Source organism: Pasteurella sp. WM03 (assembly GCF_004570945.1).
Taxonomy (GTDB): domain Bacteria; phylum Pseudomonadota; class Gammaproteobacteria; order Enterobacterales; family Pasteurellaceae; genus Rodentibacter.
This window is the reverse complement of the sequence record NZ_SPPO01000007.1, coordinates 57,672-106,030: the sequence shown is the minus strand read 5'-3', so window position 1 is coordinate 106,030 and position 48,359 is coordinate 57,672. Positions and strand designations below refer to the sequence as shown.

Annotated in this window: 53 protein-coding genes, 1 tRNA gene and 1 pseudogene (1 of these 55 only partly in view); 29 read left to right on the top strand and 26 right to left on the bottom strand. The window is 38.9% G+C overall.

The window, feature by feature from the left end; all coding sequences use genetic code 11:
* Window positions 1–188: 188 nt before the first annotated feature.
* The 10 genes from E4T92_RS08400 to E4T92_RS08355 all read left to right on the top strand — a co-directional run bounded on the left by E4T92_RS08400 (window position 189) and on the right by E4T92_RS08355 (window position 6,714).
* Window positions 189–782: a phage tail protein gene (locus E4T92_RS08400; RefSeq protein ID WP_135094247.1), complete on the top strand. Its 594-nt coding sequence runs from the start codon at window positions 189–191 to the stop codon at window positions 780–782.
* Complete coding sequence (locus E4T92_RS08395; RefSeq protein ID WP_135094246.1) at window positions 767–1,243, top strand: enoyl-CoA hydratase; 477 nt, start codon at window positions 767–769, stop codon at window positions 1,241–1,243. The genes E4T92_RS08400 and E4T92_RS08395 overlap by 16 nt, the downstream gene beginning before the upstream one ends.
* A gap of 128 nt (window positions 1,244–1,371) precedes the next feature.
* Entirely contained in the window at window positions 1,372–2,556 is a 1,185-nt protein-coding gene (locus E4T92_RS08390; RefSeq protein WP_135094245.1) for a phage tail sheath subtilisin-like domain-containing protein, read from the top strand.
* Between the two features lie 3 nt (window positions 2,557–2,559).
* A complete protein-coding gene (locus tag E4T92_RS08385; protein ID WP_135094244.1) occupies window positions 2,560–3,066 on the top strand; it encodes a phage major tail tube protein in 507 nt (168 codons plus the stop codon).
* A gap of 51 nt (window positions 3,067–3,117) precedes the next feature.
* Window positions 3,118–3,414, top strand: a complete 297-nt coding sequence (locus E4T92_RS08380) for a phage tail assembly protein (RefSeq protein WP_135094243.1) — start codon at window positions 3,118–3,120, stop codon at window positions 3,412–3,414.
* Window positions 3,415–3,416: 2 nt separating this feature from the next.
* Window positions 3,417–3,563 carry a GpE family phage tail protein gene (locus tag E4T92_RS08375; protein WP_135094242.1) on the top strand — a complete coding sequence of 49 codons (147 nt, stop codon included), beginning with the start codon at window positions 3,417–3,419 and terminating at the stop codon, window positions 3,561–3,563.
* A 225-nt stretch (window positions 3,564–3,788) separates the two neighbouring features.
* A complete protein-coding gene (locus E4T92_RS11080; protein WP_167754033.1) occupies window positions 3,789–3,962 on the top strand; it encodes a hypothetical protein in 174 nt (57 codons plus the stop codon).
* A 4-nt stretch (window positions 3,963–3,966) separates the two neighbouring features.
* Complete coding sequence (locus E4T92_RS08365) at window positions 3,967–4,404, top strand: phage tail protein (protein WP_135094240.1); 438 nt, start codon at window positions 3,967–3,969, stop codon at window positions 4,402–4,404.
* Entirely contained in the window at window positions 4,404–5,582 is a 1,179-nt protein-coding gene (locus E4T92_RS08360; protein WP_135094239.1) for a phage late control D family protein, read from the top strand. Before E4T92_RS08365 ends, E4T92_RS08360 begins: the two co-directional genes overlap by 1 nt.
* A 79-nt stretch (window positions 5,583–5,661) precedes the next feature.
* Complete coding sequence (locus tag E4T92_RS08355; RefSeq protein WP_194199162.1) at window positions 5,662–6,714, top strand: DNA cytosine methyltransferase; 1,053 nt, start codon at window positions 5,662–5,664, stop codon at window positions 6,712–6,714.
* Here E4T92_RS08355 and E4T92_RS08350 read toward each other — a convergent pair.
* Window positions 6,711–8,666 carry an ATP-binding protein gene (locus tag E4T92_RS08350; protein WP_135094237.1) on the bottom strand — a complete coding sequence of 652 codons (1,956 nt, stop codon included), beginning with the start codon at window positions 8,664–8,666 and terminating at the stop codon, window positions 6,711–6,713. The genes E4T92_RS08355 and E4T92_RS08350 overlap by 4 nt on opposite strands.
* Window positions 8,667–8,718: 52 nt before the next feature.
* A complete protein-coding gene (locus E4T92_RS08345; protein WP_135094236.1) occupies window positions 8,719–9,414 on the bottom strand; it encodes a helix-turn-helix transcriptional regulator in 696 nt (231 codons plus the stop codon).
* Between the two features lie 128 nt (window positions 9,415–9,542).
* Between E4T92_RS08345 and E4T92_RS08340 the strand changes: the two genes are divergently transcribed.
* Entirely contained in the window at window positions 9,543–9,794 is a 252-nt protein-coding gene (locus tag E4T92_RS08340) for a helix-turn-helix domain-containing protein (RefSeq protein ID WP_135094235.1), read from the top strand.
* Here E4T92_RS08340 and E4T92_RS08335 read toward each other — a convergent pair.
* Window positions 9,781–10,014: a hypothetical protein gene (locus E4T92_RS08335; RefSeq protein WP_059365745.1), complete on the bottom strand. Its 234-nt coding sequence runs from the start codon at window positions 10,012–10,014 to the stop codon at window positions 9,781–9,783. The genes E4T92_RS08340 and E4T92_RS08335 overlap by 14 nt on opposite strands.
* A 133-nt stretch (window positions 10,015–10,147) precedes the next feature.
* Here E4T92_RS08335 and E4T92_RS08330 point away from each other — a divergent pair, with 133 nt between their 5' ends.
* The 10 genes from E4T92_RS08330 (at window position 10,148) to E4T92_RS08285 (ending at window position 15,648) form a co-directional block, all read left to right on the top strand.
* Window positions 10,148–10,486, top strand: coding sequence for a hypothetical protein (locus E4T92_RS08330; RefSeq protein WP_135094234.1), 339 nt, complete (start codon window positions 10,148–10,150; stop codon window positions 10,484–10,486).
* 54 nt (window positions 10,487–10,540) lie between these two features.
* Window positions 10,541–10,789 carry a hypothetical protein gene (locus tag E4T92_RS08325; protein WP_135094233.1) on the top strand — a complete coding sequence of 83 codons (249 nt, stop codon included), beginning with the start codon at window positions 10,541–10,543 and terminating at the stop codon, window positions 10,787–10,789.
* Window positions 10,790–10,880: 91 nt separating this feature from the next.
* Complete coding sequence (locus tag E4T92_RS08320) at window positions 10,881–11,150, top strand: hypothetical protein (protein ID WP_135094232.1); 270 nt, start codon at window positions 10,881–10,883, stop codon at window positions 11,148–11,150.
* A gap of 14 nt (window positions 11,151–11,164) precedes the next feature.
* Window positions 11,165–11,572, top strand: coding sequence for a hypothetical protein (locus E4T92_RS08315; RefSeq protein ID WP_135094231.1), 408 nt, complete (start codon window positions 11,165–11,167; stop codon window positions 11,570–11,572).
* Window positions 11,573–11,821 (top strand): hypothetical protein, encoded by a 249-nt coding sequence (locus tag E4T92_RS08310; RefSeq protein ID WP_135094230.1) that lies wholly within the window; start codon window positions 11,573–11,575, stop codon window positions 11,819–11,821.
* A 118-nt stretch (window positions 11,822–11,939) separates the two neighbouring features.
* Complete coding sequence (locus E4T92_RS08305) at window positions 11,940–12,251, top strand: hypothetical protein (RefSeq protein ID WP_077473851.1); 312 nt, start codon at window positions 11,940–11,942, stop codon at window positions 12,249–12,251.
* Window positions 12,252–12,260: 9 nt separating this feature from the next.
* Window positions 12,261–14,447, top strand: a complete 2,187-nt coding sequence (locus tag E4T92_RS08300; RefSeq protein ID WP_135094229.1) for a replication endonuclease — start codon at window positions 12,261–12,263, stop codon at window positions 14,445–14,447.
* 8 nt (window positions 14,448–14,455) lie between these two features.
* The gene (locus tag E4T92_RS08295; protein ID WP_077540643.1) at window positions 14,456–14,827 is read left to right on the top strand and encodes a hypothetical protein; all 372 of its coding nucleotides are present in this window, start codon (window positions 14,456–14,458) and stop codon (window positions 14,825–14,827) included.
* A gap of 18 nt (window positions 14,828–14,845) precedes the next feature.
* Window positions 14,846–15,358: a MazG-like family protein gene (locus tag E4T92_RS08290; protein ID WP_135094228.1), complete on the top strand. Its 513-nt coding sequence runs from the start codon at window positions 14,846–14,848 to the stop codon at window positions 15,356–15,358.
* Window positions 15,358–15,648, top strand: coding sequence for a hypothetical protein (locus tag E4T92_RS08285; protein ID WP_135094248.1), 291 nt, complete (start codon window positions 15,358–15,360; stop codon window positions 15,646–15,648). The genes E4T92_RS08290 and E4T92_RS08285 overlap by 1 nt, the downstream gene beginning before the upstream one ends.
* A 32-nt stretch (window positions 15,649–15,680) precedes the next feature.
* Here E4T92_RS08285 and E4T92_RS08280 read toward each other — a convergent pair whose 3' ends face one another.
* The 6 genes from E4T92_RS08280 to E4T92_RS08255 all read right to left on the bottom strand — a co-directional run bounded on the left by E4T92_RS08280 (window position 15,681) and on the right by E4T92_RS08255 (window position 20,395).
* Window positions 15,681–16,673, bottom strand: coding sequence for a site-specific integrase (locus E4T92_RS08280; protein WP_135094227.1), 993 nt, complete (start codon window positions 16,671–16,673; stop codon window positions 15,681–15,683).
* 206 nt (window positions 16,674–16,879) lie between these two features.
* A tRNA-Leu gene (locus E4T92_RS08275) sits at window positions 16,880–16,965 on the bottom strand.
* A 21-nt stretch (window positions 16,966–16,986) separates the two neighbouring features.
* Entirely contained in the window at window positions 16,987–17,328 is a 342-nt protein-coding gene (gene secG, locus E4T92_RS08270) for a preprotein translocase subunit SecG (protein ID WP_077542132.1), read from the bottom strand.
* A gap of 136 nt (window positions 17,329–17,464) precedes the next feature.
* Window positions 17,465–19,393, bottom strand: a complete 1,929-nt coding sequence (locus E4T92_RS08265) for a DNA topoisomerase III (protein WP_135094226.1) — start codon at window positions 19,391–19,393, stop codon at window positions 17,465–17,467.
* A 9-nt stretch (window positions 19,394–19,402) separates the two neighbouring features.
* A complete protein-coding gene (gene recR, locus E4T92_RS08260) occupies window positions 19,403–20,005 on the bottom strand; it encodes a recombination mediator RecR (RefSeq protein WP_135094225.1) in 603 nt (200 codons plus the stop codon).
* A gap of 60 nt (window positions 20,006–20,065) precedes the next feature.
* Window positions 20,066–20,395: a YbaB/EbfC family nucleoid-associated protein gene (locus tag E4T92_RS08255; protein ID WP_005629464.1), complete on the bottom strand. Its 330-nt coding sequence runs from the start codon at window positions 20,393–20,395 to the stop codon at window positions 20,066–20,068.
* Between the two features lie 115 nt (window positions 20,396–20,510).
* Here E4T92_RS08255 and E4T92_RS08250 point away from each other — a divergent pair, with 115 nt between their 5' ends.
* Entirely contained in the window at window positions 20,511–21,602 is a 1,092-nt protein-coding gene (locus E4T92_RS08250; protein ID WP_135094224.1) for a metallophosphoesterase, read from the top strand.
* A gap of 44 nt (window positions 21,603–21,646) precedes the next feature.
* On the opposite strand, the gene E4T92_RS08245 is transcribed toward E4T92_RS08250, so the two are convergent.
* Entirely contained in the window at window positions 21,647–22,060 is a 414-nt protein-coding gene (locus E4T92_RS08245; protein WP_077542128.1) for a helix-turn-helix transcriptional regulator, read from the bottom strand.
* A gap of 132 nt (window positions 22,061–22,192) precedes the next feature.
* Between E4T92_RS08245 and E4T92_RS08240 the strand changes: the two genes are divergently transcribed.
* Together E4T92_RS08240 and E4T92_RS08235 are read left to right on the top strand one after the other, a co-directional pair.
* Complete coding sequence (locus E4T92_RS08240) at window positions 22,193–23,572, top strand: factor H binding protein domain-containing protein (protein ID WP_135094223.1); 1,380 nt, start codon at window positions 22,193–22,195, stop codon at window positions 23,570–23,572.
* A gap of 180 nt (window positions 23,573–23,752) precedes the next feature.
* Window positions 23,753–25,177, top strand: a complete 1,425-nt coding sequence (locus tag E4T92_RS08235; protein WP_135094222.1) for a porin family protein — start codon at window positions 23,753–23,755, stop codon at window positions 25,175–25,177.
* A 42-nt stretch (window positions 25,178–25,219) separates the two neighbouring features.
* On the opposite strand, the gene arcC is transcribed toward E4T92_RS08235, so the two are convergent.
* The 5 genes from arcC to epmA form a co-directional block, all read right to left on the bottom strand.
* The gene (gene arcC / locus E4T92_RS08230) at window positions 25,220–26,164 is read right to left on the bottom strand and encodes a carbamate kinase (protein ID WP_135094221.1); all 945 of its coding nucleotides are present in this window, start codon (window positions 26,162–26,164) and stop codon (window positions 25,220–25,222) included.
* 62 nt (window positions 26,165–26,226) lie between these two features.
* A complete protein-coding gene (locus E4T92_RS08225) occupies window positions 26,227–27,231 on the bottom strand; it encodes an ornithine carbamoyltransferase (RefSeq protein WP_135094220.1) in 1,005 nt (334 codons plus the stop codon).
* Between the two features lie 168 nt (window positions 27,232–27,399).
* Window positions 27,400–28,767 carry an L-serine ammonia-lyase gene (locus E4T92_RS08220; RefSeq protein WP_077542123.1) on the bottom strand — a complete coding sequence of 456 codons (1,368 nt, stop codon included), beginning with the start codon at window positions 28,765–28,767 and terminating at the stop codon, window positions 27,400–27,402.
* A 35-nt stretch (window positions 28,768–28,802) separates the two neighbouring features.
* Window positions 28,803–30,032, bottom strand: a complete 1,230-nt coding sequence (locus tag E4T92_RS08215; protein ID WP_077542122.1) for an HAAAP family serine/threonine permease — start codon at window positions 30,030–30,032, stop codon at window positions 28,803–28,805.
* A gap of 230 nt (window positions 30,033–30,262) precedes the next feature.
* The gene (epmA, locus tag E4T92_RS08210; RefSeq protein ID WP_135094219.1) at window positions 30,263–31,246 is read right to left on the bottom strand and encodes an elongation factor P--(R)-beta-lysine ligase; all 984 of its coding nucleotides are present in this window, start codon (window positions 31,244–31,246) and stop codon (window positions 30,263–30,265) included.
* Window positions 31,247–31,527: 281 nt separating this feature from the next.
* Here epmA and frdA point away from each other — a divergent pair, with 281 nt between their 5' ends.
* From frdA to frdD, 4 genes are read left to right on the top strand one after another with little or no spacing between them, the layout of a single operon-like run.
* Window positions 31,528–33,327 (top strand): fumarate reductase (quinol) flavoprotein subunit, encoded by a 1,800-nt coding sequence (gene frdA, locus E4T92_RS08205; RefSeq protein WP_077542120.1) that lies wholly within the window; start codon window positions 31,528–31,530, stop codon window positions 33,325–33,327.
* A complete protein-coding gene (locus tag E4T92_RS08200) occupies window positions 33,320–34,090 on the top strand; it encodes a succinate dehydrogenase/fumarate reductase iron-sulfur subunit (protein WP_077542119.1) in 771 nt (256 codons plus the stop codon). Before frdA ends, E4T92_RS08200 begins: the two co-directional genes overlap by 8 nt.
* A gap of 10 nt (window positions 34,091–34,100) precedes the next feature.
* The gene (frdC, locus tag E4T92_RS08195; RefSeq protein WP_077542118.1) at window positions 34,101–34,511 is read left to right on the top strand and encodes a fumarate reductase subunit FrdC; all 411 of its coding nucleotides are present in this window, start codon (window positions 34,101–34,103) and stop codon (window positions 34,509–34,511) included.
* A 12-nt stretch (window positions 34,512–34,523) separates the two neighbouring features.
* Window positions 34,524–34,868, top strand: coding sequence for a fumarate reductase subunit FrdD (gene frdD, locus E4T92_RS08190; RefSeq protein ID WP_077427157.1), 345 nt, complete (start codon window positions 34,524–34,526; stop codon window positions 34,866–34,868).
* A 62-nt stretch (window positions 34,869–34,930) separates the two neighbouring features.
* Here the strand turns inward: frdD and ndk are convergent, their stop codons facing one another.
* From ndk to glnA, 11 genes and pseudogenes are all read right to left on the bottom strand, one after another.
* Entirely contained in the window at window positions 34,931–35,353 is a 423-nt protein-coding gene (ndk, locus tag E4T92_RS08185; protein ID WP_135094218.1) for a nucleoside-diphosphate kinase, read from the bottom strand.
* Between the two features lie 8 nt (window positions 35,354–35,361).
* Window positions 35,362–36,666, bottom strand: a complete 1,305-nt coding sequence (gene pepB / locus E4T92_RS08180) for an aminopeptidase PepB (RefSeq protein ID WP_135094217.1) — start codon at window positions 36,664–36,666, stop codon at window positions 35,362–35,364.
* Window positions 36,667–36,770: 104 nt separating this feature from the next.
* Window positions 36,771–37,805 carry a dTDP-glucose 4,6-dehydratase gene (rfbB, locus tag E4T92_RS08175; protein WP_135094216.1) on the bottom strand — a complete coding sequence of 345 codons (1,035 nt, stop codon included), beginning with the start codon at window positions 37,803–37,805 and terminating at the stop codon, window positions 36,771–36,773.
* A pseudogene (gene wbaP / locus E4T92_RS08170) lies at window positions 37,806–39,227 on the bottom strand (undecaprenyl-phosphate galactose phosphotransferase WbaP).
* Between the two features lie 10 nt (window positions 39,228–39,237).
* Window positions 39,238–40,005, bottom strand: coding sequence for a DUF4422 domain-containing protein (locus E4T92_RS08165; protein WP_135094215.1), 768 nt, complete (start codon window positions 40,003–40,005; stop codon window positions 39,238–39,240).
* A 1-nt stretch (window position 40,006) separates the two neighbouring features.
* The gene (locus E4T92_RS08160) at window positions 40,007–40,936 is read right to left on the bottom strand and encodes a glycosyltransferase family 2 protein (RefSeq protein ID WP_135094214.1); all 930 of its coding nucleotides are present in this window, start codon (window positions 40,934–40,936) and stop codon (window positions 40,007–40,009) included.
* A gap of 82 nt (window positions 40,937–41,018) precedes the next feature.
* Window positions 41,019–42,170, bottom strand: a complete 1,152-nt coding sequence (gene glf / locus E4T92_RS08155; RefSeq protein ID WP_135094213.1) for a UDP-galactopyranose mutase — start codon at window positions 42,168–42,170, stop codon at window positions 41,019–41,021.
* A 14-nt stretch (window positions 42,171–42,184) separates the two neighbouring features.
* Entirely contained in the window at window positions 42,185–43,939 is a 1,755-nt protein-coding gene (locus E4T92_RS08150) for a glycosyltransferase (RefSeq protein ID WP_135094212.1), read from the bottom strand.
* A 381-nt stretch (window positions 43,940–44,320) separates the two neighbouring features.
* Entirely contained in the window at window positions 44,321–45,052 is a 732-nt protein-coding gene (locus tag E4T92_RS08145) for an ABC transporter ATP-binding protein (protein ID WP_077542108.1), read from the bottom strand.
* The gene (locus E4T92_RS08140; protein ID WP_077542107.1) at window positions 45,052–45,843 is read right to left on the bottom strand and encodes an ABC transporter permease; all 792 of its coding nucleotides are present in this window, start codon (window positions 45,841–45,843) and stop codon (window positions 45,052–45,054) included. Before E4T92_RS08140 ends, E4T92_RS08145 begins: the two co-directional genes overlap by 1 nt.
* A 127-nt stretch (window positions 45,844–45,970) precedes the next feature.
* Complete coding sequence (glnA, locus tag E4T92_RS08135; protein WP_135094211.1) at window positions 45,971–47,389, bottom strand: glutamate--ammonia ligase; 1,419 nt, start codon at window positions 47,387–47,389, stop codon at window positions 45,971–45,973.
* A 283-nt stretch (window positions 47,390–47,672) separates the two neighbouring features.
* Between glnA and typA the strand changes: the two genes are divergently transcribed.
* On the top strand, window positions 47,673–48,359 hold the 5' end (the start) of the coding sequence (gene typA / locus E4T92_RS08130; RefSeq protein ID WP_135094210.1) for a translational GTPase TypA. The gene runs 1,164 nt beyond the window's last position; only the first 687 of its 1,851 coding nucleotides appear in the window; its start codon is at window positions 47,673–47,675; its stop codon lies beyond the right edge, outside the window.

Here is a 48,359-nt window from a genome sequence, read left to right as displayed (position 1 = left end):
GTTGGGTCAATTTCCCGATTGCTTTTCCGAATAGCTGCTTTTCCGTTGTGGGGACGCAAGGTGAGGGAAGAAATTACGAGCCATATATCATCACCAATATTAGCAACACCAAGTTTTATCACAAAGGAAAATTTGAGGGCGATGCCCAAAATGCGCACTGGATTGCGATTGGACGATAAGGAGGATTTATGTATTTTTTTGACGAAACGATCAATGCTTTTTTAGTTGAGGGTATCCACAACATTCCGGCAAACGCTATCAACGTGTCAGAGGCAGAATATGATGAACTTATCGCTAAACGTGATGCAGGTTGCGAGCTTTATATTTTAGACGGCAAAGTGAAAGCGACCCCGCCCCGCCCGTCAGATGGATATGATTGGGACGGTAAAAACTGGGAGATTTCAGCGGAAAAACTGACCGCACTTTTAACCGACCGAAAAACAGCGTTATTGCAACACATTGCGGATAAAACCGACCAATTAAAAGCACAGTATTTGCAGGGCTATTCCCAAGCTGAAATTGATAGTTTTTATCGGCAGGAACGTGAGGCACGGGGCGAATTACCGTTAATGTTGTTGACCGAACTATTCGAGGGGCGGGACGATTTAGCTAATATTGAGCAACTCAAGGAAAAAGTTATCGAAAAAGCGGATTTGTTTGCAATCATTATGGGAAAAACCTTTGCCGTTAAGCAGAATTTTGAAACCCATATTGAACAAGCCCAAACCTTAGAAGAACTGGAAAATATTAGTAAGGAGATTGACCAATGGCAATCTATTTAGCCCTTTACAAAGGCAAGGCTAAAAGCCGCTTTGAACGCCTGCAAGATAAGATTATTTGCCTCTTTACTAAAGGTAAATATAGCCATTGCGAAATCGCTATTGAGCAACAGCAATTCACTCACGGTGACCATTGTCAACCAAATATCTATTATGACTGCTATTCATCAAGCCCACGTGACGGCGGCGTACGTTGTAAGCGAATCAATGTAGCCGACCGCACCAAGTGGGACTTAATCCCGCTAGATAACATCACCGAGCCCCAAATCAACGCCTATTTTGACCGCACTTCGGGCGCAAAATACGATTGGTGGGGCGTGTTGGGGATTGTGTTTGGGATTAAACAAAAACGCTCAAAATATTTTTGTAGCGAATGGTGTTTTAATGCCATTCGTGGAAGTGAAGAAGGTTGGCGGTTTAGCCCAAATCAGTTGGCTGTCATATACCGACCAAGTAGGAGGTGATAAAAGTGCGGTCAATTTTGACCGCACTTTGTTAATTGATTGCTCACACTTTCCCCCGCTCGCACTCCCCTACGTACTCACGCAAAATAGCCCTATCTTTTAATCAGCAGAAACCATAGGGCTAAATTATGTCTGAAGAATATCTCCACGGTGTCAAAGTCACTGAAATTTCCGAAGCTTTGCGCACCTTGACGACATCATCCACTGCCGTCATTGGTTTGGTTGCGACAGCACCTGACGCAGACAATGACACCTTCCCACTGAATAAACCAACCTTGCTCACCGGCATTACACCGTCAATCATTGCCAAAGCAGGCAAAACCGGTACGCTTTCCCGTGCATTAGACGGCATTTTAGATATTGTCAATTGTAAAGTCGTTGTGATCCGTGTTGCAGAAAATGCCGATGAATCACAAATGAAAGCCAACGTGATCGGCGGTGTCGATGACGAAGGCAATTACACCGGCTTGAAAGCGTTTTTAGTTTCTGCCGCCGTTTGTGGAGTTAAACCCCGCATTTTCTGTGTGCCAAAATATGATTCGCAAGATGTCACCGTTGAATTAATCAGCGTGGTGCAAAAACTCAACGGCTTTGTATATGCTTCTTGCTACGGTTGCAACACAAAAGAACAAGCTGTGACTTATCGCCGTCAATTCTCACAACGTGAGCTAATGTTGATTTTTGGTGATTTCCTTTCTTTCAATCCTCACACCAAACAAACCGAAGTAGATTATGCCGTGGTGCGCGCTGCTGCAATGCGTGCATTCCAAGATAAAGAATTTGGTTGGCATACCTCTATTTCAAACAAGGGTTTAAACGGTGTAACGGGTGTCACAAAACCGCTTTCATTCGACATCAACGACAGTGCGACTGATGTGAATTATTTGAACGAACAAGGCATTACCGCTTGTATTAATTACAACGGTTACAAATTCTGGGGCTTACGTACCTGTTCTGCCGACAAGTTGTTCATTTATGAAAACTACACCCGCACCGCGCAGGTATTGAAAGATACCATTGCACAATCTTTCGATTGGGCGGTAGATAAAGATATTTCCGTCAATCTTGTGAAAGAAATTGTGGAAGCCATCAATGCGAAATGGCGTGAATTTGTGGCGAAAGGTTACTTAGTTGGCGGTAAAGCCTTTATCAATCCTGAATTAAACACCGCAGCAACCTTAAAAGATGCAAAATTGCTAGTCTCTTATGACTACTGCCCTGTACCACCGTTAGAACAACTTGGCTTTAACCAATACATCAGCGATGAATATTTGGTTGAGTTTGCTGCCAACATTGCAAAAGTAGGAGCGTAACCAATGGCTTTACCCCGTAAATTAAAACTGATGAATTTCTTGGCTGACGGCAATTCCTACCGTGGTCAAGTCACCGAAATCACCCAACCTAAACTCGCTTTAAAACTGGAAGAATACCGTGCAGGCGGAATGCTTGGTCCGGTTAAAGTCAATCTCGGTGTTGAAGCTCTTGAAGCGCAATTCAAAATGGGCGGTTATATGACCGAGCTTTTGAAACAATTTGGCGGAGCGATTGACGGCACACCGCTACGCTTTGCCGGTGCATATCAACAAGACGACACCGAAGAAGTCACCAGTATTGAACTTGTTATGCGTGGTCGTTTTGGGGAAATAGACAATGGCACAAGCAAATCGGGCGATGATACCGAACAAAGCTACACCGTGCCTTTGACTTATTACAAAATCATCGAAAACGGCAAAGATATTATAGAAATTGATCTACTCAATTCCGTGTTTATCGTGGACGGTAACGACCGCTTAGCGGAACACCGTGCAGCCATCGGCATTTAATTTCACACACCTTGCCCCGAAAGGGGCTTTTACTAAACCTTGGGATTTATTATGAAAAACGAAACCTCAAAAATCATCACCTTATCTACCCCGATTATGCGTGGCGACAAATCAATCACCGACATTACCGTGATTAAGCCCACCGTGCCGGCATTAAAAGGCCTGAAAATGTTTGACGTGTTACAAATGGACGTGGACGCATTGCAAGTGTTATTGCCACGCGTTACCCAACCGGTGCTACACAAAGCGGACTTTTCCACAATGGAAGTGGCAGACTTCACTGAATTGGCTGCGGCGGCTGTCGGTTTTTTAGGGAAGAACTCGGAAACGGAAGAACCGACCGAGTAATTCTGATTGCTGAAACCGTGGAAGATGCCATGGCAGACATTGCCCTGATCTTTCACTGGCAACCGCAAGCCTTTGACGAGATGACATTTAGCGAGCTTATGCAATGGCGGGAAAAAGCGAGAGAACGCAATGAGACAGAAGGTGATTGATTATTTAATGGCAAAACCCCGTTATGTGATTTGGCGCATTTTGTTGGCCTCACTTCTCTGCTTTTGGCTGATTGTTATCTTTGGCATTGCTTTTCTTTTTCACTCATCAAGTCATTTCAATAGGTTAAAATTCGGACACACGCAGTGTGTCCCTACAAAAAACAAATTATGCAACTGCAACATAATATTGGAATTTTTTGACCGTCCTTTTTATGGAATTCAAAAATGAAATCTGTATTTATTTTTCTTTTCTATTTTCTTTCCATTATTTCCGTGTCAGGTTTTGCTACGTTCCTGATGTATCACCAAATTGAGGGTTGGGGTTGGCTCGTTTTTATTGATGTTTTGCTGGTTAGCATGACAATCAAGACTTCTGATAAATCTCAATCTGAAGGATAACATCATGCTACAAAACTCCGCCCTTGCTGCCCTTGGCGTGTTTGTGTTTACCCGTCAAACCGTGCCTTTTCAAAGTTTTGACCGTCAATCATCGTGGCGACATCCCACCAATTCTGTTGTGGGGCAAATGCCGAAAACCCAGTTTACCGGCAAAGATTCTGAAACCGTCACGATTAGTGGCAGGCTAATTCCAGAAATCACAGGCGGTACATTAAGCCTTGCCATGCTTGAGCTAATGGCAGAAAGCGGTGCGGCATTTCCACTGATTGAAGGGGCAAATTTTATGTTGATGGGGTTCTTTGTGATCGAATCAATCCAAGAAACCCGCACAGAATTATTCGGCGATGGCACGGCACGTGCCATTGATTTTACCCTTAATTTAAAACGTACTGATGATCCACTATTGATTGAGCTTGCGCAAAATATAATGGGAGCATTTTAATGTTTGAGTTTGCCACCAATCACCGCACACCTAAATTTTCTGTGGTTGTGATCACACAGGACAAACAGAAAAACGACATCACCCAAACTGTCGCTGACCGTTTAATGAGTATGCAGATTGAGGACAATCGAGGCTTTGAAGCGGACATGCTTGATTTGCAGCTTTCCGACCACGACGGCAAACTCGCCCTTCCCCCTCGTAACGCCGCCATTCAAGTGGCGATAGGTTGGCAAGGTGAGCCGTTGATTGATAAAGGAAAATATTTGGTTGATGAAGTGCAGTTTTCCGGCTCGCCCGATACCCTCACCATTCGGGCAAGAGCGGCAGATTTAAAAGGAAGTCTTAGCGAGCAAAAAGAGCGGTCATTTCACAATATCAAACTCGGTGCATTGATTGAACAAATCGCCAAAGAAAATAAATTGGAAAGCCAATGTGCCAAAGAATATACCGAACAAACCATTTCGCACATTGACCAAACCAACGAAAGCGACATTAATTTACTGACACGCCTTGCAGAAGAATATGGCGCAATGGCAACGGTGAAAAATGGCGTGTTGCTGTTTATGCCATTGGGCGCAGCCAAAACTGCCACAGACAAACCCATTCCAGCGGTTCAAATCACTAAATCGGAAGGCGACAGCTACAATTTCAGCATTGCCGAAAGCGACAACTACAAAGCCGTGCGTGCCTATTGGCACAATACGGACACCGGCAAACGGGGGGAGATCACCGTTGATACCAACACTAAAATCGTGAAAAAACAGAGAATGACAAAAGGCAGAACGCTGAAAAACGGCACAGTGAAAGGCAGACACTTGAGCAAGCGGAAATACAACACCGTAGAACAGCAAGAGCCGGTTACAAGCAATAGCGATCAAATCAAAACCCTTCGCCACACTTACGCCACGGAAGCATCGGCAATTAATGCCGCAAAATCCGCTTTTGACAAACTCAAACGCGGTGTCGCCACCTTTAGCATCAGTCTTGCCTACGGCATACCCGATCTAATGCCGGAAACACCGGTGCAGCTTTCAGGCTTTAAACAAGAAATTGATGGGTCGGATTGGTTAATTACTAAGGTTTCACATAGTATCAGTGATAATGGCTATACTTCGCAGGTGGAGTGTGAGTTGAAGGTTGAAACGGAAGAAGTGGCGGTGAGGAAAGAGGAAAAGTAATTTACTATAAAATTGCAACTTTGCATTACAGGTAATGATTAAGTAAAATTAAACCATATTTAATTTTAGGATAATAAGAATGATAGAAGCTGTTGACCTTTTCTGTGGTGCAGGTGGACTAACCGCCGGACTACAAAAAGCGGGAATAAAAGTAAAAGCAGGCTACGATATAGAAGAAACCTGTCGATTTGCTTTTGAGTTTAATAATCAAGCCTCTTTTATTAACAAAGATGTATCACTTGTTGATGGTGACGAAATTATCCAATGGTATAAAAAAGATAATATTCGATTATTAGCAGGTTGCGCACCTTGTCAACCGTTTTCTAAATACAACCAAGGAAAAGATACTCGTTCAGATAAAAAATGGCCTTTGCTTTATGCTTTTGCACGTTTAATTAAAGAAACACAACCAGAGCTTATTACGATGGAAAATGTGCCTGAAGTAATCAAACATCAGGTATATCACGATTTTGTTAATGAATTAAAATCACAAGGATACTTTATTTGGGCTGATACGATTAAATGTGTAGATTATGGCTTACCTCAACAGCGTAAGCGACACGTTCTACTCGCCTCCAAGTTAGGTGAAATCAAAATGATTGAGCCAACTCACAGCGTGGAAAACTGGGTGACTGTTCAAGATGTTATTAAACACTTGCCTCCAATTCATGCGGGTGAAACCTGTACATCCGATCGTCTTCACCGCTCTATGGCATTGAGCGAACTCAATTTAAAAAGAATCCAAGCCTCAAAGCAAGGTGGAACTTGGCGAGATTGGCCAGAATCGCTACGTACTGAATGCCATAAAAGAGCAAGTGGTGCGACATATTCAGCTGTATATGGAAGAATGAGTTGGGACAAGCCGAGTCCGACAATGACTACATTATGCTATGGCTACGGAAACGGACGTTTTGGACACCCTGAGCAAGACAGAGCGATCTCACTTCGAGAAGCTGCTATTTTTCAAGCATTTCCTGAAAACTATCAATTTTGTCCTGAAGATCAGCCAATCAACCTAAACTCTGTTGGAAAAATGATTGGAAATGCTGTTCCTGTGACTTTGGGTGAGATAATTGGAAAAAGTTTCATAGCCCACTTAGAAAAATGGACTATGAATCACAATATGATTTAGATAGCATCTATTAGTTCTTTTATCCTTCTAACTTCCGAACGACTAGTTAGATATGTATTATAAGCTTGATTAGCTTTCGTAATTAGTTCATCATAAGTGAGAATTTTAGCATTAATACTTTGCAACTGCCCATCAATAACATTTTTTTCAGCAGTTTTATAAATTCTATCTTTGGACTGACTTCCTATTAAGAAGTAAATTTCAATACTGGAAATTTCATCTAAACCTTGATTATTTCGATACCACTCTTGCGTTGCCGAACGATACTTTGCCCCCTGCTGAGCTAGACCAAAAATATCTGTTTTTACTAAAGGTCTCTTCATTTCAATGATAACATGCTTACCCGTGATTGCTTTATATGCAATATCAACCCGTGCTCCACATTCAATTTCAGGGCATATTCGTTTTATTTCGTCTGTTAGAGGTTGCTCTATATAAGATTCAGTAGTTCTTTCCCAAGATGGATCAAGCAGCCATAAATGATTATATAAATACTCCTGAACAACCTTTTCTTTTTGATTTTCATCTACTAGATTTTTAAATTTTTCAATGATACCCAATCGTTGCTTAGTGACATCATAAAAATAGCTTTCCTCAATATCATCAATTGATTGTAATATTGGTTTAAAAACTCTAGCGTCAAAAGAAGATAATTCATTTAACCTTTCAAGATTTCCTCTTACTTTTAATTTTTCAAAAGCTAACACTGCACTTTTTAACACATCCTTACGTGATGCCTCTTGTTCTTCATCAGAGCCGTTAAACCGAATAGTATTGACCTTACTTAATAAATCTTCCGCTGCCTTTTTATCTCGAGTATCACTCAAACTATCAAGCCATTTTTGTAAAGATGGATGTTTTGCTTTTACCTCTTTTAATCCTTCTTTCTTTCGCCAAGTATCCCAATCCGTATCAACAATTTTTAGAGCATCAGCAATAAAATTTTTCAAAATTGAATAACGTTCGTCATTCTGACGTAAACCCTGACGAGACGATGTTGCCATATCTTGATAGTCAGAGTCATCTAAAAAATTAGCATTTACTTCACCAACAAGATAACTTGTGAAAATTTTAGCGTTATCCAGTTCTTCCAATATATTTTCTTGAAAAATACGACCATTCGCTAAAATGGTAATTGCATTATTTGAGACCTCTTCATCTTTCAGTTCTGAAGGCTTACCTACACTAGCAATAAAGCCTGTTATTTCAAATGTTCTCCCGTTATAGTTTACCTTGTTAGGTAATTCTTTATATTGAGATGCTTTATTTTTTAAATCCAGTGTAGAGTTATCAAAAGACCATAAAAATTCAATCTTTGAAGTATAACCTCGATCTTCAAGCGTAATTTCTTCTTTATTGATGAATACTTTAAAATTAAATTTTTGCCCTATAATACTAAAACGTCTTGCGAGGTGTTTTTTTAAGTAAGTTGCAGTAGTCTTAATTTGTTTGTCAAGTTCTGATAGGATAATGGTTGTACCATGCTTTTGTGTAAAAATTGAAACATCGTCAATGCTTTCCGTTTCATAGTCTTGATTTTGTTCAATAGCTTGACTAAGATTAGAAACATCCACTTTTAACGCTACTACATTATCATCTTCTTCTGTTTTAGTATAAACTGACACTTCATTAGCAAGCGAAAACATTGCCAATTTGCCAATTCCTTTTCTCCCCATGACATCACGTTGAAATTTTGGACTTTTCGCTCTATTATCCTTGCGTCTAGCATAACCAACATTAAGGAACTTATTTTCCACATCATCAGTATTCATTCCATGGCCATCATCTGATATCGTAATCGTGCCGTTATCTTTATCAATATCAATATGTACTTCTGTTGCATCGGCATCCCAAGCATTTGATACAATTTCAGTTAATACCGCCGGTGTATTTGTGTACAAGCTTAATCCTAAATGATTTAGAACATTAAGATCTATTTTAAACTTTGCCATGATTAATCCTTATGAGTACTTTTATCTGCATTCATATAAACAAAATATTTCATCACAACACCTTCGCTTTCAACTCTACCGCCCGAATAAACTTGCCAATAATCACGGCGGTGTCGAATAATTCATCGGTAATATCAAACGGGGGGTAAAGCGGATTATCGCTTAACGCCCGAAAAATACCGGTCGGCAAACGTTGTAGGCGTTTGATATAGAGTTCGCCGTTAAGATTAAAAGCGTAAACGCCCTCGCCTACATATTCGTTGATTTTGGTATCAATAAACACTAAATCATCAGGCATTATTGTTGGTGTCATACTATCCGTTGGCACTTTAAAAAGGTAGATGCCCCCTGTTGTCGTTCGCCCCAGTAAACGTTGTACACCTTCTTCTGTGAAATAAAGGCGGGATAACACTTCAGGATAATCACTATTGATAATGCCTGTTGAATTTGCTGCTAACTGCACGTCTAATAAATCAACCCGTAAATGATGTTGTTCATCTTGCTCTCCGCTATAAAGTGAAGTGATCACTTTATCGTTAGGTTCAGGATCCCCTTCCCCTGTTTTCAGCCAATGCACGTTCACACCAAGTGCGGTCGCAATTTCAACGATATTTTTAGGCGCACGTGTTTTGCCACTCACAATATCGCTAATGGCTGGTTGACTCACTCCTACTAACTTTGAAAAAGCATTCATTGATAGCCCTTTCTCATCAAGTAAAGTTTTAAGACGGGTAGATAAATCAGACATAAATTTCTCCTTGCATATAAATTATAGGTAAACTTTGAATAAAACAATAAAATAATTCTTGCAGTTATTAAAAGTTTACCTATAATTTAATTCAAGGATAAATTATAGGTGAGGTTATAATTTAGACCATGAGTGAATCTGTCAGTAAAGCAATTGATATTTGTAAAAGTCAATCTGCATTAGCAAGAGCATGTGGAGTTAGCCAACCTACAGTAAATCTTTGGCTAAACGGTGGAAAAATGGATGTGAAATACATTCCACCCATTCTGCAAGCCACCAATTTTGAAGTGAACCCAACAGAATTGCGACCGGATGTGGATTGGGCGGTGATTTATGAAGGGTTGAAAAAGGTTTTTGAGAAGAAAGCTAAAGCGCTTTAATCCAACGAACAAAACGCTCAATTTCGTTTTTGATGTAATGGCGTTCTTTATAAGTAAACAGTGCCATCAGTAAACCAATAAACCAACGAAGGTGACCTTGCGTAAACGCATAGTTTTGTATTGTTAGCGTAGGATTATCACTCAATAAGATAAAAGTGAGGGTGGAGATGGCGGCAAAGAGAGACCAATTAATGATGAAATTTAATAATCGTTTGAACATAGCGTATATCGCAGCGTTAGTTGTTTTTCTTTCAGGTGTGTTAGTACACATTTTGGCATAACAGGAGGCATTATGGCAAACAACGTTGATGAACAATTGAGAAAGGTTTTTGAGTAGAAGAAAGGGTGTGTGTATGTGTGAGACAATTCAAGCGAGCGGTAGATTCTTTATCCGCAAAACAAAAGACGGTAAATACCGTCTTCAATTCACGTTATTTGACAATGGCGCTACTTCTGTAGAACGACTTCAAGCTCGTCAAATAATGCTTCAATCTTTTCTGCTTGATCTTCATCAAGGTCGAGATTGTTTAGATGCTGGTTCCGTATGTATTCATAATACCCGAGAAGTTCACGGTGTTGCGCATCTGTCTTGTGGTGAAGAAAAAGTTCAAGAATCCGTTCAAGCGCATAAATGCGTAGGTGACTTTGTCTGTTATCTTCAACAAGTTCATCAAATTGATCGTCGGTCATAGATTTCCTTAATGGTAAGTAAATAAACGGTGTAAGTATAACAAAAGGTGGTGAAAGTGAAAGTTAATGTGACCTGTCCTAAGTGCGGTTCGACAAATATTTTTGTGCGTACCTCTGAAAAATTATCTAAGTTAAGCACAAGAACCTTGGGCTATTGCCATGGGTGCCATGAGTGCCGTTTTAAAGTGATGAGTGAGATTGTAGAGGTCGAAACTGCAGATTTTAACCCAAATCAAAAAGCGATGATGGGAAGTAAGCCGTTAGACCAAACGGACGAACGCCAAATCGAAATCGCCACCGATTAATATTTAATTTTCCCTTTAATTTTTAACCCTTGTCGTTTGATGAAAATCAATCGACAGGATTTTTGCAACCAAAATTTAGGAGTTTGAGCAAATGATAAGCAAAAAATATACCTATGACAGCCGAAATACCCGTAAACGTGAACGGGTGAATGTGTGGCAGCTAAACCAAAAGGTGAAAGCACTGGAGCTGAAAGTGAAGGTGTTGGAACGTCATATCACACATCAAGTCGGTTTAAATGCGCAACAGGTTTTATTGAATGAATCTTTGCACGATCGTGTAGCGGAATTGGAAAAAGCGAAATGGCTTAACCCTGTGAAACGTTGGTTTAAGAAATGGGTTGATTTCGTTACGGGGAAATAAGCGAGGGGGTGTGTATGCCAATTATGCCTTATTTGAACGGTGATGAAGCGGAATGTGCTGCACAGATTTATTGCCGATTAAACAACGTTCCTGTGGAACAAATCAGCAGTTGGGCGGAAGCACGCCATGTTTCGAATAAAAGCAAATTTCGGGTGGAAGCCCATTTTGATGGTTGTTCGTCCAAAGCTAAAGCCCTTTTTCTAAAGTTTGCGAGTGATAAGGCATATATGGGCGAAGATGCTTTGTTGATCTCCGACAGAATCAATGGTTATTCAAATAGTAAGTTGAGCGATTACACCCCAATGGGGCAATTAAAAATCGCTGCTGCCCTTGAACTGATGAGCAATATTAGAAAAGAAATTGCGCCCGTACTTGTGACAAAGCGTGAGTTTTTGCAAATAGACCAAAAACGGGAGGATTAAATGGCAAAGATTATTTTTACCCCTGCGGCATTAGCCGCATCTGATTCGGCGAAGGATTACTACCAAAAAAGAGAGATTGCACAGGAAAAGCTCTTCGCTTATTACCATCACTTAGATCGTGGCGATGAAGAACAGGTTATCGCGGCATTTAATGAGTTTTTGAGATGTGGCAATGAGGCGGCAAAAGCACACCAAATTTATTTAGAAAAACATAGTGAATGGGCGAATTGGAGAGCGAATAGAAGATGATTGATGTGATTGTGGGATTGATTGTGGCGGTGTTGGGCTTAATGCTTTTGACAGCGGTGTTAAATGTCGTGTTGGGATTGTTAGCGGATTGGCTTAGTCAATATTTTTAGGGGGAAAAATGGCAGAAACAAATATTTGTATCGCATTAGATTGCGGGGCGACGTTAGAAATTATGCCAATTGGCGCACGTTTTCAAGTATTGGAAATTTTAGGTGATCAAGATAGTTGGCATGGCAAACAAAAAACCCGTGCCATTGGTGGTTTGCATAGCACAGTTTGGGGTGCGATTGAAGAAGTCCGCCGTTATGACTTGGCGCAATATGAAGTGTTGAGTTTGGAAGATTTACTTAGTGCGGTGAATTCGACCAACGCCAAAATTAAAGAATACTTTGAATTGCATAGTGAATATTTAGCCAATACGGCGATGTAAAAGGATTCAATGATGAACTGGGTAGCAGAACGTGATCTCAATCTTGCCAAGCGTGAACAGGCGATGGCTGATGCACGTGCGTTGATGATGGAAAGTGCGGTCAAAATCAACCGCACTTTAGATCAGGCAACGGCAACTAGCGCTCAAATGGCGTTATTTTCTGCTGCACCCCATCAATTTGATTATGTTGAAAAACTGCTTGCTGTTCTGCCACGCAAACGCCAACGGGAGCATTTCCGCCATGTTTGGTTGCGTGCCTTTGATTCGGTCGCTGATGATGGCTCTATCGGGTTTCAATTCGGCAACAAACAATCAGCTTATGCCAACAGTTATTTGCGTGAGATTTTAACCAAACGATTACAAGCAGTTTTTCAACATTATCACATTAGCCTTGATTGGCTGGCGGAACGGGATACTCACTCTCGTGCAGTTGCACTTTCAAAGGGTAAACACATTCCGCAGTTGCCCTTTTATTTGTTGGCTGAACACCAGTTAAAAGAAATGGCATACAAACTGGCTATGTTGTTTTCCCGTTTGCAATCTGATTTTGTCAATGAGCAAGCAGAACGCAAGGCTAAAGGGGAAATCACTGTTGATGATTTTGGCGATCTTGTGCATGAGATGTATCGCTTATGCGGTGAAGTCTGTGCGGATATTGGTTTTCCGTTTAAAAACTGGCACGCCTTTCTTGAGAACCCTTTTTTAGATGTGAACAAAATTGACAGCGATTTGCAAAAATCCGTCTGTGAAAAACATTGGTTTCGCCGGCTAAAAACGGCACAAAAACGATTAAAAGAACATGTTGAAATTGGTTGTGGTGCAGTTTCGGCAAAAGTCAGCCCTTATGTTTCGCAAAGTGCGTTGAATGATTACCGTGCACAACGTGCGGAAACCATGGCATTTCTTGAACAGATGGTGCTTGAGAATCTTGAAGATTCAACGGAACAAATGCCGTTGATTGATATGTGGAAACGTTCTTCGGGCAATCCTGCCATTCGTTTTAACGAGATGATGAACCGCTTGCGTGGCATTGATGAATGGGCGGAGGAAAACCACTATGTTTCGTTATTTTTAACCTTGACTGCACCCTCTTCTTTCCATGCGACCCATGAAAGTGGAAAAAACAATAAGAAATGGCAAGGGGCAAGCCCACGGGATACGCAACGTTACTTAAACAAAGTGTGGGCGCAGTTGCGTGCGCAATTTGCCAAACGAGATATTGGCTTTTTCGGTTTTCGTGGTGTGGAACCGCACCATGACGGCACACCACACTGGCATTTACTGATTTATGTCGCACCGGAACACAAAGAAACGGTGATTAAGTTATTCAAGAAAAAAGCACTGGAACTTGATGGTGAGGAATTTGGGGCGAAAAAACACCGTTGCAAGGTGGATGAAATCGATCCTGAAAAAGGTTCTGCTATTGGCTACATTGCGAAATATATCGCAAAAAATATCTATGCCGGCAAACAGGCAAACGAAAAATCAGATGAAGTGGAAGATTTAACCTTGCGTGAAAACGTGATGCGTGTGAGTGCATGGGCGAATCTTTGGGGCATTCGTCAATTTCAATTCTACGGCACACCGCCCATTTCGACATGGCGTGAGTTGCGCAAGATTGATGATGCCATGGCATCTTATGCCGATGATGATGTATTAGACACCGGACGTGCGGTGGCTGATGTGGGCTGTTTTGGCAGTTATTTGAATGTGCAAGGCGGTGCGATGGTGAAACGTTGCGATCAGCCGATTGGCATTGAGTATGAAGAAACCGAGCCGAATAAATACGGCGAAACAAGAAAGAAAATTGTGGGGGTGAAAAACAGATTTAGTTTAAAAACCATTATCACCAAAGTTAAAAATTGGGTGATTAAGAAAGGCGGTGTGGTTTCCACATCTGCCGATTCGGAGTCCACCGAAACAAACAAGGCGCAGCGCGCCGCTTGGACTTGTGTCAGTAACTGTAACCGTTCAAAAATCGAACAAGCAAATCAATTGATGTTGCCTATCGGTTTTCCGCTAAAACCTCGTCAAATTGATATGTTGATGAAATATGGGCGGTTACGGCTTAATGACTATCGGTGGATTTGTTGTGAAAACGACCATGTTTTCATTGAAGAAGTAAAAATTCCGTTGGCTCAAGCCTTTGGTTGGGGTGAGAGTTTGGGGGATTTTAGGTTAATTAATGAAAAGTGAGGTGAATTATGTCTTTATCTAAACAAGAATCTGCATGTATAAAAGCAAATGAACTTGAATATAAATTCTTAGAGCATTTGAAATACCATTATCAGCTACCGTTTCCACTAGAAGAATGGAATGATCCTAAAAACAAAATAACTTATGGTATTCGCCTTGCTCTAGGTCAATATTACCAAAAAGGTGCTTGTTCCGCAGGAATAAGATTTTCTGATTTTGTTCAGTGTTTGAGTAGCGATTTTTGCGGAGGAAGCCTTAAAACCGCAAGAGTATTGGGCTATTTACCTGAATATCGTAGAACATTAGCCAAAAAATACAAAATTCAGCGTGGATATGCTAATCCATCAGAATACAGCAGAAGTAGTCTTGTATTTGAATAATAATGGAGAAACGTAACAATGGTAGATTTACAACAACTTATTAAAAACATTGAGCTATGGGCGGAAGATAGAAATTTAATTGAAGGCTCTACTCCACAAAAACAATTTATTAAATTGATGGAAGAATTTGGTGAGCTTTGTTCCGGTGTGTCTAAAAACAAACCTGATGTAGTGAAAGATAGTATTGGGGATTGTTTTGTGGTGATGGTGATTTTGGCAGCCCAACGAGGTAAGAACGAAGCCTTGGTTGCTGAAGAATTAATACTGGAATCTCACAGTTTTAAAAGTGAGATTGAGGATAGCCTGCTTGATACTTTTAGATGCTTTGCTCATTTAGCCGAAGCATTAACGGAATCAGATGAAGAAAAATCGGTTGGGCTTTTGTTTGAGTTTTGTTTTACAGGATTATTAGAAGCGGCAAATTATTTTGATCTTGATTTCAAAACCTGCGTACAATCAGCATGGGAAGAAATCAAAGACCGTAAGGGAAAAATGATTGACGGGGTGTTTGTGAAAGAGGGGGATTTGTGATGGTAACAAATGAACAAGTGATGGAAAAATTAGTGGAGCTTGAAGGGTTGATTTTGGCCCAGAAGAAACAACAAGCAAAAGAATCAAAAGGCTTATGGGATATTCAAGATGTGGCGGATTATAGCGGTTTTAGCTATCGCCACACTTACGGCAATATTATTTCTGATCCAAAGTTTCCTGCTCCGGTCAATCTACAATCACGCACCGGAGGAAAATGTAAAACCCTTTTTGTGAAAGATGAAGTGATTGAATTTTTCGTAAAAAATAAAAAGAAAAAGCATAGAATCTAAAGAGAAGGCATTGGAAACAATGCCTTTATTTTTTAATCAAGCATCTTGGCAATTTCTGACATATTCGGTGCGTAATAGGTGTTAAGTAAGATTTTTAGATCACGATGACCACTGATTTTTGCCAAGGTCATCACTTCCACTTTTTTTGATAGACGGGTCAGCGCATCTCGTCTTGTATCGTGAAAATGTAAGTCCACATCATTTAATCCCGCCTTTATTTTTAACTTTCGGAATAAAGAACCAAGCACACTTACCTTTAAACCAAATACCGTTGATTCATCCTCAGCTCGTTGCATTCTCTCAATAATTTTAATTGCCTTCTGTGTAAGCGGCACTGTTCGGGAGTGGCCGTTTTTAGTGAGAGGTAGAAAAGCCGTGCGATCAGTTAGATTTACATTTTCCCACGTTAGTGAACATATTTCTCCGGCTCGCATAGCCGTTTCTAACGCAAATAAAAACGCAGCTCCAACAGCGGCATATTTTGTTTTTGGTTCTTCATCAAAAGTAAATCCTGATGCTTCAACAAGCGCATTGATTTCTTGTTTAGTATAGCAACGGGTACGGGCTTTCGGTTGTTCGGGTTTATCTAAGCCATAAAGTGGATTTTTTTCAATATATCCCCATTTTACTGCTTGGGTTAATACAGCTGAAATTGCAATACGTTCACGTAGTACGCTTGCTGATGATACTTCAGATAGTCGTTTATTCTGCCATTCTCTTAAATCCTGTTGGCTTAACTCGTCCATTGCTACTTGCCCTAATGAGGTATCGCAAATTCTAAATAGTCGTAGTTTTTCCTCACGTGCTCCGCGTTTTTTGACCGTATATTCTTTGATGTATCGATCGATAACTTGAGAAAATGTTGTGTTTGCTAATGGGTTGTAATTGGCTAACTCAATTTCTTTTTCTAGCGAGGCGGCCCATTTTTGGGCTTCTGATTTTGTTTCAAATTCAGCAGATTTACTTACGCCTTTTTTACGCACTTGCGCACGCCATTTGTTGTTTCTTTTGGTAAAAGTTGCCATGTTTAGTCTTCTATTTTTTGGTGCAAAGTTTGGTGCAAAAGAATTGTAAAGCAGATCATAAACAATGATCGCTTATACATTAAATAACTGTATTTTAATACAGCAAATAGCAAAATAGAAGTTATTTGTGGTGATATAAGATATTGAAAAATAAGGTGTATTTTAGAAAAGTAAAAACCCAATGCAAAGCATTGGGTTTTATGTTGTGGTGCTCTGGGCGAGACTTGAACTCGCACGACCTGTGGTCACTACCCCCTCAAGATAGCGTGTCTACCAATTCCACCACCAGAGCGTTAAATTTATCTATTTTAATTTATTGTGGGATATCATTGTTCTTATTATCTACCACTGGCGCAACGTTTTGCTGTTGAATCTGTTCAGCGGCCTGTGATAAATCATCAAATGTACCTTTTTCTACATTACCTCGATGAGAGTTTAAATTACCTAACACAAGTGCAATGACGAAAAATGCTGTTGCCAAAATTGCACTGGTACGGGTTAAAAAGTTACCGGCACCGGCTGATCCAAACATTGTACCTGATGCACCGCCACCAAAAGATGCACCTGCGTTCGCCCCTTTACCTTGTTGGACTAGAATGAATCCAATCAAGGCGATGGAGATAACGACATAAATAAATAGAAGAACCTGATACATTTTTCCCACTCTAGATTGCGTATCACGCAAGAAAACTGGGGCGGATAATATAAACATTTCATCTTTTTCGCAAGTTTTTTTTCTTATTTATTGTTCAATTGTATCAAGTTTAATCAACTTATTTTCCAATATGGTATTATTCCGTTTTTTTGACCGCTCTTTTTCTCGGTTTTTCTGAAGTTTGGCTTATTTGGCTTAACTGCCTCAAGGCATTAAAATCAACAAAACGCACTAAATCCGGCAACATTTGATTCACCCCATACATAAATTGTTGGTAGGTAGCTTGCTTTTGGCTAATATCAGTGAGCTGTGCTTCCCAATGTGCCGTCATATCCGGTTGGGTAGCAATATCCGGCAAAGCTTGAATCAAAATTCTCCCTGTTTCCGTACTATGAATATTACGTCCTTTTTTAGTTAAAAAACCCCGTTTAAAGAGTAATTCAATAATACCTGCCCGAGTTGCTTCTGTACCTAATCCATCGGTTTCCCGCAGAATTTTTTTCAATTCTTTGTCTTGAACAAAACGGGCAATCCCCGTCATCGCTGAAAGCAAGGTTGCATCAGTAAAAGGTTTTGGCGGTTGCGTTTTTTTACTGAGGATTTCACCCCGTTCACAATGCAAAATTTGCCCTTTTTTCACGATCGGTAACAACGGCTCTTGGTTTTCCGTTTCATCTTCTTTACCGAGCAATTCTTTCCAACCTGCTTTTTGTAAATTTCGTGCTTGAGCAATGAATGTGCCGCCGGCAATATTTAATGTGATTTTACTTTTACGATATTCCGCATCAGGACAAAATTGCATTAAATATTGGCGAGCAATAAGCTCATAAATATGACGTTCTTCTTTGGTTAAATTCACCACACGACTTTTCACTGTAGGAATAATTGCGTGGTGCGCTTCCACTTTTTTATCATTCCAACAACGATTTTTTTGGTCTATATCCACCACATCCGGCAAGGTTTGATAGGTTTCACTATGAACAGAAATCGCTTTCAATACTTGGTGACGTTCGGAAAAATGTTCTTCCGGCAAATGACGATTATCCGAACGAGGATAAGTAATCAGACGGTGGGTTTCATACAATCGCTGACAAATATCCAACACCGCTTGTGCCGACATCCCAAAACGTTTCGCCGCATCAATTTGTAAGGCTGATAAAGAATAAGGCAAGGGGGCAGTTTCTTTCTCTCGCACGTCTTTATAATCCGTCACTTCCGCCGGCTGTTCGGTAATACGTTTTACCACATTTTCTGCTAAGGCTTTAGAAAGCACACGCCCGTCTTCATCTTGATAATCTTCGCACGCCTTGCTGGGTTGCCATAAAGCACTGAAAAGTGCGGTCGATTTTTCTGGTGTTTTTTCCCTCTGACTTTCCGGATTGATCCATGCCAGCACTTCATAGAAATCTTTCGGCTGAAAATGTTCGATGTCTAAATCTCGGCGTACAATCAAGCCCAGCACCGGGGTTTGTACTCTCCCCACAGAAAGCACACCATTATAGCCTGCCTGACGACCACGAATGGTGTAAGCCCTTGTCATATTAATGCCATAAAGCCAATCGGCACGCGACCTTGCCAAGGCTGAGGTGGAGAGCGGAATAAAATTGCGGTTCGGCTGTAATTTGTTAACCGCTTTTTCCACCGCACTGGGATTGAGATCGCTGATTAAGCAACGTTGGATCTTATCACGCTTTTCTGCACTCAACTTTGCATAGCTAAACACCTCATCCACCAAAAGCTGCCCTTCTCGATCCGGGTCGCCCGCATTGATTAATTCGTCCGCTTGATGAATAAGTTTTTCCACCACCGAAAGCTGTTTTTTTGCCTCTTTACGTGGTAAAAGTTGCCATTTTTCAGGAATAATGGGTAAATGCTCTAATCGCCATTGTTTAAATTTAGGATCATAAACATCGGGCTCTGCTTGTTCCAACAAATGCCCCACACACCAAGTCACCACGTCTTTATCGCCACACTTAATAAAGCCATCACCACGCTGATGCGGTTTAGGCAACACATCGGCAATAGCTCGAGCTAAACTGGGTTTTTCGGCGATAAATAAACGCATAAGAAAAGATTAGTCAATTTGACGGCGACCAAGGAAAGAATGGGTCAGTGTGGTGCCATCAACCGTTTCAAGTTCCCCCCCCACAGGGATACCATGGGCAATACGGCTCACTTTAATATTGTGTTGACGGCAAATTTCCGCAATATAATTCGCCGTGGCATCACCCTCTACGGTAGGATTGGTGGCAAGGATCACTTCATGAAAAGATTCCTCTATCAAGCGTTTTTGCAATAAATCCAAACCAATTTCACGAGGCCCAATGCCATCAAGTGGCGACAAATGCCCCATCAACACAAAATATCGACCGGAAAATTGCCCTGTTTGCTCAATGGCTTGAATATCCGCTGGCATTTCCACCACACAAAGCAAACCGGAATTTTGACGGCGCGGATTATTGCAAATATTACACACTTCTTCTTCCGTGAAATCACGACAATGAGAACAATGCCCAATTTTAGACATCGCCTCGGTGAGCGCTCGTGCTAAATTCATTCCACCACTGCGATTGCGTTGCAGAAGATGATATGCCATACGCTGTGCAGATTTTGGCCCTACGCCCGGCAAACAACGGAGATTATCAATGAGATGTTCTAAAAGTGGACTGCTTTGCATAATGATAAATGAAAAGACAATAGGAGCTCGTGCGTGAACCCCTCTTCACGCACCAAACAATTAAAAAGGAAACTTCATTCCCGGCGGTAATGGCATACCGGCAGTGACCGAGGCCATTTTTTCTTTTTGTAATTCTTCCGCACGACGTACCGCATCGTTGAATGCAGCAGCAATTAAATCTTCCAACATCTCTTTATCGTCTTCCATTAAAGAAGGATCGATATCAATGCGGCGACAATTATGCGCACCGTTAATGGTGATTTTCACCAGTCCTGCACCTGATTCGCCGGTTACTTCAAGTTGTGCGATTTCTTCCTGCATTTTCTGCATTTTTTCTTGCATCTGTTGCGCTTGTTTCATCAAACCGCCCAAACCGCCTTTTCCAAACATAATATTATCCTTTTAAGTCAAAAAATTAGGCGCATTCTAGCGAAAAAATTTGCCTTTGGAAACAGAGAAATTTATTATTCGGCTTTTTAGAATTTTGAGGAAAGCAGCGAACTTTATGGAATTCCGTTACTACATTATTTTTGCCATAGCGATTATCAGCTTACAATTATTTATCACGATTTTTAACCGCACATTGAATTGGCTTTTTGATGGAAAACTCTCGCCAAAAGGCAAAAAATATCTGGCATTCATCGCTTTTGGCATACCCAATGCGCTTTTAATTGGACAGCTCCTGCAACTTTTTATGGCGGCGCGTATTATCGCTTTTATTCTCGCCTTATTGCTTTTTTCAGCCTTTGTCAACATCGGCATTGTGATCATTCATTTTCTTTTCAGCAAAACAAAAATCATAGCAAAAATCGACCGCACTTTACGCCTTTCCTATCCTTTCGCCTTGGCTGGATTACTCGGATTAAGCATTTACAACGCCTATGTCCCACATCTTGTACATTATGAAATCACATTGGATAAGCCCATAAAACCGCTGAGAATTGGTGTGGCAAGCGATTTACACCTAGGCACATTATTTGGCGGGAAAGCCCTAGATAAACTGGCACAAATAATGGATGAACAAAAAGTCGATTTAATCCTGCTCCCCGGCGATATTATGGACGATAATGTGACCGCCTATTTAGCAGAAAATATGCGTCCACATTTAGAAAAACTTCGTGCGCCATTAGGGGTTTATGCCACCCTAGGCAACCACGATTTTTTTGGACACCAAGAAGAAATTACCGCAGAAATCCGCCAAGCCGGCATTATCCTATTAAAGGATCAAGTGGCAACCATTAATGACGAACTGGTTTTAATCGGACGAAATGACGATCTCGAAAAAAATCGTCCAAGTACAGAAACATTATTAAACCAAGCCAAGCCGGACTTACCGATTATCGTCCTCGACCACCGCCCTTCCGAAGTGGAAATCCATTCAACATTGCCTTTTGATTTACAGGTTTCCGGCCACACCCACAAGGGGCAAATTTTTCCGGCGAATCTCATCACCGCCCTCACCTACCGCATTGATTATGGCTTAGAAAAAATCGGCAAACCCTATTTTATGGTGACATCAGGCTATGGATTCTGGGGCATTCCAATGCGTTTGGGATCACAATCGGAAGTGGTCATTGTTGATATGAAAGGGAAATAAAGTGCGGTCAAAAATGGGGATGTTTTCATCCCCGTTTCAATTTCTTAATTTTGTAATTTTCTGAGTAACTCGAGCTCACGCTCTAAACCATGAATAATCTTGTCTTTTTGTAGTAATAATTCATCTTTGTGTGTCACCATTAATTGTAATTGTTGAATCGCTTTTTCTAAATTCTCATTCCCCACTGCAAATAAGAAATGATTAGAATTATTTGAATTTGTAGAACCACTTGAGGAATTATTAAAATAAACTTTCTCGTTTTCCCCAAAAGCCAACAATTCACAAATATCCATCTCAAAGACTTCTGAAATTTGTTCCAAACGGGGTAAAGTCGAACGCACTTCGCCCCGCTCAATTTTGGCATACCCCGTTACCGACATTCCTAATTTCTCCGCCATACTTTCTTGTGATAAACGATGTTTCTCGCGTAATTGACGAATCTTTTCATTAATTTTCATATTCTACCCTCGCAAGGTAAAAGCCACCTTAACAAGGTGGCTTACTGTACCTGTTGGTTAATTGTACACAAATTAACGGAAAATTATAATTTTTTTGTTTTTTTAATCACACAATTATTTGAGGAAACCAAAATGAAACTAAAAACTCTCTCAGTTGCAACTGCGCTTTTATTGGCATTAACCGGATGTGGAAGTAGTGGCAGCAGTGGCGGTTCTACACCAACAAATAAACCAACCGCTCAAAATACACAAAAGCAAGTAGCGGACGCTAAGAAAGCTGAAGAAGCTCGCAAAGCTGAAGAAGCCCTTAAAGCTGAAGAAGCTCGTAAAGACGAGGAAGCCCGCAAAGCTGAAGAAGCTCGCTTAGCTGAAGAAACTCGTAAAGCTGAAGAAGCTCGCTTAGCCGAAGAAACCCGTAAAGCTGAAGAAGCTCGCTTAGCCGAAGAAACCCGTAAAGCTGAAGAAGCTCGCTTAGCCGAAGAAGCCCGTAAAGCTGAAGAAGCCATTGCCCTAAAAAAATCTGAATTATTTGATGTTGCAAAAAGCATTGGCTTACCAGACAACATTGCAAATGAATATGCCGAAAGATTTTCTAAGAATCCAGAGCAATTAATGGGAAATGGTGTCAGTGAAAGTTATTTACGCGGTAGTTATTTATATGATTATTTGAAAGAGATCATTTTAAATGAGGGGCTATCTGATTACGAAGCAAATGAAATTATTCAAACAGTTAATTCAAATTGGAGTGGAACAGGTAATTTAGTAGAGAAAGCTAAACAAGAGATTGAAATATTTAAACAAAATAAGGTTAAAAAAGATGCCTTGATTCAACTTGCAAATGAAGCTGGTTTAATGAATGCTGAACAATTTGCTAGTGATAACCTAAATAATGATGAACAGACTGTCCAAGCTAATTTAGATACTGCCATTATCAATGAAGCTAAAGGTGCATATAGCGATCTTGAACAAAGAAAAGTTGTTGCAGCAAGTATTGGACTCAAACAAAATACGATCTTTTCCTCATCAGGTATGATTCAAAATAATTATGAATATGGTACGCTTGTTTATAATCAAAAATACTCTGTAGTAACAGGAGATTATGAAAATGGCTATCAAAATATCAACGGAACAAATTATCGTGTTGATTCAATGAATGTATCAGCAAAAGGATTAGAAACCAAGGTAGATGCAATCCCATCTGAAGGAAGTGCAACTTATACTGGTAAGGCTTTTGTATCCGATCGTTACACTGGAGATTTATCATATAACGTTAATTTTGCAGACAAAAAAGGTTCAGGCTCAATTAGTAACTTAGGTATTTATACTGATATTGAATTAGCGGAAAGTACGATTAATGGCAATGGAATCGCTGGTATTGCCCGTCAAGATTCTAATGAAGGTAATTATTCATTAAGCTTCTTTGGTAAAAATGCGGAAGAAATTGCTGGTGAAGCCTCAGTTGTTGGTAAGACAATCGGCTTTGGCGGCACACGCGGTGAAATCCAAAAATAAACCTTTCCTTTAAACAAAATGCCGTTTAATCCCAATTTAAACGGCATTTTGTTCCATTATATATCGTGACACAAATTTAATTTTTTGATCTGTAGGGACACACTGCGTGTGTCCGTTATAAAATCGAATTATTTCAATATGTTATAAGCGGACACACGCAGTGTGTCCCTACTATTTATTATGAAAAAATTTGCTTATTTTCTACCGCTTGTCCCCCTTATTTCTCAAGCTGAAACCATTCATACACCTAAACCAATTTTCTTTGAAGAAACAAATGTGCCGAAAACCGAGGAGCCTCAGCTAAAAACACCGCAAAAATCCACCGCACTTTCTATGCCTCAAATTGCATTGAATGAAAGGGATTCAGTGCAAACAAAACTAGAAAAGTTGATTAACTATGGCGTAGTAAATCAACAATGGCGATTATTAAAACGATTATTACCGTTCTATCAAGAACAAGCCCATTATGATGTGACTCTTTACCGCTACGCTAAAGGGGCAATGTTACGTGCCGAACGAAAATATCCTGAAGCGATTTCCCTTTATCAACAGATCGTGAATGAAAATCCCACACTGGCTTACCCACGTTTCGATTTGGGTGTAATGCTGTTTGAAAACAAACAATATCGTCAAGCGAAAGCCGAAATTGAACGGGCGATGCCTGATTTATCGCCACAAATGAACGACTTAGCTCAACGCTACCTACAAGAAATGGAAAAACGCCAAAACTGGCAGGTGGAGGCTGAATTGCAATACACGCGAACGGACAATGTGAATAATGCCTCCGCTCAACAGGATATTATGCTTGGTGAGCTTCGTTTTCAAAAAGATAAAGACTCGCTACCACAGAAAGCACACGGTTTCCGTTATGGCATAGGGCTAAATCGTGAAGTGAATGTTGCAAAAAATCATTTTTTTGCCTTCAATAGTTATTTTAACGGCGTACATTATTGGGATAATCAAGATTATAGCGAAAAATCTTTGTATGCGGCGTTAGGTTATCGTTACCGTTCAGCCTTACAATCGTTCGGCGTTATGCCATTTTTTGAACAAAATTGGTTAGGTTCACCACGTTATAGTAAAAACTATGGCGTGACCGCAACTTTTCATCAAGAATTGACCGCACTTTGGTCGATTTCAGGCACGCTTTCCCATACACAAAAACGCTACGCCGAAACCAATGTGGCACGCCGACATAATGGTTACATTAACGGTGCGACCCTTTCATTCAATTATCAAGCTAAACCGAATTGGTTGATATTTGGTGGTATTGAAGGGAGCCTCGATCAAAGTAAAGATAAAGCGGAATCTTCACTCCGCCGAGGGTTTAATATCGGCACAATATGGCAAATCAAGGATTTTGCGATGCGTTTAAGCGGACGCTATGTAAAACGTGATTTTCGAGCGGAAAATTTTTATTTCCCGATGAAAAAACGGCAAGACAAGGAATATAGCATATATGTAGCGGTTTGGCATAACCAGTTGCAATGGAGAGGGTTTATCCCGAAATTGAATTATCGCTATCGCAAAATCGACAGTAACATTCCTGAGTTTTATTCACGTAAAAGTGGTGAATTATTTCTTTCTATTGAGAAAAATTTCTAAAAAGTGCGGTCAAAAATGGGGATGTTTTCATCCCCTTTTTGTTTAGTAAAACTCAATGCCTTCAATGCTATTGGTAACTCTTGTACCGGCTTCGCCTTTGACAATACGTTCAATATCGTTTAGCGAGCCAATAACCGCCTCTTTACCGGTGGCTTTTACGAAATTGATCACTGCCCTCACTTTTGGTCCCATAGAACCCGGTGCAAATTCTGAAGCAAGCACTTCTAAAGCCTGAGTGTTTGCTTTGGCGATTTGTTTTTGATTCGGCTGGTTGAAATTCACGCAAGCTGCGGGAACGTCGGTGGCAATGATAAATAAATCCGCCTCTAATTCTTGAGAAATCACGGCAGTGCATAAATCTTTATCTACCACGGCTTCAACGCCTTGTAGTTCCCCTTTCTCATTATAATAGCTTGGTATGCCACCACCGCCGCCACAAATGACAATGTTACGATTGGCTAATAAAGCTTTCACTGAATCGATTCCTGTGACGGATTTTGGTAAAGGGCTTGGTACAGCACGGCGATAATATTGCCCATCTGCCATCACTGCCCAGCCTTTTTCTGCAGCCAGTTTTTCCGCTTCTTCTTTGGCATAAACCTGTCCAATAGGTTTGCTTGGTTTTTCAAATGCAGGATCTTTCGGATCAACAATCACTTGATTTAATACGGTAATCGTTGGCGTATGCGGCAACAGATTGGTTAATTCTTGTTGCAACATATAGCCTATCATTCCTACTGTTTGCGAAACCAGCACATCGAGCGGATAGGGTTCAATTTTAGGATCTTGGGCATAATAGGCGACGTGCTGTAATGCGAGCAGGCCAACCTGAGGGCCATTGCCATGGGAAATCACTAATTCATTTTCTTGTTTAATTTTCGCTAACTGTTCTGCCGCAATACGAATATTCGCAGACTGATTTTGAGCCGTCATCGGCTCTCCTCTTTTTAATAAGGCGTTTCCACCCAATGCAACAACAATTCTCATTTTGCTTTCCTTTTTAGTTGATAAAAAAATAGCACCGTTATATTGACGATGCTATAAACTCATTATGCCAGACTTGCCACCATGACGGCTTTGATGGTATGCATTCTGTTTTCCGCTTGCTCAAATGCCACATTTGCCGGTGATTCAAATACCTCCTCAGTCACCTCAATACCATTTGCCAGTTGCGGATATTTTGCCGCAATTTCTTTCCCTACTTTGGTTTCACTGTTGTGGAATGCCGGTAAGCAGTGCATAAATTTAACTTTTGGATTGCCAGTGCGTTTCATTAATTCCGGCGTGACTTGGTAAGACATTAACATCTCAATTCGTTCCGCCCAAGCCTCAAGCGGTTCTCCCATCGAAACCCATACATCCGTATGCACAAAATCAACACCTTTCACTGCGGTATCAATATCTTCGGTAACCGTAATTCTTGCACCGGATTGCTCTGCAAACTCTTGGCACATTTTCACTAACGACTCTTCCGGTAATAAGGCTTTCGGTGCACAAATACGTACATCCATACCTAATTTTGCACCAATTAATAATAGAGAGTTCCCCATATTATTACGTGCATCACCAATGTACACATAGCTGATTTGGCTCAATGGTTTCTCACAGTTTTCAATCATTGTAAGAACATCTGCAAGCATTTGGGTTGGGTGAAATTCATCGGTTAAACCGTTAAATACCGGCACCCCTGCATATTGCGCTAATTCGTTCACAATGGATTGCTTAAAACCACGGTATTCAATGGCATCATACATTCTGCCTAATACACGTGCGGTGTCTTTCATTGATTCTTTATGCCCAATTTGTGATGAAACGGGATCAATATAAGTGATGTGTGCTCCTTGATCATAAGCTGCCACTTCAAAAGCACATCGTGTTCGGGTTGACGTTTTCTCAAAAATAAGTGCGATATTTTTTCCGGTTAAGCGAGGCTGCTCTGTGCCGGCATATTTTGCCCTTTTTAAATCTCTCGCCAAATCTAACAAAAATCGAATTTCTCGCTCAGTATGGTTCACTAAGCTCAATAAATGTCTATTTTTAAGATTAAACGCCACGATTTGCTCCTTACTTATGTGTTAAAAAATCGGAGCATTCTAGCAAAGCAATCGTTTGCGTTCAAGATTTACGGGATAAAAATAACACAAGAGTGAAGATAGAAAGAAGAGAGGAAAAGTGCGGTAAAAAAATGGGGAGATTTTGCCCTCCCCACTTTTACTATTTAACTATGTACAAACAATTTTTACCGCTAATCCACCTTGTGAGGTTTCACGGTATTTTGCATTCATATCTTTGCCTGTTTCGTACATGGTTTCGATCACTTTATCAAGTGTAACCCGTGGATTGGTAGTACGGCGCAATGCCATACGAGCCGCATTAATCGCTTTCACTGAAGCGATGGCATTACGTTCAATACAAGGGACTTGAACCTGTCCGCCAACCGGATCACAAGTTAAGCCAAGGTTATGTTCCATGGCAATTTCTGCCGCAATGCACACTTGCATTGGATTGCCACCAAGAATTTCTGTTAATCCGGCTGCCGCCATAGAACAAGCAACCCCCACTTCACCTTGACACCCTACTTCAGCACCGGAAATCGAGGCATTCATTTTATAAAGCGAGCCGATCATCCCCGCAGCCAATAAATAACGCTCAACAGTTTCCTGAGTTAAAGGTGAAATAAATTTATCATAATAAGCCAGTACCGCCGGAATAATGCCACAGGCACCATTTGTTGGTGCTGTCACCACCCGTCCGCCTGCCGCATTTTCTTCATTCACTGCAAGAGCAAACATATTTACCCAATCAATAACACGCATAGGATCATTGGATAAATTCGTGTTCGCCTCTAACATTCGATATAAGGAAGCGGCACGGCGAGGTACACGTAATGGTCCCGGTAAAATGCCTTCTGTGTGTAATCCGTGATCAATACAGGCTTTCATAGCTTTCCACACATTATCTAAATGTGCACTCACGGCTTCTTTTCCATGTAATGCCATTTCATTTTCAAGCATCACCGTTGAGAACATTAAGCCGTTTTCGCTACAATGCTTTAAAATATCTTCTGCATTTTTATAAGGATAAGGCACGCTAACAGGGCTTTCTTCTTCCTGCCCAAAATGCGCTTCATCCACGATGAAACCTCCACCAATGGAATAATAAGTTTGGCGGTAAAGTTCCTTACGATCGGCATCTAGAGCAGTGATCATCATCCCATTTTCATGTAATTTCAAAAAAGTACTGTGAAACACAAGATTATTTTCAAAATCAAATTTCACCGTTTTTTTGCCCTGATCGATAGGCAATTCTGCGGTTTCTTTTACTTTTTCGATAAAACGTGGAATGAGATCGATATCAACATCATGTGGTAAATAACCGGCAAGCCCCATAATAATCGCAATATCGGTATTATGCCCACGCCCCGTCATTGAAAGAGAGCCATACACATCAACATGAATTTCTGAGGTTTGCTCAAATTGTCCCCGTTCAATTAAATCATCGACAAATTGCTTACCCGCCTTCATCGGCCCCACTGTGTGGGAACTGGAAGGCCCAATTCCCACTTTAAACATATCAAATACGCTAATCATAAATTTCTCGTTAATAAGCTAAACAAAAAAGCCGCTTATAATAATCCATATACAACCGCAGAGATAGCTATTAATCCCATAATAGTCACAAATACATTACTAAAACGACCTTGATAACGTTTCATTGCCGGAACTTTACGGATCGCATACATTGGCATAATAAATAGGATCATCGCAATAATTGGACCACCAAGCGATTCAATTAAGCCTAAAATACTCGGGTTGATAATTGCCACGCCCCATAGCGTTAATAAAAAGAAAAGTGCGGTCGCATAATTTAATTTTTTGCGGTTAACCGATTCACCTTTCATTTTTAAATATAAACCTTCCAAACCTTCACGTGCCCCTAAGTAATGGCCAAAGAAAGAACTGGTAATCGCCAAAAATGCAACTAATGGTCCAAAGTAAGAAATATAAGGGTTATCAAATTTATTCGCCAAGAAAGACAAAATACTGATATTTTGTGCTTTTGCCGCTAATAATTCTTCCGGTGTTAACGTTAATACACAACTAAATACAAAGAACATAACGAAGAAAAGCAAAATGGTTGATGTGCCTTTTTCAGTATGCCCAATGTGACGTTCGGTGTTGTCAAATTCTTTATATTCACGATATTGTGAACAGGTAAAAGAAGAAATTGCCGGAGAGTGGTTGAAAGAGAAGACTAAAACCGGAATAGTAACCCATAATGTTGTAACGAAACCGCCAACAGTGGGCATTTCACTCAGCATTGCACCATTCCATTCAGGAATGAGGTAAATGGACATAGCAAATAAAATAAGGACGAGCGGATAAACCAACCACTCTGTAATTTTCAACATCACTTTTTCATTAAAAAGCATCACCGAAATTAATAACGCAATTAATACCAAAGAGAGTAAGGCACGGTTAGGTGATGCCATCCCCAATTGATTCACAATAAAAGAATCAACCGTATTGGTGATGCCGTTACCGTAAATTAATAAAATCGGGAAAATCGCAAAAAAGTAAAGTAAGGTAATCAATTTACCGGCCGTTTTACCGAAATGTTCTTCCACAACTTCAGTGATGTCACTGCCCGGTTTCTTAGAAGAAAGCACAAAATATGCCAATCCTCGGTGAGCAAAATAGGTCATAGGACCGACTAAAATCGCCATCACGACAAGCGGCCAAAACCCGCCCATTCCCGCATTAATTGGTAAAAATAGCACGCCGGCTCCCACTGCCGTGCCAAATAAATTTAACATCCATGCAGCATCAAATTTGTTCCATTTGATTTTTTTCATAATAAACACCTTAGAAAAGATAAAAAGTACAGATTAAATTTCAATCTTTCAGGAAATCTCCTGATAAATTTCGCGCGCATAATATGCCTTAATGCAATGAAATACAAAGAAATGTTTTTAGAAATGTGATCGAGATAACGGTTTTTTAAACATTAAATAACAGAATCTTTATCTAGATCAAAGAGCGGTTAAAAAAACATCTTATTTTTTAACCGCCCTTACGAGGAGAATCAGGCATTTTCAATTGAAAAGGAAAGCACATCTTTGATAGATGATGCATTTAATGCAATCATAACTAAGCGATCAACTCCTAGTGCTACACCTGATGTATTTGGAATACCGGCTTGTAATGCCCCAAGAAAACGTTCATCAATTGCTCTTATCGGTAACCCCACTTTTTGCCGCTGGCGATTATCTTGCTCAAAACGGCGTCTTTGCTCATTTACATCGGTTAATTCATGGAAACCATTGGCAAGTTCCAAGCCTTTGTAATAGAACTCAAACCGCTCTGCGACACGTTGATCTTCCATGCTTAATTGCGCCAGTGCCGCTTGTGAGGAAGGAAAATGATAAACCGCAACCGGTGCTTCTTGCCCAATTTGAGGTTCTACCACTTCACTAAATAAAAACTGCAATAAAGTATCACGATCTTCGTCCTCTTCAGCCATAAAATTATGCTGACGAGCCGCTTCCACTAATTCTTTGCGACTGGCAGAAAGCGGATCAAGCCCAACATATTCTTGAAATGCAAATTGATAGCTCATACTTTCCGCCGGTTTACAATCAAGAATTTGTTGAAGTAAATCATCTACTTCATTAATTAGGCGGTACATATCAAAATGCGGTCGATACCATTCCAACATGGTAAATTCCGGATTATGACGATTACCTGCTTCTTCATTACGAAATACCTTACTAATTTGAAAGATAGGTCCGCTCCCTGCGGCCAATAAACGTTTCATATGGTATTCAGGGCTGGTTGAAAGCCACAGTGTTTTTGATAATTCATCAAAAGGTGCAATAAATTCTGTACTAAAAGTGGAAAGATGAAGATCTGTTACCCCAAATTCACTTAATACCGGCGTTTCTACTTCAAGTAAACCGCGATCAGTAAAAAAGCGCCGAATATCAGCAATAATTTTTGCTCGGGCAAGTAAGTTTTCAATGGAGGCTGAGGGCTGCCATAAAGGAGATTCAAGTGAAAGTGCGGTCATTTTTTCTCTATTTTTTATATTCCTATTATTAATTCGCCCATTGTAAACGAGGCAATTTATCAACTCAACTGTCAGTCTGATTATCGTTAAAACGCACATCAAATAAAAACCCTTCTCATTTGATTTACTTAGAAAAATTAACTTTTTTGAGGTAGATCACAAAATGAGTAATTTCTCTAAAATTCCACTCAAAAAAAGGTTATTAATTTGTAAAAAAATGGCACAATGCCCTATCCCTTTCGGGTGTTTTATTTTTTACTTTCTATAGATTGGAGGATATCGTGCAAACAGTTAATGTCGATATTGCGATTGTTGGTGCAGGTGGTGGCGGTTTACGGGCAGCAATTGCAGCAGCGGAAGCAAATCCTAACTTAAAAATTGCATTAGTTTCAAAAGTGTATCCTATGCGTAGCCACACGGTGGCAGCAGAGGGAGGAGCAGCAGCCGTTATCAAAGAAGAAGATTCTTATGATAAACACTTCCAAGATACCGTAGCAGGCGGTGACTGGCTATGCGAACAAGATGTGGTGGAATATTTTGTTGAACATTCTCCGGTGGAAATGACCCAGTTAGAGCGTTGGGGTTGTCCATGGAGTCGTAAAACAGACGGTGATGTCAATGTACGCCGTTTTGGTGGGATGAAAATTGAGCGTACTTGGTTTGCGGCGGATAAAACCGGTTTCCACCTATTACACACCCTTTTCCAAACCTCGATCCAATACCCTCAAATTCAACGTTTTGATGAACACTTTGTACTGGATATTTTAGTGGATGATGGTCATGCTCGCGGTATGGTTGCAATGAACATGATGGAAGGGACGCTTGTTCAAATTAATGCCAATGCAGTTGTGATTGCAACCGGTGGTGGTTGTCGTGCATTTAAATTCAATACTAATGGCGGTATTGTAACCGGTGATGGTTTATCTATGGCATATCGTCACGGCGTACCACTACGTGATATGGAATTTGTACAATATCACCCAACGGGCTTACCAAATACCGGTATTTTAATGACTGAAGGTTGTCGAGGTGAAGGCGGTATCTTAGTCAATAAAGATGGCTACCGTTATCTTCAAGATTATGGTCTTGGCCCAGAGACCCCAATCGGCAAACCTGAAAACAAATATATGGAATTAGGGCCACGTGATAAAGTTTCTCAGGCTTTCTGGCAGGAATGGAAAAAAGGCAATACTCTAAAAACAGCAAAAGGCGTAGATGTTGTCCACCTTGATTTACGTCACCTTGGTGAAAAATATTTGCATGAACGTCTTCCATTTATCTGTGAATTAGCAAGTGCATACGAAGGGGTAAATCCTGTCAATGAACCAATTCCTGTACGCCCTGTTGTTCACTACACTATGGGGGGTATTGAGGTCGATTTTAACAGTGAAACCCGCATTAAAGGTTTATTTGCCGTTGGCGAATGTGCATCTTCAGGCTTACACGGTGCAAACCGCTTAGGCTCTAACTCATTAGCAGAACTTGTAGTACTTGGTCGTGTCGCCGGTGAATATGCCGCACAACGTGCTGTTGAAGCACAACCTGCAAATCAAAGTGCCGTTGATGCTCAAGCTAAAGACATCGTTGCCCGTTTAGAGGCCCTTCACAAACAAGAAGGAAACGAATCTTGGTCTGATATTCGTGATGAAATGGGGACGGTGATGGAAGAAGGTTGTGGTATTTACCGTGATCAAGCAAGTATGCAAAAAGCCGTAGATAAAATTGCGGAATTAAAAGAACGCTATAAACGTATTCGTGTTGCTGATAACTCAAGTGTATTCAATACAGATGTACTTTATACCGTTGAGTTAGGTTACATCCTTGATGTGGCACAATCTATCGCTAATTCGGCTATCGAACGTAAAGAATCTCGTGGGGCACATCAACGCTTAGATTACACCGAACGTGATGATGTCAATTATTTAAAACACACCCTTGCTTTCTACAATGAGAACGGAGCACCACGTATTGAATACAGTCCGGTAAAAATCACTAAATCTCAACCTGCAAAACGTGTTTACGGTGCGGAAGCAGAAGCTCAAGAGGCGGCTGCGAAAGCTAAGGAGCAAGCAAATGGCTAATTCACCAGTAATGAATGTGGAAGTTTTACGCTACAATCCTGAAAGCGATCAAGAGCCACATTTAAGCACTTATCAAGTGCCTTATGACAACCAAACGTCCTTACTTGATGCGTTAGGTTATATTAAAGATAAGCTTGAACCATCTCTTTCTTACCGTTGGTCTTGTCGCATGGCAATCTGTGGTTCTTGTGGAATGATGGTTAATAATAAGCCAAAACTGGCATGTAAAACTTTTTTACGTGATTACAGCGGTCATATGCGTATTGAACCATTGGCAAACTTCCCGATTGAACGTGATTTGGTGGTAGATTTAAGCCACTTTATTGAAAGTTTAGAAGCGATCAAACCATATATTATTGGCAATGAGGCTCCACCATTAGATGGCAAACCACATCCATCGGCAGAACTTGCGAAAAGCCGTACGAAACAAACTCCGGCACAACTTGAAAAATACCGCACTTTCTCAATGTGTATTAACTGTGGTTTATGTTATGCCGCTTGTCCACAATTCGGTTTAAACCCTGAATTCTTAGGACCTGCAGCGATCACTATGGCACATCGTTATAATCTTGATAACCGTGACCATGGAAAAGCACAACGTATGCCATTGTTAAACGGTAAAAACGGGGTGTGGAGCTGTACTTTCGTTGGTTATTGTTCTGAAGTCTGTCCAAAACACGTGGATCCGGCTTCCGCAATCAACCAAGGTAAAGTGGAAAGTGCCAAAGATTATGTGATCTCTATGATAAAACCAAAAGGCTAAGGGGGAAGAAATGTCAGTAACTGTAAGTAAACGCAAAAAATATGTTCGCCCAATGACGGCTACTTGGTGGCAAAAACTGGACTTCTATAAAGCCTATATGCTACGTGAAGCAACCTCAATCTTTGCCGTATGGTTCTGTATTGTGCTACTTTATGGCGTACTCTGCCTTGCTAGTAATCCTATCCCTGGACACGGTATTTTTAGCTTTATTGAGTTTTTAAGAAACCCTATTGTGGTGATCTTAAACATTATTACGCTTGTCGCAACGCTTTACCATACCGTCACCTATTTCTTAATGACACCAAAAGTGATGAACATCATCGTCAAAAATGAGCGTTTACCACATCATGTCATCAGAAATGCGCTTTGGGCAGTCACTGCGCTTATCAGCGTGGTTGCATTAGTTTTAGCTTATATCTAAGGGAGAGAAGAAATGGTTGATAAAAATCCAAAACGCTCCGGTGAACCACCGGTATGGTTGCTTTTCGGTGCTGGTGGTACAGTAAGCGCAATTTTCTTTCCGGTGGTGATTTTAATCTTAGGTTTATTACTCCCCTTTGGTTTAATTGATCCGGCAAACCTCGTCACTTTTGCCTATTCTTGGATCGGTAAACTTGTGATTCTCGTGCTAACCATTTTCCCAATGTGGTGCGGTTTACACCGAATTCACCATGGCATGCACGATCTTAAAATCCATGTACCGGCGGGTGGCTTTATCTTCTATGGTTTAGCAACCATTTATACCATTTGGGTATTATTTGCGGTAATTGGTTTATAAGAGAATCAAATATAAAAAATAGCGAGTTTTCTACACTCGCTATTTTTTTATCTACTATAAAATTAATATTCACACATTTCCGAATCAGCAAAAAAATAGGCTATTTCACGATTTGCACTTTCTATGCTATCCGAGCCGTGAACAGAATTTTCACGCTGACTTAAGGCAAAATCCTTACGAATCGTTCCTTCTTCTGCATTTTCCGGATTTGTCGCACCAATCAAAGTGCGGTAATTTTTCACGGCATTTTCTTTTTCTAATACTGAAACCACAACCGGTGCGGACATCATATACTCCACTAATGAGTCAAAAAATACCTTGCCTTGATGTTCGGCATAAAAACCTTCCGCTTGCTCTCTCGTTAAATGTACCATTTTGGTTGCAACAATTTTAAACCCATTTTGTTCAAAGCGAGCCAAAATAGCCCCAATAAGATGACGTCTCACCGCATCAGGCTTAATAATGGAAAGTGTTCTTTCTGTCATATTCGTCCTCACTTTTCTGATTTTGACAATAATAAATTCGCTAATGTTTGAACCCCAATACCTGTCGCACCAACCGCCCATAAATCACTTGCGGATTTACGATAAGTTGCAGAGCAATCAATATGCAACCAATTCTGCCGGTAATTCTTCACAAAATAGGAGAGAAAGGCTGTCGCTGTACTTGCCCCAGCACCAACCGGCACTGTACCAATATTGGCAATATCCGCAAATGAAGAGCTAATTTGTGAACGATGGAACTCCTCAAATGGTAAACGCCAAAATGGCTCATTTTCGGCCTTAGCCGATTGGAAAAGCGCTGTCGCAAGTTCATCATCCATTGTGAGCAGCGAATGGTAGTCATTACCTACCGCCACTTTAGCCGCACCGGTTAAGGTAGCACAATCAATAATAAAGTCAGGATGTTGATTATCCGCTTCAATTAATCCTTCTGCCAACACTAAACGACCTTCTGCATCGGTATTTAAAATCTCCGCTGTCACACCATTTTTATAGGTAATAATATCGCCTAATTTAAAGGCATTGCTGCTCACTAAATTTTCTGCGCAACATAAGTAGAGTTTCACTCGCTGCTTTAATCCTCTAGCAATAGCTAATCCTAAAGCGCCAGTTAATAATGCTGCTCCCCCCATATCAGTACGCATTGTACTCATTCCATCACTTGGCTTAATACTATACCCGCCACTATCAAAAGTAATTCCCTTACCAACCAAGCAAGCTAATACAGGAGCATTTGGATCCATGGTCGGATTAAAATCTAACTTCAACATTGCCGGCGGATTTGACGAACCTTTTCCTACAGTCCAAATTCCATGATAGCCTTGCGTTTCCAATTCCTTTCCAGAAATAATCTGAAAACTGACCGCACTTTTCTCCGAATAATTTTCTGCTTGAGCTGTAATAAACTCTGCTGCTCGCTCAGCTAGTTTAATAGGTGTTAAACTTTGTGCCGGTTCATTAATCACCTCTCGGACAAAATCGCCGCATTCAACACGGGCTAATAATTCATCTTGTAAATCATGCTCTAAATGTGGAAACTCAATGGCATAATCCTGTTTTGCTGTATAAAACCCTTGATAAAATGCCCAACAAAAATCTAAATTCCAGTCATCACCAACTAATTCCACATCTTTTATGCCCTGCCCACGTAACTTACGCGCAGCACGTTGCACCAAAGTGAGGTCATTTTTCTCATTATTTTTTAGGTGAATAATCGCTTCTTCGTCATTAAAACTTACTATCGCATTTTTACCCCAACAATCCGCTGCCGGACGGTTAGAAAGAATAATCTCCATTTTTTAACTCTCCTTATAAAAGAAAAACCGGTTAGCGAACTATACCAGTTTTTATATAAGAAGATAATCTTAAATATACTTATTTTATCAGCGAGATACTTAGCTTATTTTCTATTGTGGTATTTTCCTAATTGAAATTGCTTCAGATACCACTCTACTGTTTTTCTTAATCCTGATTCAAAAGTTTCTTGTGGTTTCCACCCTAATTCATGACTAATTTTTCTTGTATCAATGGCATAACGAACATCATGTCCGGGGCGATCTTTGACATAAGTAATTAAGTCTTCGTATTTTTCCACACCTTTCGGTTTATTTGGTGCTAATTCTTCCAACAAAGTACAAATAGCGTAAACTACCTCAATATTTGTTTTCTCATTACGTCCGCCGACATTATAAGTTTCACCAATTTTTCCTTTTGTCATAATTTTATAAAGTGCCTTGGCATGATCCTCTACAAATAACCAATCTCTAATTTGCTGACCATTACCATACACAGGAAGAGGCTTTCCTGATAGGGCGTTTATAACCATGAGTGGAATAAGTTTTTCAGGATATTGGTATGGTCCGTAATTATTAGAACTATGTGCAATAATAACAGGTAAACCGTAGGTTCTATACCATGCATTGACTAAGTGATCACTTGCTGCTTTTGAGGCAGAATAAGGGCTACTCGGGTTATAAGGGGACGTTTCAGTAAACAGTGCTTCTTTATTTGCCAAATCACCATAGACCTCATCGGTGGAAACGTGAAGAAAACGAAATGTCTGTTTTTTCTCATCACTTAAGCTACTCCAGTATATTCGGGTAACCTCAAGTAAGGTATAAGTGCCAACAATATTGGTTTCAATAAAGGCAGAAGGTCCATCAATAGATCGATCAACATGACTTTCTGCCGCCAAATGCATTACCACATCAGGTTGATGTTGTTCAAATACACGAGTGAGTTCTTTTGCATTACAAATATCGACCAGCTCAAAAACATAACGTGAATTTTTTTCTATCAATTTAAGAGATTCTAGATTGGCTGCATAGGTTAATTTATCTACATTAATAACACTATCTGACGTATTTTCAATGATATAGAGAGTGACATTAGAAGCAATAAAACCTGCCCCACCAGTGAGAAGGATTTTTTTCATTTAATAAGCTCCATTTCTATTTATAACAACTTTTATAGTTTTAAATAGAATCACAATATCATTCCATAACGACCAGTTTTTAGCATACCAAGTATCAAAATAAACCCGAGTTTAATAATCTACATTATTTCGCCCACTGACTTGCCAAAGCCCTGTCATACCTGGTTTTGCCATTAAATAATAATCTATATCATCTTGATAATACGCAAGCTCATCTTTCACAATTGGGCGGGGACCAACTAAGCTCATTTCTCCCTTTAACACATTCCATAGTTGTGGTAGTTCGTCTAAACTCGTTTCTCTAAGGAATCTGCCTATATGTGTAATTCTTGGATCATTTTTCAGTTTAAAATCCTTTTCCCACTCTTTTTGGGCTATAGGATCATGTTCTAATAAATTTTTTAGTATTTCAGAGGAATTGGGTTTCATTGTCCTAAATTTAAGACATTCAAAAGTTTTTTTAAATTGTCCGATACGGGTATGTCGGTAAATAGCTACGCTTCCATCTTTTTTAACTAAAAAATATAAAATCAAGAATATTGGAGAAAGTATAATAATTAAAAATATGGAGCCGATAATATCAAAAGCCCTCTTAAGTAATTTAGAGGAACGTTTAGCAAGATTATTATTAACCCGGAATAAAACCATTTCATGACTAAATAAAAAGGCCATATCGGTTCCATAGAGAGGAATACCTCTAAGCTCCGGAATTACAGAAATTGAACGACAACCTTTACTAATTAGAAAACGCAACCAAAAATCTTGTTTTTCTTTATTTTCCTCATCCATCGCAAGAATAAATTGAGTAAACTTAGGATCAACAATTTTTAGTAACAATTCAGGATTATGTCTAGCAATAGGAACACCTAGAATTTTCTTAGCGCCTATACTATCATCAGTAGATACAAATAAATGGATATTCAGCCCTAAGAATTTTTCTTCATTCAATGCTTGAAAAACATCTTCTGCGTTTTTCCCACTGCCTATAATTACGCTATCTTTGATATAAATACCAGTTTTAATAAGAATTATTTTAACCAATATTCTAATTGAGGGAAACAAAAGAAAGATGGCTCCCCAAACGCTTAACCAAAATGTTCGAGAAATATATAGCTTAGAAAGAGCCATAATTGAAAGTTCAATAATAAAAAAAATAGATAGAGTTTGAAGAATCTCTTTTAGCTCAAACCAAAATGGTTTTCGATAGGTATAATGTCTTAATTTTATCAAAAACCAAATTATACAAGACAATGAAACCAAGAAGTGAATAAGTAAATAATTAGTTTTTTCCTCTACCGGTATATAATTCTCAGGATTGGACGAGACAGAAAATAAAATAAAATGCGAAAAAAATAATGCTACTACCAAAGAGAAAAAATCTACTGAAATTAGAATTAATTTACTGATGTTATTTTTATGCATAATAAATCCATTATCTATTCACAAATTTTCTTATGATTAATTGAGTAGCTTTAGAGAAAAGGTTTTCACCTTCTAAGTTCACAACCGATATTTCTTTTATTCTCAACTTATGATGATATACCCAAACATTAAAAAGCCTTTCAGCAATAAAACCAAAAACTCTTTTTTGATAATCATCATAATTCGTTATATCAATTTTTTCTTCTAACTTAAATAATATGTCAAATAACCAAGTGCAGTATTTATCAAAATCTATTTTTTTCATTATAAACATATTGTAAAGATGCAATGATTTACCTGACATAATCTTTTCAAAACTCTCGATATATGCAGGATAATCTTTTGAAATAATCTCTTTTGTTATATTAAGATCACGAATATGGTGAGCATGCTTATAATGAGAATAAATTGATTCAATAAAATAGTTTCTTTTTTTAGGCAAAATACAATCATATTCTTTAAGTAGGGCAACGATATTTTCTTCCGAAAGAATAGCTTTTCCTCTAAGTTTCTCACCAACACCTGTAAAATAACGGCGGTAATGTACTAATCCCATATATTCAACATCTTTAAAAAAATGATTTTTCCAAGCCCAATATAAACCTGTCAGCTCACAAAACGAGCTATTTTTCCCTGAAATATGTTTCCCCGTATCATCACTTAAAAAAGCCTGTGAAAATTGACCGCTCTTTTTCCCAACCCATAAAGGTCGATAAATATTCGAGTGAGGAAACTCATAGCTTTTATGTGTGATAACTAAAATAGAAACTTTGCTCATTTTACTTTAAGTATTTTTTATGATGGGTAAAATCTTGAATTAAACCATGATACATTGCCCGCCATGCAAAAATCAGCCGAGAAAAACTTGGTTTTGTAAATATATAAAACCAACTCGTTTTTAGGATAAAAGCCATTACATAGAATGTACCGTGATACTGTGAAAAAATTGCAATCGAATTACGTAAAAAACAATACTGTTTTAAATCTGAATATGTATTATTAAAACGAAATCTACCAAAAAACATTGGAGCTGATTGAGAACTATCAACAGGATGATAGAAAATAGCATCAAGGACCGTCAAAATTTTTGCAGAAAATTTATCTGCTCTTAATGTATATTCTCTTTCATCACCCCAAATAAAATAATCTTTACAGACTAATCCCATTTTTTTAATAAGCCTTGATGAAATTAACGTACCATTAAAAGGTAAAACTGTATGAGGAATGATATTTTCTTTCTTTAAAGAAGCAGAAATATCCTCATAGGTATCAAATACTTGCAACGAATTTGGTAGACGCATTGCAAAACTCAATTTATTTTTTGTTTGACTATCAAGCACCATTGGCCCAATGTAGCAACTTTCTGAACAATAAGGCATCAATTTTTCTAAGCAATTTTCGGAAGGAACCCCATCATCATCCATCAACCAAATATAATCAAAATTTTGTTCTGTTGCATATTTAATACCTTCGTAAAATCCACCTGCACCTCCACTATTTTCAGGTAATGAAATAAATGTGAAAAACGCATCATTAACCCATTTATTCTCGTACAGAAAATCAGCTGTGCCATCCGTACTGGCGTTATCAATAACAACAATATGGTTTACAGGATAAGTTTGTTGTTTAATGGCATTTAAACAATTAAGTAAAAGTGCTTTTCGATTAAAAGTCACAACCACGGCACAAATAGTCGGTTTATTTAACATATTTGATATCAACATTTATACAAAAACCATACATAGCTTACACAATGTATGGTTTAAAACTAAGGACTAACAATTTAAAAAATTATACATCCATATTAACGTAAAACGGCTGCAATTCTTGACCGCTTACAAGAGCTGCCTTGACATTGTCGGCCGTTTCAAGTGCTTCTTTAATCGTCACATCCATATCTAAATAGCGATAAGTTCCTAAACGCCCAACAAAGGTTACTTGCGTTTCTTTATTTGCTTTTTCAACATATTGCTGAAGTAACGCCTTATCCTTCACTAAACGAATCGGGTAGTAAGGTATATCATCTTCACCACATAAACGGCTAAACTCACGGTAACAAATAGTTTTTTCATGATGTTCCCAAGGTGCAAAATGTTTATGTTCTGAAATACGGGTATAAGGCACCTCTTCATCACCGTAATTTATTACTGCATTCCCTTGAAAATCACCTTCATCTCGAAAAGCTTCAAAATCTAAAGTACGATAGCCTAAACGACCGAGCTCAAAACCAAAATAAGCATCAAGTGGACCAGACCAGAAAATATGATCAAATTCCGCTTTCATTGATTCTGTAAATGCTGTATTTAAACGTACTTCAATATTTTCATGATTTAAAATATTTTCCACAATGACTGTATAACCGTCTTTTGGCATACCTTGGAATTTGTGGGCGAAGTAGTTATCGTCATAGTTAAAACGCACAGGTAAGCGCTTTAAAATACTTGCTGGTAATTCCTTTGGTTCTACTCCCCATTGTTTTTTTGTGTAGCCATAGAAAAATGCTTTATACAAATCTTTACCCACAAAACGCATAGCCTGTTCTTCAAAGGTTTGTGGATCGGCAATTGACATATCTGCTTGACTTTCAATTAACGCTTTCGCTTCTTTTGGTGAACAAGTTTTTCCAAAAAATTGGTTAATGGTATGCAGATTAATTGGTAATGAATACACCTCTCCTTGACTAATTGTCTTTACACGATTCACAAATGGCATCCATTCGCCAAATTGATTAATGTAATCCCATACACGTTCATTATCCGTGTGAAAAATATGTGGCCCATAAATATGTACCATCACATTGGTCTCTGCATCACGTTCAGAGTGACAGTTACCTGCCACATGAGAACGTTGATCGATAACGGTTACTTTATAGCCTTGTTCAGCTAATTCTCGAGCAATAACGGCATTAGAAAAACCAGCGCCGACTAAAAGGAATGTTTTCATACGTTTTACCTTAATTACTGATCTTGTTTAAATTGTTTTTTCCAGAATTCTGGACTAGTTAATTCATCATAAGAGTTTTGGTATTCTTTTTTCAAATGGTTGTAATTTTTCACTAATTTATAAATTGCTTTTAGGTATCTAAAAGCATAATTAAAAAATTTTCCCTTATCATGTTCTAAAATAAAGCCCTTATTCGTTGGGAAATGGATATATAACACTTTTTTATAACGATAAACCTCTCTTAAACTACCACCAAATCCTTTAGGTTGCGAAACAATTCCTTTTTTAAAAAACATACTTGGTAACAGATTACCGTTTAATGTTGCCCAACGAAATAATCGTTTTAATCTACTTTCATGAGGATTTCCAAAAACTGCTTGGGTTGATATATCATATGGAACATCTATTGTTTTTTCATTATGCACAATTCTTAAAATTTCTTTACGCCTTTCCGCCATATCCGCATTATTACGCCAGAAATCACAACCTTTCGTAGCATCTTCAATAGCATAAATAGAAGCAAGAGCTGTTTCATAATGATAGGTAAGAAGATTTTTTAATATCATTCTCGCCGTTATATTTAGTAAACTTAGCATTCCTTTATCGGAAAAATGATGGAAATGTTGCATAATCTGGTGACGATTGTCTAAATATGCTGTCAATGGACTGTGTTTTAATGCAAAATCTCCCTGCCATGAAGAAATACCATTTAAAGTAATAATATTAAATTTATGGGTAAGACCAAAGCCAATATCATCACCACGAACAAAAAATGGAAATGCGTAATGTTTAACTTTTGAAAGTGGGAATGCAAAATACCACCACCCCGCAAAATCAATATGTTCTTCTTGTTCATTAAACAGTAACTGATCAACATATCTTAAGTCTAAATTTGGTTTAATAGGCGTCAATAACCCATCAAACTTCGCCCCATTTTCATATTGCCGATACATTTCCTCTTCACGTAACATTGCCCCACCAATAGCCAACTCAGGATCTTTAGCATACTCTAATAAGCGAACAGTCCTCTTTATACCTTCAACTTCACAAGAGGCATCATCATCCATAAATAAACAATGAGTGAACACACCTTGATCTTTTAATTCCATTAACCCCCTAGAAAAACCACCTGAACCACCTAAATTTTCATTTGGAATGATATGAACATTTTCTACTTGTGGTAAGTTCTGGCTATTATCAACAACGTATAAAGCAATATTATCTTTAAATTCCTCTGTATTTAATAGTTCATTCTTAAGACGTTCCAAAGCAGGTAGTACATATTGCTGACGATTAAAATGCGTAATAACAATGCCTAATAAAACATTATTTACAACCGGGGTAGTGGTGATATAACTAAACTGATGAATTTCCGATTGAGATAAAGCAATCAATTCAAATGCAAGCATACCATCTTCAAGCTCCTGCCAAAACTCTAGTGAAACAGATACCTCAGATAAGTTTTCAGTCTCTAAATAAACTTCTTTTAAAATCTTCTTACTAAAGTGTAAGCGGTTTAAAAACCACACAATTTTAATTTTTCCCTTAAATTTTATAGAAAAATTCAAATCATTAATGTTTGCATGGCGTTTCCATTTACCAACGCTAAGGCTATTAAAATAAGTATCTGTATTGATATATCCTGATTTACCTAGAGAGAAAAATGCCTTTCCTATATTTAAATCAGCAAACTGATTATATCTAAAATAAAGTTCTGTTTCAGTACATAAAGATACCTGTGGGTACACAACATTCTGTATAGAATTCATATTATTTCCTTTTGATTTTAATAAAAAATTTAATTTTTCAAAATTTATCTTAGGTAAACCTCTAGAAAAAACATTCCAATAAGATAGTTTTAATATTCGTCAAAATAACATTTAGACATTCTAATTATAACAATACAAAAATAAATAAATTATGAGTAAGATACTATCTTTCTTAATTAATAAATTAAATAACTCTAAATACAATATAAAAAACAAAACATCTTATCTAAACAAGACATTTCTCTCCTCCTAAAAATCCCTATAGGATAAAAAAGAAGAAAAATTAGAGTGTAATAATAAAATCATGCCACTATTCATAATATAGATTGATTCATTAAAGCTTTACCTTTTATTTTTAGATTTTTAGTATCTCACTATTATTTAAATCTTATAACTGTAAATAATATCTTTAGCTCTTCCTATTGTTTTTACTATTCCCTTATCAATCCAAATCACATTCTGACAAAGTTCTCTCACTTGTTCGATTGAATGCGAAACAAAGAGCAATGTCGTTCCACCAGCAAGCATTTCTTCCATTCGTTTTTTACATTTCTCTTGGAAAGCTGCATCTCCTACAGCTAGAACTTCATCAACAATGAGTATTTCAGGTTTAACAATAGTCGCTACGGCAAAACCTAAACGAGCCGCCATACCTGATGAGAAATTTTTAATCGGAACATCAACAAAATCTTGTAGCTCTGCAAAATCAATGATTTCATCAAAATGCTGCTCCATAAAAGTTTTTTTATGACCGAGTAATGCACCATTGAGATAGATGTTTTCTCTCGCAGTAAGCTCACCATCAAAGCCCGCCCCCAATTCAATTAATGGCGCAATGTTGCCATGAACTTCTACAGTTCCTTTATAGGGTTTTAATATGCCACAAATAAGTTTGAGCAAAGTCGATTTGCCTGAACCATTGGTGCCAATAAGTCCCCAAGATTCTCCTCTTTTTACTTCAAAATTAATATCCTTCAATGCCAAAAATTCTTGGAACATTAATTCCCCTTTTAGCATTTTAATCACATATTCTTTTAAGCCATTATAATTTTCAGTTGCCTTATTAAAGCGAACAGTGGCATTAGTGACTTTAATTACTGTTTCATTTTTCATTAGATATACAAAATAAATTCATCTTGTTTTTTATTAAAATACCAAGCACCTAAAATTAATACAATAAATGCTGTCGTAAACCCAATTAAAACGCTATCAACTTGTGGAAATCTAGCATGCAAAACAATATCTCTAAACTGTTCAATATAACCATACATTGGATTTGCATTTTGGTAGAGAGAACGGTATTCTTCAGGAATAATGGAAGCAGGGTAGAATAAGGGAGTTAAATACATCCACATAGAAATAAACACTCCCCAAAGATATTGAATATCTCTAAAGAAAACTGTAATTGCCGCAAGCCATAGCCCTACACCTAAACTAAAAATAAAGACTTCGAGAATAATAATAGGGAAAAATAACAGATTCCAAGAAAATTCTGCATTAGTAAAAATCATTACCAATAATAAAGCACCTATTGAAAACAATAGATTAACTAATGAACTTCCTACTTTTGAAACGGTGAAAATATATTTAGGCACATATGTTTTTTTGATTAAAGAAGCATTTCCTGTAATAGACCCAACAGACATATTTGTTGCTTCAGTCATAAAATTAAATAAAAATTGTCCCGAAATCATATAGAGAGGGAAATTAGGAATATCAAATCTAAATAAATTAGAAAAAATGAAAACAAGCACCATCATTAACATCAATGGATTTAAAATACTCCAAAGATAACCAAGATAACTACGTCTATACTTGAGTTTCACATCACGAATAATCAGTTGTTTCAGTAATTCATCAAAAGCGAAAAAACGTTCAAACTTACTAAACAGTTTCGTTAGCATATTTTATCCTTATCACTAATTGGGGCGTGATTATACACTAGCAACACAATTTAACAATATACATATAAAAAGTGCGGTCAAAATCAACCGCACTTTCTTTGCTCAATATACAGTTTTCTAGCTAAAATTACGCATAATACATCTCAAACTCCACAGGATGTGGGGTCATATTTAAGCGTTCTACTTCTTTGCGTTTAATGCTGATGAAAGCGTCCACAAACTCTTTACTGAATACATTACCGTGAGTTAAGAATTCGTAGTCTTTCTCCAAAGCATTCAAAGCTTCTTCAAGTGAGCTTGCTACAGCAGGAATGTCTTTAAGTTCTTCCGGTGGTAAATCGTAAAGGTTTTTATCCATCGCATCACCCGGGTGGATTTTATTCACGATACCGTCTAACCCCGCCATTAATAAAGCGGCAAATGCAAGATATGGGTTTGCCATTGGATCAGGGAAACGGGCTTCAATACGAATCGCTTTCGGGCTTGTCACTGCAGGAATACGGATTGAGGCTGAACGGTTACTTGCTGAATAAGCCAATAATACCGGCGCTTCATAACCCGGTACTAAGCGTTTATAAGAGTTGGTACTTGGATTTGTAAACGCATTTAATGCCTTAGCATGTTTAATGATGCCGCCAATATAGTAAAGTGCGGTTTCAGAAAGCCCGGCATATTTATCACCTTGGAAGATATTTTTTCCGTCTTTGCTTAATGACATATTACAGTGCATACCCGAACCATTGTCGCCAGTGATTGGTTTCGGCATAAAGCACGCAGTTTTACCATGTTCAAGTGCGACATTTTGCACGACATATTTATAGATTTGAGTCTCATCTGCTTTTAACGTTAAGCTATTAAATTTCGTTGCAATTTCGTTTTGACCTGCTGTCGCGACTTCGTGGTGATGTGCTTCGATCACTAAACCAAGTTCTTCCAAAATTAAACACATTTCAGAGCGAATATCATGTGCACTATCAATAGGAGCAACGGCACAATACCCACCTTTTTTCAGAGGGCGATAAGCATTATTCCCCCCCTCATATTTTTTGTTGGTATTCCAAGCCGCTTCCACATCATCAACGGAAAAAGATGCGCGGTTCATCGACACATCAAAACGCACATCATCAAATAAGAAGAATTCAGGTTCAGGACCAAAGAATGCTTGATCGGCAATACCGGTAGAACGCATATAATTTTCAGCACGAATCGCAATAGAACGAGGATCGCGATCATAACTTTGCATCGTGGTCGGTTCATACACGCTACAACGAAGAGAAAGAGTCGGGATTTGCGCAAATGGGTCAACAACGGCAGTTTCAGCCATTGGCATTAAAAGCATATCGGCTTTATTGATGGTTTTCCAACCTTCTACGGATGAACCATCGAACATTTTACCGTCTTCAAACATATCTTCATCCACAAGATTAACCGGAATAGATACACCGTGTTCCTTGCCTTTAATATCAGTAAACCGAAGAAGCACAAATTTAATATCATTTTCTTCAATCAGTTTAAATACATTAGCGATGGCATTTGCGTTTGACATAGGTCGTTCCTCTATTATTTATTTTGCTAGGTAAGGATTATTAAAAAATAGCCCGCATTATAGCTTAATCTCTACTGCTTTTCATTGGATTTATTTTTATTATTTAACATAGCGGGCAATATAAAAGTCATGTATAATCCCCGCCCTTTCGTGCTCAAAATAAGGGCTATTTATCACAAAATCGTGTGAATGGTCTTCAACCCACGCATGAAAACAACAAACCCTTTAATTCGTGCGTGAAACATCGTTTCACACACCTTACATAACCTACTCAGAATAAGCAATGACAAACAAAATTGATATTAATAAACTGCGCAATATTGCGATTATCGCGCACGTTGACCATGGTAAAACTACGCTTGTAGATAAACTTCTTCAACAATCCGGTACTTTTGAAGCAACACGTGGCGACATAGATGAACGAGTCATGGATTCTAATGATCTCGAAAAAGAGCGTGGTATTACGATCCTTGCCAAAAACACGGCGATTAATTGGAATGACTACCGTATTAACATTGTCGATACACCGGGACATGCTGACTTTGGTGGTGAAGTAGAACGCGTGCTTTCAATGGTTGACTCAGTTCTTTTAGTGGTCGATGCTTTTGATGGTCCGATGCCGCAAACCCGTTTCGTTACTCAAAAAGCTTTCGCTCACGGACTCAAACCTATTGTCGTCATCAACAAAGTTGACCGTCCGGGTGCACGCCCTGATTGGGTTGTGGATCAAGTCTTTGATTTATTTGTCAATCTTGGTGCAACGGATGAACAGCTAGACTTTCCGATCATTTATGCCTCTGCGTTAAATGGTGTTGCAGGTTTAGAACATGAAGAATTGGCAGAAGATATGACACCATTATTTGAAGCCATTGTTAAACATGTTGAACCACCGAAAGTGGAATTAGATGCGCCGTTCCAAATGCAAATTTCCCAATTAGACTACAATAGCTATGTTGGGGTCATTGGCATT

What these genes read in the sequence shown, in the direction of transcription:
- E4T92_RS08300 (WP_135094229.1), top strand. Translation starts at nt 12,261, where the DNA reads ATGATGAACTGGGTAGCAGAACGTGATCTCAATCTTGCCAAGCGTGAA.
- E4T92_RS08160 (WP_135094214.1), bottom strand. Translation starts at nt 40,936, where the DNA reads ATGTTAAATAAACCGACTATTTGTGCCGTGGTTGTGACTTTTAATCGA.
- E4T92_RS08350 (WP_135094237.1), bottom strand. Translation starts at nt 8,666, where the DNA reads ATGGCAAAGTTTAAAATAGATCTTAATGTTCTAAATCATTTAGGATTA.
- E4T92_RS08365 (WP_135094240.1), top strand. Translation starts at nt 3,967, where the DNA reads ATGCTACAAAACTCCGCCCTTGCTGCCCTTGGCGTGTTTGTGTTTACC.
- E4T92_RS08310 (WP_135094230.1), top strand. Translation starts at nt 11,573, where the DNA reads ATGGCAAAGATTATTTTTACCCCTGCGGCATTAGCCGCATCTGATTCG.
- glf (WP_135094213.1), bottom strand. Translation starts at nt 42,170, where the DNA reads ATGAAAACATTCCTTTTAGTCGGCGCTGGTTTTTCTAATGCCGTTATT.
- E4T92_RS08165 (WP_135094215.1), bottom strand. Translation starts at nt 40,005, where the DNA reads ATGAGCAAAGTTTCTATTTTAGTTATCACACATAAAAGCTATGAGTTT.
- arcC (WP_135094221.1), bottom strand. Translation starts at nt 26,164, where the DNA reads ATGAGAATTGTTGTTGCATTGGGTGGAAACGCCTTATTAAAAAGAGGA.
- E4T92_RS08360 (WP_135094239.1), top strand. Translation starts at nt 4,404, where the DNA reads ATGTTTGAGTTTGCCACCAATCACCGCACACCTAAATTTTCTGTGGTT.
- E4T92_RS08305 (WP_077473851.1), top strand. Translation starts at nt 11,940, where the DNA reads ATGGCAGAAACAAATATTTGTATCGCATTAGATTGCGGGGCGACGTTA.
- glnA (WP_135094211.1), bottom strand. Translation starts at nt 47,389, where the DNA reads ATGTCAAACGCAAATGCCATCGCTAATGTATTTAAACTGATTGAAGAA.
- frdC (WP_077542118.1), top strand. Translation starts at nt 34,101, where the DNA reads ATGTCAGTAACTGTAAGTAAACGCAAAAAATATGTTCGCCCAATGACG.
- E4T92_RS08320 (WP_135094232.1), top strand. Translation starts at nt 10,881, where the DNA reads ATGATAAGCAAAAAATATACCTATGACAGCCGAAATACCCGTAAACGT.
- E4T92_RS08265 (WP_135094226.1), bottom strand. Translation starts at nt 19,393, where the DNA reads ATGCGTTTATTTATCGCCGAAAAACCCAGTTTAGCTCGAGCTATTGCC.
- E4T92_RS08315 (WP_135094231.1), top strand. Translation starts at nt 11,165, where the DNA reads ATGCCAATTATGCCTTATTTGAACGGTGATGAAGCGGAATGTGCTGCA.
- recR (WP_135094225.1), bottom strand. Translation starts at nt 20,005, where the DNA reads ATGCAAAGCAGTCCACTTTTAGAACATCTCATTGATAATCTCCGTTGT.
- E4T92_RS08285 (WP_135094248.1), top strand. Translation starts at nt 15,358, where the DNA reads ATGGTAACAAATGAACAAGTGATGGAAAAATTAGTGGAGCTTGAAGGG.
- E4T92_RS08240 (WP_135094223.1), top strand. Translation starts at nt 22,193, where the DNA reads ATGAAACTAAAAACTCTCTCAGTTGCAACTGCGCTTTTATTGGCATTA.
- E4T92_RS08200 (WP_077542119.1), top strand. Translation starts at nt 33,320, where the DNA reads ATGGCTAATTCACCAGTAATGAATGTGGAAGTTTTACGCTACAATCCT.
- E4T92_RS08385 (WP_135094244.1), top strand. Translation starts at nt 2,560, where the DNA reads ATGGCTTTACCCCGTAAATTAAAACTGATGAATTTCTTGGCTGACGGC.
- rfbB (WP_135094216.1), bottom strand. Translation starts at nt 37,805, where the DNA reads ATGAAAAAAATCCTTCTCACTGGTGGGGCAGGTTTTATTGCTTCTAAT.
- epmA (WP_135094219.1), bottom strand. Translation starts at nt 31,246, where the DNA reads ATGACCGCACTTTCACTTGAATCTCCTTTATGGCAGCCCTCAGCCTCC.
- pepB (WP_135094217.1), bottom strand. Translation starts at nt 36,666, where the DNA reads ATGGAGATTATTCTTTCTAACCGTCCGGCAGCGGATTGTTGGGGTAAA.
- E4T92_RS08335 (WP_059365745.1), bottom strand. Translation starts at nt 10,014, where the DNA reads ATGTTCAAACGATTATTAAATTTCATCATTAATTGGTCTCTCTTTGCC.
- E4T92_RS08390 (WP_135094245.1), top strand. Translation starts at nt 1,372, where the DNA reads ATGTCTGAAGAATATCTCCACGGTGTCAAAGTCACTGAAATTTCCGAA.
- E4T92_RS08295 (WP_077540643.1), top strand. Translation starts at nt 14,456, where the DNA reads ATGTCTTTATCTAAACAAGAATCTGCATGTATAAAAGCAAATGAACTT.
- E4T92_RS08215 (WP_077542122.1), bottom strand. Translation starts at nt 30,032, where the DNA reads ATGAAAAAAATCAAATGGAACAAATTTGATGCTGCATGGATGTTAAAT.
- E4T92_RS08380 (WP_135094243.1), top strand. Translation starts at nt 3,118, where the DNA reads ATGAAAAACGAAACCTCAAAAATCATCACCTTATCTACCCCGATTATG.
- E4T92_RS08150 (WP_135094212.1), bottom strand. Translation starts at nt 43,939, where the DNA reads ATGAATTCTATACAGAATGTTGTGTACCCACAGGTATCTTTATGTACT.
- E4T92_RS08145 (WP_077542108.1), bottom strand. Translation starts at nt 45,052, where the DNA reads ATGAAAAATGAAACAGTAATTAAAGTCACTAATGCCACTGTTCGCTTT.
- E4T92_RS08345 (WP_135094236.1), bottom strand. Translation starts at nt 9,414, where the DNA reads ATGTCTGATTTATCTACCCGTCTTAAAACTTTACTTGATGAGAAAGGG.
- E4T92_RS08245 (WP_077542128.1), bottom strand. Translation starts at nt 22,060, where the DNA reads ATGAAAATTAATGAAAAGATTCGTCAATTACGCGAGAAACATCGTTTA.
- secG (WP_077542132.1), bottom strand. Translation starts at nt 17,328, where the DNA reads ATGTATCAGGTTCTTCTATTTATTTATGTCGTTATCTCCATCGCCTTG.
- E4T92_RS08395 (WP_135094246.1), top strand. Translation starts at nt 767, where the DNA reads ATGGCAATCTATTTAGCCCTTTACAAAGGCAAGGCTAAAAGCCGCTTT.
- E4T92_RS08280 (WP_135094227.1), bottom strand. Translation starts at nt 16,673, where the DNA reads ATGGCAACTTTTACCAAAAGAAACAACAAATGGCGTGCGCAAGTGCGT.
- E4T92_RS08235 (WP_135094222.1), top strand. Translation starts at nt 23,753, where the DNA reads ATGAAAAAATTTGCTTATTTTCTACCGCTTGTCCCCCTTATTTCTCAA.
- ndk (WP_135094218.1), bottom strand. Translation starts at nt 35,353, where the DNA reads ATGACAGAAAGAACACTTTCCATTATTAAGCCTGATGCGGTGAGACGT.
- E4T92_RS11080 (WP_167754033.1), top strand. Translation starts at nt 3,789, where the DNA reads ATGAAATCTGTATTTATTTTTCTTTTCTATTTTCTTTCCATTATTTCC.
- E4T92_RS08340 (WP_135094235.1), top strand. Translation starts at nt 9,543, where the DNA reads ATGAGTGAATCTGTCAGTAAAGCAATTGATATTTGTAAAAGTCAATCT.
- E4T92_RS08140 (WP_077542107.1), bottom strand. Translation starts at nt 45,843, where the DNA reads ATGCTAACGAAACTGTTTAGTAAGTTTGAACGTTTTTTCGCTTTTGAT.
- E4T92_RS08400 (WP_135094247.1), top strand. Translation starts at nt 189, where the DNA reads ATGTATTTTTTTGACGAAACGATCAATGCTTTTTTAGTTGAGGGTATC.
- E4T92_RS08330 (WP_135094234.1), top strand. Translation starts at nt 10,148, where the DNA reads ATGTGTGAGACAATTCAAGCGAGCGGTAGATTCTTTATCCGCAAAACA.
- frdD (WP_077427157.1), top strand. Translation starts at nt 34,524, where the DNA reads ATGGTTGATAAAAATCCAAAACGCTCCGGTGAACCACCGGTATGGTTG.
- E4T92_RS08220 (WP_077542123.1), bottom strand. Translation starts at nt 28,767, where the DNA reads ATGATTAGCGTATTTGATATGTTTAAAGTGGGAATTGGGCCTTCCAGT.
- E4T92_RS08250 (WP_135094224.1), top strand. Translation starts at nt 20,511, where the DNA reads ATGGAATTCCGTTACTACATTATTTTTGCCATAGCGATTATCAGCTTA.
- E4T92_RS08355 (WP_194199162.1), top strand. Translation starts at nt 5,662, where the DNA reads ATGATAGAAGCTGTTGACCTTTTCTGTGGTGCAGGTGGACTAACCGCC.
- E4T92_RS08290 (WP_135094228.1), top strand. Translation starts at nt 14,846, where the DNA reads ATGGTAGATTTACAACAACTTATTAAAAACATTGAGCTATGGGCGGAA.
- E4T92_RS08255 (WP_005629464.1), bottom strand. Translation starts at nt 20,395, where the DNA reads ATGTTTGGAAAAGGCGGTTTGGGCGGTTTGATGAAACAAGCGCAACAG.